The following is a 56263-nucleotide window of genomic DNA, read 5'->3' as shown; positions in this document are numbered from 1 at the left end:
GACGGGGGCCCCCTTGATGCCCGAACCGCCGACGTCGATGCCGAGCGCCGCGGGGTGCGCCTCGCCGCTCACTCGGCGTCCTGCGGCATCACGACCCACAGCACGAGGTACACCAGCACCTGCGGTCCCGGCAGCAGGCACGAGAGCACGAAGATCAGCCGCACCGTGCCGGCGCTCAGGCCGAAGCGGCGCGCGAGGCCGGCGCACACACCGGCGATCACGCGGCCGCGGCGGGGACGGCTCAGGGAGCGGGTCATCAGGTGCCTCCGAGGCGGTGGACGGTGGGGCGGTGAGCGGCGCTCACGGCAGGGTCAGGATCTCGGCGCCGGTGTCGGTGACCAGCAGCGTGTGCTCGAACTGCGCCGAGCGCCTGCGGTCGTTGGTGACGACGGTCCAGCCGTCGTCCCACATCTGCCACTCGTGCGTGCCGAGGTTGAGCATCGGCTCGATCGTGAAGGTCATGCCCGGCTCGATGACGTCGCTGTAGTGCGGTGCCGCGTCGTAGTGCGGCACGACGAGACCGGAGTGGAACGCGGTGCCGATGCCGTGCCCGGTGAAGTCGCGCACCACGCCGTACCCGAAGCGCTTGGCGTAGGACTCGATCACCCGGCCGATGACGTTGATCTGCCGGCCCGGCCGCACCGCCTTGATGCCGCGCATCATCGCCTCGTGGGTGCGCTCGACGAGCAGTCGCGACTCCTCGTCGACGTCGCCCACCAGGTAGGTGGCGTCGGTGTCGCCGTGCACCCCGATGCCGTCGATCGTGACGTACGCGGTGATGTCGATGTTGACGATGTCGCCGTCCTCGAGCCGGCGGTCGTCAGGGATGCCGTGGCACACCACCTCGTTGACGCTGGTGCACAACGACTTGGGGAAGCCGCGGTAGCCGAGCGTCGACGGGTACGCGCCGTGGTCGAGCAGGAACTCGTGACCCACGCGGTCGATCTCGTCGGTGGTGACGCCCGGCGCGATCACCTCTGCAGCCGCCGCCATCGCCTGCGCCGCAAGGCGTCCGGCGACGCGCATGCGCTCGATGATCTCCGGGGACTTCACCTCCGGGCCGGTGAAGCGCTCCGGGGCCGGCTGGTCGACGTACTCGGGCCGCACGATGGACGCCGGCACCGGGCGCCGGGGCGAGATCCTGCCGGGAGTCACGCTGGCCAGGGTGGTCGACATGCCGTCGAGTCTAGGTGGGCGCCGCAGGATGCGCGTCGCGGCCGCAGGCGGCAGGATGCGCGACATGGGTGAGTACTACTTCAACACGCGCACCGGCCAGGTCGAGGAGATCGCGGACAAGAGCCAGAGCAAGGACCTGCTCGGCCCTTACGCCACCCGGGCCGAGGCCGAGCAGGCGCTGGAGTCGGCGCACCAGCGCACCGAGGACTGGGACCGCGAGGACCGCGAATGGCGCGGCGACGACGAGTGATCCCTGCGCCGGCTCAGGCCGGCTCCGACATCGGCCCGCTCACCTCACCGGCCGCCGCGCGGCGCTCGCGCTCGCGCACCGCGTGCTCGTCGGTGCGGGCGTCGTAGCGCCAGAAGCTGCGCAGCGAGGCCGCGGTCGCCGCCACCCCGACGACGCAGAGTGCTCCGCCGCTGACGATCGACGCCCGCACTGACGTCAGGTCGGCGACGATGCCGCTGCGCGCCTGCCCGCCGAGGGGGCCGAGGGAGTACGACAGCATCTCGATGCCGGCCATGCGGCCCCGCATGGTGTCGGGGATGGTCTGGTGCCACACGGTGCCGCGGAAGATCGCGCTGATCGAGTCCGCGCCACCCGCGACGGCCAGCAGCACCACCGCGATCCAGATCGACGGCGCCAGGCCGGCGAGCGCGACCGCGCCGCCCCAGCACATCGCGGCGATCACGATGGCGCGCCCGTGACGCGTGACGTGCGCAGCCCAGCCACTCGTGGCGCTCGCGACCAGCGCTCCGACGGTCTCGGCGGTGTAGAGCGCCCCCAGCAGCTCAGGACGGTGGAACACCTGCGACGCCAGCGCCGGGAAGAGCACGACGGGGACGGCCATGAACATGGCGACGAGGTCGACCAGGTACGTGCCGAGCAGGTCGCGGCGGCCGACGGCGTACCGGATGCCCTCGAGGATGCCGGCGAGGCTGGGTGGCGTGCTGTGCTCGGACGGCGGGTAGCGGCGCAGCGCGAAGAACAGCGCGGTGGCCACCACCAGGCCGGCGACGTCGACGCCATAGGCCCAGGCCGCCCCCGGGCCGGCCAGCAGCAGGCCACCGATGGTGGGACCGATGACCGCGCCGACCTCCATGCCCAACGACGACAGCGCGACCGCCGACGACAGCAGGTGGTGCGGCACGACGCGGGGGATCAGTGCCTCGCGGCTGGGACGCTGCAGCGACTGCGCCACCGAGAGCAGCGCAGCCACGACGTAGATCAGCCACACCTGAGGGCGGGAGACGGCGGCGTTGGCGAGCAGCACCGTCGTGAGCGCGATCTGGGCCAGGCCGGTGACCACGAGCATCGCCCGGCGGTCGACGTGGTCGGCCAGCGCACCGCCGTACAGCCCGAACACCACGAGGGGCACGAGCTCGACGAGCCCGACGGCGCCGACGGCGAAGTTGGAGCCGGTGAGGTGGTAGAGCTGGAACGGCACGGCGACGTAGGTGACCATGCCGCCGACGTAGAAGACCGTGCCGGCCGACAGCAGCAACCGGAAGTCGCGCGACGCCCGCAGCGGCGAGACGTCGACGTGGAACTTGCTCACTGACCGGTACTCACTGACATCACTGACTCACTGACCCGTGTTCTGCCGGGGCGAGGGTCCGCTGATCAGGTCGATGAGGTGGCCGAGCCGGTCGCGCCACCCGCGGCGGCCGCCCACGGGCGGCAAGCCGGCCGCCGCGCTGACGAAGTGCTGAGCGAGGTCGAACGAGGCAGGCAGGGCGAGCCCAGCCAGTACCTCCGGCGGCAGTCCGCGATCGTCGTCCTCGTTGATGGAGAACAGCGGCCGCGCGGCTCGCGGCGCGTGAGGCAGCAGCCCCTCGGGCACCACGAGCCCGCTGCTGCTCACGGTCATCCGCTCGTGCGCCAGCGATCCCAGCTGCTCGTCGCCGCCGTCGAGGGCCAACACCGTCGCGCCGATCCGCCGGGCGTCGTCGACGCGCTCGAGCAACGGGTCGGGGGCGGCGTCCGGGGCGACGACGAAGACGGTCTCGCCGCGGCTGACCTGCTCGAGCCGGCCGAGGCCGATGGTGAGGTGGTCGGGAGCCTGCTCGGGTGGGTTCCAGCGCACGAGCTGTGGCGCGATCTGGGGCAGCGCGTTGAGCCGCGCCTCGTCGTCCAGATGGGCCGCGAGGTGCCAGGGCTCCACGCGCGGCGTCCCCACGAGCAGCAGGTGCCCGGGGCCGGGGGTGCTGCGCACGGCCCGGCCGAGCTCGCTCGCCCGCGACCACCAGCTCGTGTGGACGAGGGCGTCGCGCAGTGCGGCTACGCGCTCAGAGTCCATGGGCTAGATCCTGCCACCTGGCCCCCGGGCGCTTCTCGTCGATTTCACCCGATCAGCGGTGCAGCTTGGGCAGGACCTGCTCGCCGAAGACGCGGATCCAGTCCTCCTGGTTGCGTCCGACGTTGTGCAGGTAGACGCGGTCGAAGCCGAGGTCGACGAACTTCTGGATGGCGGCCCGGTGCACGTCGGGGTCGGACGAGATGACCATGCGGCCCTCGAAGTCCTCGGGTCGCACCAGCTGGGCCATCGCAGCGAAGTCGTGCGGGCTGCGGATGTCGGCCTTGCCGAACTTCATGCCGCCGTTCGGCCACTCCGTCATCGCGTTGGTGAGCGCCTGCTCGTCGGTCTCAGCCCACGACAGGTGCAGCTGCAGCACCTTCGGCATGGAGTCGGGGTCCTTGCCGGCCTCGCGCGCGCCCTCGGCGAACTTGCCGAACAGCCCGTCGATCTTCTCGAGCGGGGCCCCCACCGTGATCATGCCGTCGGCGAACTTGCCGGTCTTCTTGGCGTTGATCGGCCCGGCGGTGGCCACCATGATCGGCGGTGCCTGCTCGGGCATGGTCCACAGGCGCGTGGTCTCCATCTTGAACCACCGGCCGTCGTGCTTGACGTCCTTGCCCTCGAGCGAGGCGGTGAAGAGCTTGTTGATGAGCTCGATCGCCTCCCACATGCGCAGCGAGCGCTCGCCGGCCTCGGGCCAGTAGCCCGGCACGATGTGCTCGTTGAGCGCCTCGCCGGTGCCGAGCCCGAGCCAGGAGCGGCCTGGGTACATCGCCTCGAGCGTCGCCGCCGCCTGCGCCACGATCGCCGGGTGGAACCGGAAGCTCGGGCAGGTGACGCCCGGGCCGAGGTCACCACGCGTGCGCTCGCCCACGGCGGTCAGCACGTTCCAGACGAAGCCCGCCTGGCCCTGCTGCGGCACCCAGGGCTGGAAGTGGTCGGCTGCCATGCAGCCCGAGAACCCGTGCTCCTCGGCGAGTGCGGTGAGGCGCACGCACTCGGCGGGGTGGAACTGCTCCAGCATGGCGGCGTAGCCGACGGTGAGGTCGCTCATGGCCCCGACGCTAGTGCCTGCCGCCGACGCCGGACACGTCAAGGTGAGTCATGCCACGGTTCGAGCCTGCCGGGGCCGGACCCCTCAGCCGCCGGACTTGCGGCGGAACTGCCGCTGCGCCTTCGCCGGGCCGGTGTGGGCGTGGACGACGGAGTCCGGCCGATCGCCCTCGTGCTCCTCGTGCCGACCGTTCTTGCGGGCCAGCGCCTCCCGGAACTTGGCCTTCACGTCGTCCGAGGCGCCCTGGCCCGAGTTCTTCGACTGTCCGCTCATGCCCTCATCCTGCCTTGTCTCACGGTGAGAACCCCAGTGCTTTCCCGGCGCCGGCGCGCCGAACGGGAGTCAGAGGATGCCGCGGGCGTGGAACGCGGCGGTGACGGCGTCCGCGGCCTGCTTGCCGTACATGCTGCGAGCGGTGGCGACGGTCTGCTGGGCGGCGGCGGCGAACGAGGTGTCCGGCGCGAAGCGGAACTGCGCGTCGACGATGACCCGGTCGGCCCGGGTGGCGCCGAGCGCCGTCCGGATGCTCCACAGCGCCTGCGACCAGATCTCGCCGTCCGCGTGCACCTCTCCCACGACGTCCTCGGGGTAGTGCTTGTTCTCGGCGAGCGTGCGCAGGCAGTGCGGCGCCCGGGTGTACGACGTCGAGTCCCAGTCGGCGACGCACGTGACCGCCGCGTTGAGCGGCCAGCCCTGCTGCTGGCGGACGTGCTCGCTGACGGTCACCGCGAGGTAGTCACCGAAGGCCTCGCCGATGCTGCCCGACTCCAGGGACGAGCCGAAGCCGGGCACCTGGGCGTCGTGCACCGCGTGTCCGTACTCGTGGACGATCACCTCGGCGTCCTCGGCGTCGTCGACCCCGCCCTTGCCGAAGCGCAGGAAGTCCTTGTGGTCGGTGGAGTAGGAGTTGTCGACGCCGTACTGGTTGGTGCGCACGTCCTGGCTCTCGGCGTTGACGGCGGGCAGGTCGGCGCCGAAACCGAGTGAGCGCAGGTACAGCTGGGCCTGGGTGACCCAGTAGTACGCCATGACCTGCTCGAACCGGTCGTCGTCGCGCCGGTAGGTGAAGATGTTGGTGGGGGAGTAGGCGGCCGGGCCGGTCTCGCTGACGACGTTGGCCCAGTCACCACGCAGGTAGCCCGAGCCGTCGAGGTTCGTGAGCGTCACGGTGGCGTACTCGCTCACCGGGACGGCGGTCGCGGAGTCCTTGCTGTCCGTGAGCGACTGGTCGCCGGACGACTGCACGGGGTTGACCTTGAACACGCTGGCGCTGCCGGTGCTGCCGGTGCTGCCGGTGCTGCCGCTCGAGGCGGCTCCGGCGGGTGCGGCCCAGGCCACGGCGAGCGCGGCGGCGGTGGTGGTGACGACGGTGCAGTACAGGCGCCTCGAGCGGGTCACGTCGACGAGTCCTTCCAGGTGGCTCCCCCGAGCAACGGTGGGCCGACCCTGGCACGAATCGGGCGCGATGAGAAGAGGTCAGGACTCGAAGGAGTGCTCCGCGGTGGGGAAGGCGCCGCCCCGCACGTCGTCGGCGTAGGCGCGGGCCGCCTGCAGCAGCGTGCCCCGCAGGTCGGCGTACTGCTTGACGAACCGCGCCATCTTGCCGCCGCGCAGGCCCGCCATGTCCTGCCACACGAGCACCTGGGCGTCGCAGTCCGGCCCGGCCCCGATGCCGATGGTGGGCACCTTGAGCACCTCGGTGATCTGCGCGGCCACGGGCGCGGGGACCATCTCCAGCACCACCGAGAAGGCGCCGGCGTCCTGCAGCGCGCAGGCGTCCTTCACGAGCTGCTCGCCCTGGTCGCCGCGCCCCTGCACGCGGTAGCCGCCGAGCACGTGCTCGCTCTGCGGCGTGAAGCCGAGGTGCCCCATGACGGGGATGCCGGCGGCCACGACGGCCTCCACGTGCTCGGCCACGCGACGTCCGCCCTCGAGCTTCACGCCGTGCGCGAGGCCCTCCTTCATCATGCGGGTCGCGGTGGCGAGCGCCTGCTGCGGTGACCCCTGGTAGGACCCGAACGGCAGGTCGGCGATCACCAGCGCGCGTCGGGCGCTGCGGGCGACGGCGCGCACCAGCGGGATCATCTCGTCGACCGTGATCGGCACCGTCGTCTCGTACCCGAGCACGTTGTTGGCTGCCGAGTCACCCACGAGCAGGACGTCGATGCCGGCCTCGTCGAAGATCTCCGCCGACATCTGGTCGTAGGCCGTGAGCATCGCGAAGCGCTCGCCGCGCTCCTTGGCCTGCTGCAGGTGGTGCACGCGCACGCGACGCGCGGGCACCGCCCCGGCGCCGGCCTGGTGCTGCGGCCCGGTGCCGTACGGCGCGGGCTGCTCGGCCGCGGGGTCACTCGGGTGCTCGGTCACTGGGGCTCCTTGGCGGTCGGCTGGTCGGCGGGCGCGGCCGGGGACCCCGGCTCGTTCTCCCGCCAACGGCTCGTGATGGGCAGACGGCGGTCGCGGCCGAAGGCGACGCGCGAGATCTTGGGACCCGGTGCGAACTGCCGCCGCTTCCACTCCGCGCGGTCGACCAGGCCCACGACGCGGTCGACCACCTCGGGGTCGAAGCCCTCCTCGACGAGCTCGGAGCGCCCTTCGGCCTCGACGACGTAGCGCTCGAGCACGGGGTCGAGCACCTCGTACGGCGGCAACGAGTCCTGATCGGTCTGGCCGGGCCGCAGCTCGGCCGAGGGCGGCTTGGCGATCGAGCGCTCGGGGATCGGTGGCGTCTGCCCGAGTCGCTCGGCCTCGGCGTTGCGCCAGCGCGCCAGCTGCCACACCAGCGTCTTCGGCACGTCCTTGAGCGGCGCGAAGCCCCCGACGCTGTCGCCGTAGAGCGTGGAGTAGCCGACGGCGAGCTCGCTCTTGTTGCTGGTGGCCAGCACCAGGTGGCCCTCTGAGTTCGAGATCCCCATGAGGATCAGACCGCGCACTCGGGCCTGCAGGTTCTCCTCGGCGACACCGGTGAAGCCGAGCTGGCGCTGCAGCACCGCCACCGCGTCGGCGATGGGCTCGACGCGGTAGTCGGCGCCGATGCGCTGCGCGAGGTCTGCGGCGTCGTCCTTGCTGTGGTCGCTGGAGTACTCGCTGGGCATCGAGATGCCGAAGACGTGCCGACCGCCGAGCGCGTCGGCGGCCAGGGCGGCGACCACCGCCGAGTCGATACCTCCCGACATCGCGATAGCCACCGACGAGAAGCCGTTCTTGCGCACGTAGCCCGACAGTCCCGTGACCAGCGCCGACCACACCTCGGCGTCGTCGTCCAGCCGGGTCGCGATCGTCGGGGGCTCGGGCGTGCGCTCCGGCAAGGGCTCCTCGCTCAGCACCACGTGCCGGACGTCGGGTCCGTCCCCGTCGGCGTCGACCGTCGAGGCCGCCAGGTCGAGATCGACCGTCAGCAGGTGCTCGGTGAACTGCGGTGCGCGGGCCAGCACCTCGCCGCCGGCAGAGACGACCACCGAGTCGCCGTCGAAGACGAGGTCGTCCTGGCCTCCGACGAGGTTGAGGTAGGCCAGGGTGCAGCCGGCTTCCGCCGCACGCCGTCGCACGAGGTCGAGCCGCGTGTCGTCCTTGCACCGCTCGTACGGCGAGCCGTTCACCACCAGGAGCAGCTCGGCGCCCGCCTCGCGCGTCCTGGCCACCGGGCCGCCGTCCTGCCAGAGGTCCTCGCAGATGGCGAGCGCGACGTCGACGTCCCCGACGCGCACCACCGTGAGGCCGTGGCCCGGCACGAAGATGCGGAACTCGTCGAAGACGCCGTAGTTCGGCAGGTGGTGCTTGGCGTACCGGGCCGCCACGCGCCCCTGGTGCAGCACCGCCACGCAGTTCTGCGGCATGCCCTTCGGGATGCCGGTGCGGCCGTCCTCCGAGACGCCGTCGCCGTCGGTGTCGGCGTCGCGGCCCTCGGCGCGGTCGAGGTACCCGACCACGACCGGCAACTGCCCGAAGCCGTCGCTCGCGAGGTCGGCGGCGAGCCGCAGCACCGCCGAGCGCGAGGCGTCGACGAAGGACCGACGCAGCGCGAGGTCCTCGACCGGGTAGCCGGTGAGCACCATCTCGGGGAACGCGACGAGCTGGGCGCCGGAGTCGGCGGCGCGAGCGGTCCACTCGCGGATCATGCGGGCGTTGCCCTCGAGGTCCCCGAGGACGGCATCCACCTGGGCGAGCGCGAGTCGCAGCTGCGGCATGCCCCCGAGCCTAGGGGCAGCGGGTGCCGTCGCGACCCGTGCCCGTCGTCACACCGGAGGCTAGGGTCAGCGCCCATGAGCGAGCAGCGGCGCGGCCGGGGAGATCGGTACGACGTGGTCGTGGTGGGCGGCGGGCACAACGGCCTGACGGCTGCGGCCTACCTCGCGCGCGCCGGCCGGTCGGTGCTGGTGCTCGAGCGGCTCGACCACGTGGGCGGAGCCGCCGTGTCGGCTCCGGTGTTCGAGGGCCTGGACGCGCGGCTGTCGCGCTACAGCTACCTCGTGTCGCTGCTGCCGCGCCAGGTGGTCGACGAGCTGGGGTTGTCGCTGCAGCTGGTGCGGCGTCGGTACTCCTCGTACACACCGGTTCCGGGAGCTCCGGAGCGCGGGCTGCTCGTCGACAACGGCGACCCCGAGGCCACCGCACGGTCGTTCGAACGCGCGGCCTCGGCGTCCGACGCGGCTGCGTGGCAGCGCTTCTACGCCATGACCGGCCGGATCGCCCAGCGCGTCTTCCCGACCATGACCGAGCCGCTGCTGTCAGCCGAGGCGATGCGGCGACGCGTGGACGACGACGAGGCCTGGGCGAGCGTCGTCGAGCAGCCGCTGGGCGACCTCGTCGAGCGCTCCTTCGCCGACGACACGGTGCGCGGCGTCGTCCTCACCGACGGACTCATCGGCACCTTCGCGTCCGCTGGGTCGGCCGACCTGCGCCAGAACCGCTGCTTCCTCTACCACGTGGTGGGCGGCGGCACCGGCGACTGGGACGTGCCGGTGGGTGGCATGGGCGCGGTGAGCGGGGCGCTCGCGGACGCCGCCCGCAGCGCCGGCGCGCGGCTGGTGACGCGCGCGGAGGTCACCGCGGTCAGCCCGGACGGCGAGGTGACGTACACCGACGACTCGGGGGCCCAGCACACGGTGGGCGCCGGTCACGTGCTCGCCGGGTGCGCGCCGTCCACCCTCGCCCGGCTCCTGGGGGAGGACGCCGGCGAGGCGCCCGAAGGGTCGCAGCTCAAGGTCAACCTGCTGCTGAGCCGGCTGCCCCGGCTGCGCGACGGCGACGTCGACCCGGCCGCTGCCTTCAGCGGCACCTTCCACGTCAACGAGGGCTACGCCCAGCTGCAGGTGGCGTACGAGCAGGCCTCGGCGGGGCGCATCCCCGACGTGCCACCGTGCGAGATCTACTGCCACTCGCTGTCGGACCCCTCGATCCTCGGGCCCGAGCTGCGGGCCGCGGGTGCGCACACCCTCACGCTCTTCGGGCTGCACATGCCGGCGCGGCTGTTCCGCGACGACAACGACGGCGCTCGCGAGCAGGCGCTCGCGGCCACGCTGCGCTCGCTGAACTCCGTGCTGGCCGAGCCGATCGAGGACTGCCTGCTGCGCACGGCGTCGGGCGAGCCGGCCGTGGAGGCGCGCACTCCGGTCGACCTCGAGGGTGACGTCGGCCTGCCGGGCGGCAACATCTTCCACCGCGACCTGTCGTGGCCGTGGGCCGAGGACGCTGCCGACGTCGGCCGCTGGGGGGTCGAGACGGCGCACCCGCGCGTGCTCCTGTGCGGCGCCGGCGCGCGGCGGGGCGGGGGAGTGAGCGGCATCCCCGGCCGGGCCGCAGCCATGGCGGTCCTCGCCGCGGGCTGACGCCGGCGAGCGGACGTGGGTGCGGCGAAGGTGTCGCGATCACGACCCGATAGCCGCACCCATCCCCGTATCGTCGGGCCGGCGCGTCAGCCGAGGCGAGGCGTCATCAGGACCGCCGGCCGCCGCCGTCCCGAGCCCTTGAGCTCGAGGTAGGTGCGTTCCACGCGGTGTCGCACGTGCCCAGGGCGCAGGGCGATGGAGCGCGGGGTGAAGGCGAGGACGGTCACGCCGTGCGCCGTGAGCTCGCCGTCGTCCTCCACCGTGGACTCCCAATCGGCGCCGCTCTCATGTGTCGCCGTGAGTGCACCATGAGGGCGAGAGCGACATCGTCGATCCAGAGGTCCGGTGAGAGCAGCTGCTGCCCGGCCACAGTCAGCACGGGGTTCGCGACCACAGGTGGCAGCAGCGTGCTCGCCCCGAGCGCGTCGAGCAGCTCGGCCTCGGGCGCCGACCACGCGCCGGCGCGCGCGTCGGCAATCGCCTGGCGCGCGAGGGCGCTGCCGCGGCGGGGTCCGGCGTCCAGCTCGTGCTGGAGGTCATCGAGGTCGGCGCGTCTGGTCTGCACCGCCTCGATGACGACGGCCCGGGCGTGGTCGAGGGTCGACGCCCAGCGCGCGGTGTCGACCACGGCGCGCGGTAGCGGGGCGACACGCAGGAGGCCGTCTCGGAGCGGGCGCTCGACCGGGCGGCGCGTCCGCGTGACCTGCACGAAGGCCACCGATCGCGAGTCCCGGTTCATGGGGACGAGCACGTGCACCGGTCGGTGGCCGCGCCCGGCCGAGAGCCCGTGCAACAGCACGGCGTGGTCACCGGACAGCACACCGTCCGGGCCAGCCAGCAGCTGAGCCGCGACCACCCGCTGGCGAGGCGACAGCCGCTGGGTGCTCGAGCTCACGACCGGTCCGGCGACGGCGCGCCAGCCCCTCCCCAGCCGCCAGCGAAGGGCGGCCCTCGTCAGCCCGAGCTCGTAGAGCTGGGCCCGCGTCGCGAGGCCGTGCTGGCGGGCGAACAGCGCGGCGACCCCGGCCCCGTCGTCCATGTCGACGAGGCTGGCCGACGCCGGCACGCCCCGAAAGGGCACGTGGACGATCTGTGGACGACGCGAGCGGGCGTGGGTGCGGCGAAGGTGTCGCGATCACGACCACCCCGCCGCACCCATCGCCGCACGAACCCGGTGTGGACGACGAAACGTCGGCGCAACGTGCGGACCCTAGGATGACGCGCATGGACAGGCAGCAGGAGTTCGTGCTCCGCACCATCGAGGAGCGGGACATCCGCTTCGTGCGGCTGTGGTTCACCGACGTCCTCGGCACCCTGAAGTCGGTGGCCGTCGCGCCGGCCGAGCTCGAGGGGGCGTTCGCCGAGGGGATCGGCTTCGACGGCAGCGCCATCGAGGGCTTCGCCCGGGTCTACGAGGCCGACATGCTCGTGCGCCCCGACCCGAGCACGTTCTCGGTGCTCCCGTGGCGCGGCGAGAGCCCAGGCACCGCACGGATGTTCTGCGACATCCTGCTGCCCGACGGCACGCCGTCGTTCGCCGACCCGCGCAACGTGCTGAAGCGCGCGCTGGCCAAGGCGTCCGACCTGGGCTTCACCTTCTACACCCACCCCGAGATCGAGTTCTTCCTGCTCGAGAAGCGCAAGGCGGGTGAGCCGCTGGTGCCGGTCGACCAGGCCGGCTACTTCGACCACGTGCCGCACGGCACGGCCCACGACTTCCGGCGCCAGGCCATCACCCTGCTGGAGTCGATGGGCATCTCGGTGGAGTTCAGCCACCACGAGGGCGGCCCGGGCCAGAACGAGATCGACCTGCGCTACGCCGACGCGCTCACCACGGCCGACAACATCATGACCTTCCGCGCGGTCATCAAGGAGGTCGCGCTCGAGCAGGGCATCTACGCGACCTTCATGCCCAAGCCGTTCACCGAGCACCCGGGCTCGGGCATGCACACGCACCTGTCGCTGTTCGCCGGCGACGGCAACGCCTTCCACGAGGCGGGCGCGCCGTACCAGCTGAGCAAGACCGGCCGCCAGTTCATCGCCGGCCTGCTGCGGCACGCCGCCGAGATCACCGCCGTCACCAACCAGTGGGTCAACTCCTACAAGCGCCTCATGGGTGGTGGCGAGGCGCCGAGCTACGTCTGCTGGGGGCACAACAACCGCTCGGCGCTCGTGCGGATCCCGATGTACAAGCCGTCGAAGGGCCAGTCGACGCGCATCGAGATGCGCTCGATCGACAGCGCCTGCAACCCCTACCTCGCCTTCGCCGTCGTCCTCAGCGCCGGGCTGAAGGGCATCGAGGAGGGGTACGAGCTGCCCGACGAGGCCGAGGACGACGTGTGGTCGCTGTCGGAGGCCGAGCGCAAGGCGCTGGGGATCCGCCAGCTGCCGACGTCCCTGGCCGAGGCGATCCACGTCATGGAGGACAGCGAGCTCGTCGCCGAGACGCTCGGGGAGCACGTCTTCGACTTCTTCCTGCGGAACAAGCGCGCGGAGTGGCAGGAGTACCGCGCGCAGATCACGCAGTTCGAGCTCGATCGCTACCTGCCGATGCTGTGAGCCCCGCGTGACGTCGTCGCGCGGAAGCAGCCGCGCCGCACGCCTGGTGCGGCTCGGGTTCGCCGACCCTGGGCGCGCGGAGCGGCTGCTGTCCGATCCCGCGGTGACCGGCCTGCTCGACCCCCTCGACGAGGTGTTCGACGACGACATCGTGCGCGACCTCGCCGAGAGCCCCGACCCCGACCTCGCCCTGCTCGGGCTCGTCCGGCTCATGGAGTCGCTGCGCGACATGGCACGTCGCGATCCCGACGACCCCCTCGTGCGGCAGGCGGACATTGGTCACCTCCTGCAGGCGGTGCGCGTCGCGGGTCCGCTGCGCGACCGGCTGTTCGCGGTGCTCGGCTCGTCGTCCGCGCTGGCCGACCACCTCGCGCGGCACCCGGAGCACTGGACGGCGCTCACCCGCGACACCCCTGCTGACGCCGCCGAGCTGCGGGCGGGCCTCCTGCGGGCCGTCGGTGCCGACCCGGCCGCGCCTGAGCCCGTCGCCGACTGCGCCGGACACGAGGCGCACGACCGCATGCGGGTGGCCTACCGGCACCAGCTACTGGCCATCGCCGGCCGCGACCTGACCACGCCCGAGCCGACGGCCGTCGTCGACAGCGTCGCCCGCGAGCTCGCGGACCTCGCGGCCGCAGCCCTCGAGGCCGGCCTGGCGGTGGCGCGAGCCGAGCTGCCCCCCGGGGCCGCCCCATGCCGGGTCGCCGTCATCGGCATGGGCAAGTGCGGTGGCCGCGAGCTCAACTACGTCAGCGACGTCGACGTCCTCTTCATCGCCGAACCCGTTGCAGCGCAAGAGATGGACGGCGACACGGGTCAGGCGGCCCTGGCTACGGCCCAGCAGCTCGCGACGGGCACGATGCGCGCGTGCTCGGTGTCGACCACCGAGGGCACGCTGTGGCCGGTCGACGCGAACCTGCGCCCCGAGGGCCGTGATGGCCCGCTCGTCCGCACGCTCGACAGCTACGCCGCGTACTACGAGCGCTGGGCCAAGACCTGGGAGTTTCAGGCGCTGCTGAAGGCCCGGCCGGTAGCCGGCGACACCGACCTGGGGCGCCGGTTCGTCGAGCTGACGTCGGCGCTGGTGTGGTCGGCGGCGGAGCGGCCGGACTTCGTCGAGGACGTCCAGGCGATGCGCCGCAGGGTCGAGGAGCACGTCCCCGCCGCCGAGGCCGACCGCCAGCTCAAGCTCGGTCGCGGTGGCCTGCGCGACGTGGAGTTCAGCGTGCAGCTGCTGCAGCTCGTGCACGGTCGCGTCGACGACGCCGTGCGCTCGGGCAGCACGCTGGAGGCCTTGGCCGAGCTCGCGCGCGCAGGCTACGTCGGCCGCGACGACGCCGCGGTGCTCGACGCCGCGTACCGCCTGCTGCGCACCCTCGAGCACCGCATCCAGCTGTTCCGCCTGCGGCGCACCCACCTGATGCCGACGTCCGCGGTCGACCTGCGCCGCCTGGGCCGCCAGCTCGGCGAGCGCGCCGACCCCGAGCAGGCGGTGGCGGCGGCCTGGAGGTCGCAGGCGCGCGAAGTGCGTCGCATCCACGAGCGGCTCTTCTACCGCCCGCTGCTGAGCGCCGTGGCCCGCCTCTCGAGCGACCAGGTGCGCATGACGCCGGAGGCGGCCTCGACGCGGCTGCTCGCGCTGGGCTACCGCGACCCCGCCGGTGCCCTGCGCCACCTCGCCGCCCTCACCGACGGCGTCAGCCGCCGCGCGGCCATCCAGCGCCAGCTGCTGCCGGTGATGCTGGGCTGGTTCGCCGACGAGGCCGACCCGGACGCCGGGCTGCTGGCCTTCCGTCGGGTCAGTGACGAGCTGGGCACGACGCACTGGTACCTCAAGATGCTGCGCGACGAGGGGTCGTCGGCCGAGCGGCTCGCGCACGTCCTGGCCCGCAGCCGCTTCGCCGGCGACCTGCTGCTGCGAGCGCCCGAGTCGGTGCAGCTGCTGGCCGACGACGGCGGCCTCCTGCCGCGCACCGGCGAGGCGCTGCGGGCCGAGGTGAGCGCCGTCGTCCGCCGCTTCGACGACCCGCAGAAGGCCGTGACCGCAGCGCGCAGCGTGCGCCGGCGCGAGCTGTTCCGGGTCGCCACCGCCGACCTGCTGCGTCGCCTCGACCTCGACGACGTCGAGCGGGCCCTCACCGACGTCGCGGCCGCGGTGGTCGAGGGAGCGCTGGCGGTCGCCGTCCGGGTCGTCGAGGCCGAGCGCGGCGGGCCGTTGCCGACGCGCCTGCTGGTTGTCGCGATGGGTCGCTTCGGCGGCCGCGAGCTGGGCTACGGCAGCGACGCCGACGTCGTGTTCGTGCACGACCCGGTCGAGGGCGCTGACGAGGAGGAGGCGCAGGCGGCTGCGCTGGCGGTGGTAGGCGAGCTGCGGCGGCTGCTCGCCGGCCCGGGGCCCGACCCGTCGCTGCAGCTGGACGCCGACCTGCGACCCGAGGGCAAGCAGGGGCCGCTCGTGCGCTCGCTGGCGTCGTACGCCGCCTACTACGAGCGGTGGTCGCTCGTGTGGGAGGCGCAGGCCCTGCTGCGGGCGACGCCGGTAGCGGGCGACGCGGAGCTGGCCGAGCGCTTCCGGGCGCTCATCGACGCCGTGCGCTGGCCCGCGGCAGGGCTGAGCGACGCGGAGGTGCGCGAGGTGCGGCGCATCAAGGCTCGTGTCGAGTCCGAGCGCCTGCCGCGCGGCGCGGATCCCGGCCGGCACCTCAAGCTGGGCCGAGGCGGCCTCGCCGACGTCGAGTGGACCGTCCAGCTGCTCCAGCTGCGGCACGCCGCCGACGTGCCAGGGCTGCGGCACACCGGCACCATGACGGCGCTGCGGGTCGCCCACGAGCACGACCTGATCGACCAGGCGGACGCAGAGGCGATGGCTGCGGCGTGGCAGCTGGCCTCGCGGCTGCGCAACGCGGCCGTGCTGTGGCGCGGCCGCCCGGTCGACGCGCTGCCGAGCGACCTGCGCGACCTCGAGGGCGTCGCCCGGATCGTGGGCTACCCGCCGGGGTCGGCCGCGCAGCTGGTCGACGACTACCGGCGCACCACGCGACGTGCTCGCGCGGTGGTCGAGCGGGTGTTCTACGGATGAGCGGCACCCACCGAGCCATGCGGACTGCCAATGGCACAGACGGCAGGAGACTCGCGCCCAATGTCCGATCCGGTAGCGTTCGGCCGGTGAGCGCGGGGACGGCGGACGGGGGCGACATGCGCATGCCGTCCTACGCTCGGGCGCTGCGCAGCCGCGAGTTCTTCGGGCTGTACCTCGCCCGCGTGCTGTCGGACTGGGGCGACCAGCTGGCCCGGGTCGCCATCGCCGCGCTGGTGCTGCACCGCTCGGGTTCGGCGTTCTTCGCCGCGGCCGTCTTCGCCGTCAGCTTCCTGCCGAAGGTGTTCGGGCAGGCGCTGCTCGGGCCGTACGCCGACCGGTTGCCGCGCCGCACGCTCATGGTCGGCTGCGACGTGCTGCGCGCGGCGGCGCTGACGTTGCTGGTGGTGGCTGTCATCCGCGGCATGTCGACCGCCGGGCTGCTGGTGCTGCTCTTCTTCGTCGAGCTGGCGGGAGCGCCGTTCTTCGCGGCCAGCAGGGCCCTGCTCACCGAGCTCTTCCACGAGCGAGCTCTCTACCTGCGGGCGAGCTCGCTCATGCAGATGTCGTTCCAGTTCAACCAGGTCGCAGGCGTAGCGCTCGGTGGGGTGGTCGTCGCGGCTCTCGGCGCCGACCGCGCGCTGTGGGTCGACGCCGCGACGTTCGCGGTGTCCGGTGTGCTCATCGCTGCCTTCGTCCGGCCGCGGCCAGCGGCCTCGGACGGCGGGGTGCCGGGCGTGCGCGACCTCGTCGACGACGTGCGGATCGGCATCGCCTACCTGCGCACGGACGTGTCCCTGCGCGCCCTGATGCTGCTGGCCTGGTTGATGCTGCTGGTGTTCATCGCTCCCGAGGCGGTGGCGCTGCCGTACGCCGCGTCGCACGGTGCGTCGACGGCGGCCGGCGGTCTGCTGCTGGCGGCCAGCCCCTTCGGTGCCTTCGTGAGCGTGCTGGTGATCAGCCGGTGGCAGCCGGTGGTGCAGGTCCGGCGGCTCGTGCTGCTGGCGATGTGCGTGCCCGTGCCGCTGCTGGTGCTCGCGATCGCGCCGCCGTGGCCGGTCGCGGTGGTGCTGTTCTTCCTCGCGGGCGCCTTCCAGGGCTTCATGGTGCCGCTCATGGCCACGTTCTCGCTGCTCAGCCCCGACCACCTGCGCGGGCGGCTGAGCGCCCTGGCTGGATCGGGATTCGCGCTGGTGTCGGCGGTGGCCTTCGTGGTGGTCGGGGCGCTGAGTGACGCGACGAGCCCGGCCTTCGCCGTGGTGCTGGCCGCCGCCGCGACCCTGCTCGTGCTGGTGGTCGTGCGGCTCCGGTGGCCGCAGCAGCAGCTCTGCGCGGCCGCCGAGCGTGCCTACGCCTGACCGCGCGGGCTTCAGGGCACCACGAGCACGGGGACGTCGCTCAGCTCGAGGACGTGCAACGCCACGCCGCCGACCCGGCCGTAGGTGTGCGCACCGGCCTGGTTGCGGCCGAGGATCACCAGGTCGCCGCCCCACCGGCGGGCGGCCGTCAGCAGCGCCTCGCCTGGCGATCCCTCGACCTCGCGGCCCTCGACGTCGAGGCCGACGTCGCGGGCGAGCTGCACGGTGTGCCGCACCATCGACCCTGCGGCGGCCACGCGGCGCTGCTCGGTGAGCGGTTCGCTCGTTGCCCGGCCGAGGGCGCGCGCCAGCACGCCGTCGCTGAGCACCGTGACGACGAGCAGCGGGCAGTGGGCCGTGGCAGCCACCGCGACGGCGACGCGGGCCGCGCGAAGCGCCGCGGGGGAGTCGTCGACCCCCACCACGACACGGCTGGGCTGCCCGGACGGGGCGGGTGCGTCAGTCATCGTTCGGCCCTCCCGCGGCCAGCTTGCGAAGTACCGCCTCGGTCGTCTCGTTCTCGGCCAGGATGAGGTCGAGGGCGTCGGCCTGCTGCTGCAGCCGCGGCACCCAGCTGTGCTCGATCGCCCGCAGCCGTAGCTGCGTCCCCTCGATCTCGTGGTCGACCGCACCGAGCGCGGCTCGTGCCGCGGCCGCGTCGGCCGCCCGGGCCACGGCCTCGGCGGCCGCGTGCGCGGCGCAGGTGGCCGCCGCTGACACCGCGAGCGGCGCGGTCGGGTCGTCGTCGCGGCTCACCTGCACCGAACTGGGGTACCGCGCCCCCATCACGGCAGCCCACCGGACGCTCACCCGAGCCTGGCGGCTCACGGCCTGACCACCCGGGGGCGCAAGCAGGCTCGCCCGCAGCCCCCACCACTCCGCGTCGCGCCACGCGGCGATCCACAGCCGCTCGGCCTGCGCGGCCCGGTGTGCGGCGCGGGCGCGCTCGTGGCGCAGGATCCGCAGCTTGCGGTCGAGCAGGTCGCCGGCGCGGCGGCTGGCCTGCAGGCGGCCGGCCAGCCACGTGCGGCCGGCCCGGCCGGGCGGCAGTCCCCGGACGGTGCTCACGGTGCGCCGCCGCTGGGGACCGCCACGGCGTAGTGGGCGTCGAGCTGGGCCGGGGAGAGCATGGCGAGCTCCTGGCGCGGTAGCGCGGACAGCGCCTGCCACGCGCGGTCCAGGGTGTCGTCGAGGCTGCGCCGTTCGTCGACCCGCTGGGTCACCAGCACGTCGGTGACGGCCTCCGCGAACTGCAGGTACAGCCGGTCGGTGGCCCCCAGGGCCGCCTCGCCCACGAGCTCGGCCAGCTCGCGGACCTGCCGCGCGCGGGCCAGCGCCGACAGTAGCTGCGCGGCGACGTCGAGGTGGTCGTCGCGGGTGCGGCCCGGCCCGGCCCCTCGGCGCATCAGCCGCGACAGCGACGACAGGGGGTCGACCGGCGGATACGTGCCCCGTGCGGAGACGGTCGCAGACAGCACGATCTGACCTTCGGTGATGTAGCCGGTGAGATCGGGTACTGGGTGGGTGATGTCGCCGCCGGGCATGGTGAGCACCGGAACCAGCGTCACCGAACCGGGGAGTCCGGCGATGCGACCGCAGCGCTCGTACAGGGAGGCGAGGTCGCTGTAGAGGTAGCCGGGATACGCCCGGCGCGCCGGGATCTCGCCGCGGGCGGCCGACACCTCACGCACCGCCTCGCAGTAGCTCGTCATGTCGGCGAGCACCACCAGGACGTGCCGGTCGCCCACGAAGGCCAGGTGCTCGGCCAACGTCAACGCGATGCGGGGCGTCAGCACCCGCTCCACCACCGGGTCGTCGGCGGTGTTGACCACGAGCACCAGCTCACCGGACGCCGACCGCTGCTCGAGCGCATCACGCACCGAGGCGGCGTCGGCGTGCGTCAGGCCGATGCCCGCGAACACCACGCAGAAGGGCTCGTCGCCGGCGGACGCCTGCGCGGCGAGCTGCGTCGCCAGCTCGAGATGGGGCAGGCCGGCGGACGAGAAGATCGGCAGCTTCTGCCCGCGCACCAAGGTGGTGAGCGCGTCGACCACCGAGACGCCCGTGAGCACCGGCTCGCTGGGCGGCAGGCGGTGCACCGGGTTGAGGGGACGTCCGGCGACGGCCGCGTCGACGTTGCACAGCACGGGCGGCCCGTCGTCTACCGGCTCACCACGCCCGTTGCAGGTGCGCCCGAGCCAGGCCTCGCCGACCGGTACCCGCAGGGGCACGCCGTCGAAGGCCACGTGCGTCGCCGTCCGGCCCATGCCGTCGGTGCCCTCGAGCACCTCGATAACGGCGAGGTCGTGGGTCACCTCGAGCACCAGACCGTGGCGCACCTCGCCCGTGTCGAGCCGGATGCGTGCGTACTCGTCCCACCCCACGCCCTTGACGTCGCGCACCACGAGCAGCGGGCCGCGCAGGCGCTGGGCGGCGGAGTGCTCGACCCGCGGGTACGTCGCCCGGCTCATGTGAGCTCCTCGAGCCGTCGGAGCACGACGTCGCGGGCGGCGGCGATGGCCGATAGCGCCTCGGCGGTCTCGCCGCCCGGTAGCTCGCGCGCTCGCAGGATCGATGTGAGGTCGACCTCCTCCACCGCCGCAGCAGGCACTCCGCGCGCGACGAGTGCGTGGCAGGTGTCGACGACATCGAGCACGGCCTCCACGAGAGCGGCGGCCCGTTCCGCGCCGCACCGGGCGTCGGTCACGCTGAGCGCGGACTGTTGCAGGACGCCTTCACGCAGCAGGCGGCCCCCAAGCACGACGACCCGCTCGTGACCGGGAAGGGCGCTGACCCCCATGAGGTCGGCCAGCGCGGCGAGCCGGTCGGCTTCGGCCAGCATGGCGGCGACACGCGCCCGCCGGCGCGCCCACGCCGGGTCGCCGGCACGGGCGTACCACGCGGCCAGGTGGGGGACGTCCCGCGAGAACGAGCCGGCCCACGAGACGGCGGGGTAGTGCCGGGCGTAGGCGAGGTCGCGGTCGAGCGTCCACAGCGCCCGGACGAAGCGCTGCGTGTGAGCCGTGACGGGCTCGGTGAAGTCGCCGCCCTGTGGCGACACCGCCCCGACGATCGTCACCGAGCCTTCCTGTCCGCCGAGCGTCCGGAATCGGCCCGCCCGCTCGTAGAACGCCGCCAACGCCGACGACAGACCGGCCGGGTAGCCCTCCTCGGCCGGAAGCTCGCCGGAGCGAGACGCCATCTCGCGCAACGCTTCCGCCCACCGCGACGTGGAGTCCGCCACCACCACCGCGTGCAGGCCCATGTCGCGGAAGTACTCGGCGACCGTGACGGCGGCGTAGACACTGGCCTCGCGCGCCATCATCGGCATGTTGGAGGTGTTCGCCACGATCACCGTCCGCTCGAGCAGGCGGCCGCCGGTGCGCGGGTCGTCGATGGTCGCGAGCTCCGCCAGGACGTCGGCCATCTCGTTGCCGCGCTCACCGCAGCCGACGTAGACGAGGACGTCGGCATCGCACCACTTCGCCACCTGTTGCAGCAGAACGGTCTTACCGGTGCCGAAGCCTCCGGGGACGGCAACCGTGCTGCCGCGGGCGATCGGGAAGAGCAGGTCGATCACGCGTTGCCCGGTGACGAGGGGGGCTTGCGTCTCGAGCCGCTCGCGCACCGGCCGCGGGTGCCTCACCGGCCACCACGACGTGAGCGGGATGTTGTGGCCGTCGACCACCGCGACGTCCGTGCTGGCCTCGACCGGGCCGGGAGGGGCGACGTCGGTGACGAGGCCGGCGCAGTCCGGGGGCACGATCACGCGATGGGGCAGGGCGGCCGAGGTGGAGACCGTGCCGATCAGGTCACCGGGCGCGACGCGCCGGCCGGTGGCGGTCGCAGGCTCCCAGCGCCATCGCGCTGCGGCCGGGTCACCGGCCGGTGCAGGGTCGATCGGTGCAGGGTCGGTCGGTGCAGGGTCGATCGGTGCAGGGTCGGTCGCCGCCGCGTCGATTGGTGCCGCGTCGATGGGTGCCGCGTCGATGGGTGCCGCGTCGCCGGGCCCGAGCCAGACGCCCGCCCGCGCGAGCGGTCGTAGCAGGCCGTCGAAGACGCCACCCAGCAGGTGAGGACCCAGCCGCGCCGACAGCGGGTGCGCCGTGCGCTCGACCGCGTCTCCGGGACGCAGACCGCCCGTGTACTCGTAGGCCTGCGTCCGCACGACCCCGTCGTCGAGCCCCACCACCTCGGCCAGCAGGCGGCGTGGCCCGAGCGTGACGAGCTCGGCCATCGCGGCGCCGGGCAGGGCGTCGACCTCGACGAGCGGCCCGCTGACCCGCGTCACCACCCCGGTCACGGCCGCCACAGCTCCTCGACGTCAGCGCCGAGCTCGTCGACCGCCGCGTCGGCCAGGTCAGCGAGGGTCACCGTGATGCTGCGGGTGCCGCTCGTGGCCCGCACGCCGTCGGGGAGCCGCTCGACCTGCGGGTCGTAGGAGGCCGGCTGGAGCGCCTGGCGGGCCAGGATCTCCAGAGCGTCGCACCAGCGGCTCCACCCCGCGCTGTCGGCGAGCTGTCGAGCCTCGGCCCGCACCTGCTCACGCAGCGCCCGGTAGGCCCGTGCCTGGGCCGCGAGGACGACGCCACGGGCGCGGCGCCGGGACCGCGCCTGGTCGGCAGCCAGGGCGGCCGCGGCGTCGGCCTGGCCCTCGGCGGCGGCGCGGGCCGCCAGCGCACGCGCCTCACCGTCGGCGCGTGAGATGAGCTCGTCGGCCTCCCGGCGAGCGGCCCGCACGAGCTCGTCACCCTCGGCGCGGGCGTGGTCCATCAGTGCCGCGCGCACAGGGCCGAGGGCCGCTGCGGCCGGCGCGTCCGGTGGTGGGGCAGTGGGCGTGTGCGCTGACACGGTCACGACGGCATCACCACCACGAGCGGCCGGTCCGGAGCTGGCGGCACCTCCAGCTGGTCATGGAGTGCCTGTGCCGCAGCGGGTGTCAGCACGACCACGGCGGTGTCCACCAGCAGCTCGGTCCACGCGCGACGCACGTCCTCCGGTGTGTCGGCGATGTAGGCCACGGCTCCGCCAGCCGCCAGGTCGGGGATGCGGGTACGTTCCCCCAGCACCGCGATGCCTCCCATGTCACGCCTTCCCGATGAGGATCACGGCGACGACGAGCCCGTAGATCGCGATGCCCTCGGCGAGGCCGACCACGACCATCGCGCGGCCGAAGATCTCCGGCCGCTCGCTCATCGCCGCCAGCGCAGCTGCGCCGGTGTACGCGACGGCGATCGCGGCCCCGATCGACGACCCGGCCACCGCGATCGCGGCACCCAGCAGCGCCGCCCACGAGGCCGAGCCGGTCGATGCCGCAGACAGCGTCGTCGGCAGTGCCGCGCTGGTCGGCGCGACGGCTCGTGCCGGTTCGCTCGTCAGCACCACCATGAGCACCGCCACCGACGTCGCGAGCACCGCGGCCGGCAGGACGAGCAGCCACGCGGGATGTCCCCGGGCGCGGCGCGCGGTCCGCAGGACGACGAGCAGCAGTCCCGCGGTCACCGGCACAGCGGCGATGGCCGGGACGACGACGGCAGCGGCGGTCATGACGACGCCTCCAGGAGGTCGGGGGCCGGCGTGGGCGCCGGGCGCAGGGGGACGTGCCAGGGGCGGAACGGTCGGCCCTCGAGGTCGAAGACGCGCGAGAACAGCTCGTAGTACTCCAGGCGCAGGGCCTGCACCGCGGCGACGAGCGCCTCGAGGGCGAAGGCGACGGCGTTGCCGACCACCAGCACGGCGACTGCCGCGACGCTGGCCGCCGCCGAGCGACCCCACAGAGCCGCCGTGGCGCTCCAGACCACCGCGCCCAGCGCCGCGTGGGTCAGGCCGAAAGCCGCCAACCGCGCGAAGGAGACGACGTTCGACCCCAGTCGCACCACGAGGTCGACGAGCTCCACGACCGCCTGCGCCGCAGCTGATCCGCCTCGGCCGGCACCGACGTACAGGCCGACGAACGACAGCCCGAGGCCGGATGTCGACACGACGGTGGCCACCACGACCAGCCAGCCGGAGTCCGTCAGCACCCCCGCGACCAGCAGACCGAGGCCGAGGAACACCGTGGCGCCGGCAATGCCGGAGGGGGCGTAGAGGGCGTAGGCCCATCCACCCTCGCGCACGCGGTTGACGGTGCCGATGCCGTACGCCATGGCCAGCAGCACCGCACCGACGGCCAGACCGCCCACGAGCAGCCGCACCGGGTCGTCGAGCGGCGAGAGCCACAGCGCCGGCACCGCACCGGTGGGACCGAACACCTCGCCGTACGCGGCCCCCGCGGCGGTGGCGGCCGCGCCGGCGCCGATGACGACGGACGCCGCCGGACGCAGGCGCCGCAGCCGCCGCCAGTGGCCGCGCCGCGCCGCGAGGCCGAGGCCGAGCAGGAGCAGCCCGTGGCCGACGTCTCCGAACATGAGCCCGAACATCACCACGTACGCGACGGCGGCGAAGACCGTCGGGTCGAGGTCGGCGTACGGCACCGTCGAGTACGTCTCCACAAGCGAGGTGAACGCCGAGCCCGAGCGCCGTCGCAGCAGGGTCGGGGGCTGCTCGCCGCGCGGCCGAGGCAGGGGGACGACGGCGCCGCCGCGGGCGCCGATCCGCACAGCCAGGGGGTCGGCTGCGTCGGTCGGCATCCACCCAGCCCAGGCCGACGCGTACCGGGAGCGGACCGCGACACCGACGACGTCCTCGACCGCCGCTTGCTGGCCGCCGGGTTGCTCCAGCTCGACCACGCCCGCGTCCGCCACCTGCGTGAGCACGTCCCGCGCGGCCCAGTCGGGGGCGACGATCGCGACGCGGCGCATGGGCACTGGTGTCAGGCGCCGTTCAGAGGAGCTCATCGAGCACCTCCGGCGGTTGGGCGCGCGACGTCGCGGCCAAGGCCGCCCGCGTGAGCCAGGCGTCAGCGGCGAGGGCGGCCACCTGCCCGACGACCGGCGCCGGGCCAAGCGTGGCCGCGCCGGCTGGGCCGACGGGGCCGGCTGGGCCGACGGGGCCGGCTGGGCCGGCGCCTGAGCGCAAGGTCGCCACCAGGTGCTCGAGGTTGGCGAGCTCGGCCCAGCCGGCCAGCAGCCGCACCGTCTCGACGCCGGGCCTCGGCAGCCACCCCGCGAGCACGCGCAGGTTCCACAGGTAGGTTCGGCTCACGGCGTGCTGAGCAGCGGCGAGATCCATGCCGCGGCGGACGTCGTGGCCGTAGGGGGAGGCGACGAGCCGGTCGACGGCGGCCGTGAGATCGGCCGTCGCCACGAGGTCGCGCGCACCCTGCTCGCCGAGGCGGCGGCGCGACATCGCCTGCGCGCGCACCCCACCGGCCACCCAGCCGGCGCTCATGACGGCGCCTCGTCGAGTAACCGCTGCACCGCGGCCACGGCCCGGACGACCAGCGCCGGGCTGCGTTCGGCGGCGCGGCTCGCCACCGTGGCCGCGCAGTGGTGTGCTGCGTCGAGCTCGGCGGCGGCGGCGTGGTCGCTATGTCGTCGTTGTCGGGCGGCGGCTTCGGTCCGGGCCACTTCCGCTCGCTGGTGAGCCGAGGTGAGCGTGGCGGCGACGCGGGCGGCGGCGTCAGCGCGCAGCCGGTCGGCGACGGCCTGCGCCTGCTGGCGCGCGTTGTCGCACTCGGACTCGGTGGGGGAGAGCAGGTCGAGCACCGGCTCGAGCTCCTCACGCAGCGACCGTTCGCGGTCGGCGGGCACCCCAGCTGCCGCTGGAGATCCGGGCGCGCCGGCCGGACGGAAGCGCTCGAGCAGGTCACGCGCCGTCGTCATCGCCACCACCGTCCTGGGCCGACGCCCACATCATGGGTCGGTGCCGGGGCCGCTGGCTGGGACGAAGGTCCGCTGAACGGCAGGTGCGCGGCGCCGACCGCTGGGAAGCGATGGTCCGAGCGCGCGGCGGCCCTCGGCCGCTAGGGCTGCCGGCAGACGCCAGTGGCCGCCCGCTGCTGCGGACGGCCACCGGCGTTCAGGCTGCGGTCACTTCGGCGAAGCGATGCTCCAGATGCCGCGGCCGTGCGTGGCGACGTAGACGTTCCCGTCCGGGCCGCTCTCGACGTCCATCACCGTGGTGGTCGGCAGGCCGGTGCCGAGCACCTGCCACTGCGTCTCACCCTTGGCGCGGTAGAAGGTCGCCAGGTCGGTGCCGAGCACGACCCCGCCGTTGCTGAGCTGGCGGATGGAGTTGGCCGGCACGTCGGGCAGGTTCGCCGAGGTGTTGGTCCAGGTCTTACCACCGTCCTCGGTCTCGTAGACGTGGCCGACACCGGCGCCCGGACCCTCGGTGAAGCGGCGGGAGAAGCCGTTCACCGCGATGTAGGCGTGGTCGGTGTTCGTCGGGTCGACGCCCACGCCGGCGAGGTACCGGTTCGGGAAGTCGGCCGGCAGCGTGAGGTCGTGCCACTTGCCTCCGGCGTTCGTGGCGACGCCCCGGGTGAACCCGCTGTTGTTGCAGGGGCCGCACCAGGTGACGTAGCCGACACCGTCGTGCATCGCGACCGCGGTGGCCGAGTGGCCCACGCCGAGGTCCCACGCCTTGGTCCACTCCGAGGCGTCCTTCATGCCCCACCCCTTGGTGGACGTGTAGACGTACTGACCGCCGGTGATGAACCCGTTCGAGTCCTTCGAGTCGATCGCGATCGGCGCGATGAACCGCGGCGACGGGTCACCCGGGTCGAGGCTCCGGCTGGTGGCGTCGTCCTCGCTGAGCGCGCCGGGGTTCTTGGCGCAGTTGTTCGTGATCTTGATGGCGAGGGCGACGTACTCCTGCAGCTGGTTGCAGCCGTTGGCGGGGTCGGCGGCACCGTCGCCGCCGTCACCACCGAAGTTGGAGCCCATCTCGGTGTCGGCGTTGCTGCCGTCCGGCTTCACGGCGAACAGGTTCGAGACGCCGTTGTCCTGCAGGCCGCCGGAGACGACGACGCCGCCGCCTTCGGGGTTCTTTCCGACCGACACCGAGTAGTACTGCAGCGCGTCCATCGTGCCGTCGGCCGACTCCGACTGCAGGTCGGTGGCGTTGCCGTTGCGGTTGACCTGGCCGTGCACCGGGCGGCTGTACACGCCGCCGTCGTTGCCGAAGAACACGTACGGCGCGCCGTTCTTGGTTCCGACCGTCACGGAGTGCTGGTCGGGGTGCCCGGCGAGGGGGCACGTGTTCTTCTCGTCGTCGATGTTCCAGCACGGGAAGTAGAAGTTCCAGTACGGCGACACCGCGTTCCAGTGCGAGCCGGTGTCGGTGGTCTCGAAGACCTCCTCCAGGCCTGCCCACACGTGGCCCGAGTCAGCCGGGTCGACGGCGAGGAACTGGTTGTACCAGGCCTGGACACCGACGCCGTAACCCTTGCGGTCGAGGGCAGAGCCGCTGTTGTGCAGCTGCTGCTGGTTGGCGATCTGGTTCCACGGACCGCTTGGCGAGCCGTTGCGCGACACGAAGATCCCGGCGAGCGAGCTGGAGCCGTTGATCTTGCTGGGCTGCTGCACCATCGCGTACAGCTTGTCGCCGGTCTTGCTGAAGGCGAAGGTCGTGTACCCGATGTCGCTGGTGTTGGTGATCCCGCCGAGGGTCACTGAGAGCTTGTGCCAGCTCGACGGGCCCTTCGCGAAGTCGTTCGTCTCGTAGAACCCGTTGTAGGTGTCGCCTGAGCGCCAGCCGATGGCGGCGATGACGTGGTTGGGGTTCTTCGGGTCGATCGCGATGTCGTTGACGATGTTCTTGTACGCCGCGTTGGTCGGGCCGGAGGCGGTGTCGCCCTTCCAGTTGGAGCCGGCCGCCACGAGCACGTTGCCGTCGTCGTCCTTGATCTGCGGCATCCACGACATGTTGGGCGCGAAGCCGAACGTCCAGGCGCCGGCGTTCGAGGTGGCGGAGTGGTACCAGATGCCCCGGTTGGTGGCGGCGAAGACGGTGGAGCCCGTCGTCCCGCGCACGCGTCCGATCGTCGTCGACTCGAGCTCCTGGCCGCCCACGCGGTCGCTCGGCGAGAACGTGCCAGTCGACGGCTTGGCGAGCCGGTAGACGCCCGCACCGACGTACGACGTGCCGCCGGTGTTCGCCTCACCCGTTGCGTACCAAAGGGATCCGTCGGTGGCGAGCTGCAGGTCGCCACCGCTCAGCGAGGGGAGGGCGTCGGCGATGGGCGACCAGTTGCCACCGCCCTGCGACGAGCGCCAGACGCCGCCGTTGGCACCGGCGGCGTACACGTGGTTTGCGCTGTCGGCGGCCAGGCCCGTGATCCGGCCGGTGACGTACCCTGCACCACCGCTGGAGTTGGAGTACCAGTCGCGGTAGCGCGGGTCGTCGGCGTTGTAGGGCACCTTGGTGACCTCGTGCCAGGTGCCGGCAGTGCGCGGCATGGACGTGAGCTCGCGGAAGGCCGAGCCGTAGGCCCCGGGCGCGACGATCCCGGACGGCGCGGTGCGCGCCTGCTGGAACTCGTCGGCGATGGTGAACGCCTCCTTGGACTCCTTCTGCGCCTCAGCGGGGCTGCCGCCGGCGATCATCAGAGCCTTCTCCATGACGGCCGCGTTGTAGCCGCGGCCCTCCCACTGGTGCTCCAGCCACTTCTCGCGCAGCTCGTGGCGGCCCTGGAAGGCCCCCACCGCGGTTGTGGCCAGGGCCACGCCCGCCACTGCGGCGACGGTTCTGCGCCGCCGCGTGAACGACTTCTGCATCGCTTCCCCTTTGTGGGATCGATGCCCGCCCCCGATCGGGCGTACTGAGCGGGGGAGTACCCCCCACACTTGCGTCCATGCACATCGGACAGAGCGGACACTAACCCAGCGGCGTCACTGATCGGAAGAGGGTGACGGCGGCGCGACCGGCTGCGCAGAGGCCGGTCGTGTGACGGGCTGACGGCGTGTGATGAAGTGACCCCGTGGCGTACTTCGAGCGGCTGGACGGCGACCGGTTCCTGGCCACCGAGCACGTCGGCGGGGCGTGGGAGCTGAGCGAGCAGCACATCGCGCCGGCGCTCGGCCTGCTGGTGCACTGCGTGGAGCTCGACCGCGACCGACGCCGCGACGACGACCTGCAGCTCGTCCGCGTCTCGCACGACATCCTCGGCACGGTGCCGGTGGCCGAGGTGGCGGTGCAGGTGCGGGTGACGCGGCCCGGACGCACCATCGAGCTGGTCGAGGCGGTGCTCTCGCACGCGGGCCGGGCGGTGGTGGTGACGCGCGCCTGGCTGCTGCAGCGTCACGACACCGCCGCGCTGGCCGGGACGCCCCTGCCGTCCATCCCGGCACCGCACGAGCTGCCGGCGTGGGACGCGGGCGCCGTGTGGCCCGGCGGTTTCATCCGCAGCGCCGAGGTGCGCCGCGCCCAGGACGAGCCGGGTCGCGCGCGGTTCTGGGCGCGCACCGACGTCCCGCTCGTCGACGAGCCGGTGAGCGACCTCGCCCGCCTGTGCGGCTTGCTCGACATCGCCAACGGCATGACCGTGCGGGTCGACCCACGCGACGTCGCCTTCCCGAACGTCGACCTCACCGCGCACCTCTTCCGTGCGCCGCAGGGGGAGTGGCTGGGCTGCGACACCAGCGTGTCGTTCGGGCCGACCGGCCTCGGCCTCACCACGAGCGTGCTCCACGACGTCTCGGGCCCGTTCGGCACGCTGAACCAGGCGCTGACGGTGCGCCCCGGGCCTGAGCCGTCCCGGTCCTAGCGATGACCGGCACGCTGCTGGTCGCCGGCACGACGTCGGACGCCGGCAAGACCGTGGTGACGACCGCACTGTGCCGCGCCCTGCGACGGCGCGGGCTGCGGGTCGCGCCGTTCAAGGCGCAGAACATGTCGAACAACTCGATGGTCACCGCCGACGGCGCCGAGATCGGGCGTGCGCAGTGGGTGCAAGCAATCGCGGCAGGGGCCGAGCCCGAGGCCGCGATGAACCCGGTGCTGCTCAAGCCGGGCAGCGACGAGCGCAGTCACGTGGTGGTCATGGGCCGCCCGCACGGGGTGCTCGAGGCGCGCGACTTCGTGGCGGGCCGCGCCGAGCTGGCGCGGGCCGCCTTCGCGGCCTTCGACGACCTGCGCAGCCGCTACGACGTCGTCGTGTGCGAGGGCGCGGGAAGCCCGGCGGAGATCAACCTGCGCCGCCACGACTACGTCAACATGGGCCTGGCGCGCCACGCCGACATCCCGACGCTGGTCGTGGGCGACATCGACCGCGGCGGCGTGTTCGCCGCCCTCTACGGCACCGTCGCGCTGCTCGACGCCGACGACCAGGCGCTGCTGAGCGGCTTCGTCATCAACAAGTTCCGCGGCGACGTCTCGTTGCTGCAACCGGGTCTGGACTCGATCGAGCAGCTCACCGGCCGGCGGGTGCTCGGCGTCCTGCCGTGGCTGCACGACCTGTGGCTCGACTCCGAGGACGCCCTCGCGCTGGAGTCGCGGCCGCGCCCGGACCCAGCCGCGGCCACGCAGCGGCTGCGTGTCGCCGTCGTCGTCCTGCCCCGCGTCAGCAACTTCACCGACGTCGACGCGCTGTGCCTGGAGCCCGACGTCGACGTCGAGTTCGTGCGCGACGCCCGCGGGCTGGCCTCGGCCGACGTCGTGGTGCTGCCCGGCACGCGCGCGACCCTGGACGACCTGGCGTGGCTGCGTGCCCGGGGGCTGGCCGACGCGGTGACCGCGCACACCGCGCGCGGGGGCGCCGTGCTGGGCATCTGCGGGGGCTTTCAGATGCTGGGTCGCGAGGTCAGCGACCCCGACGGCGTCGAGGGCCCGGCGGGTGCGTGCGCTCAGGGCCTGGGGCTGCTCGACGTCACCACTCGGTTCGAGCGCGAGAAGGTGTTGCGGCTGCCGCGTGGTGAGGCGCTCGGCGTCGTGGCCGGCGGGTACGAGATCCACCACGGCCGGGTGCGGCTCGGTGCCGACGAGCCCTTCCTCGGTGGGGCCCGCCGCGGTGCGGTCTACGGCACCATGTGGCACGGCAGCCTCGAGGGCGACGCGCTGCGCCGGGCCTGGCTCGCACAGGTGGCAGGCTCATCGGCGCGGCCGTTCACGCCCGGGTCGGTGGGCTTCGCGGCCGCGCGCGAGCAGCGCATCGACGCCCTGGCCGACGCGGTCGAGGAGCACCTTGATCTCGACGCGGTGCTGGGTCTGGTGGAGCGCGGTGCGCCCCCCGGGCTGCCGGTGCTGGCCTGACGCCCTCGCGTGCAGGCGGCTCGGGGGTGGAATGCCGCATGTGACATGCTACTGACGTGCCTGGGGACCGATCCGCGCTCGAGCTGTCGCTGCGTCGCCACCGAGCCGTTGCGGGCGACCCGTACGCCGCCTACCTGGCCCTGCGCGCCAGCTGGGGCGAGCGGGCGGTCTTCTTGCTCGAGTCGCTCGCCGGCCCGACAGCCGATCGGCGCTCGGCGCTCGTCGGGTTCGACCCCGTCCTGACGGTCTCGGTGCACGGCGAGCGCATCGACGTCGCAGGCACTGAGGTGCTGGTGCGCGCTGTGCGCGCGGCGCTGGGCGAGGCGGGCGCGGCCGAGCGGTCCGGCGAGCTCTGGCTGACGGCCACGTGCTCGCTCTTCGACGTCCCGCGGGCCGTCGAGCGCGTGTTCGGTGCGTTCGACCTCGATGCCCGCGCCTTCGGCTTCGGGTACCTGGCGATCTACGGCTACGACGTGGTGCAGCACGTCGAGCGGCTGCCCCGGGCGATCCCGGCCCGTCCGGACGCCGCACCTGACCTCACGCTGGTGGTGCACCGCGGTGTCGCGGTGTTCGACCTGGCGGGCGGCGAGGTCACCCTGACCCTCGTCGAGGGGGAGGGTCTGCCCGAGGTCGACGTGGAGTCGCTGCTGCAGCAGCTCGCGTCACCTGCGCCGGCGCCGGGCAGCGGCTCGACGCACCTGCCCCCGCCCGAGTCCGTCGCCGACTCCACGACGCCGGAGCGGTTCCATGACGACGTCACCACGGCCCTGGGCCACATCGCGATCGGCGACATCTACCAGGTGCAGCTCGGTCACGAGCTGACCGTCGAGTCCGCCGTCGACGAGCTCACCGTCTACCGCAGGCTGCGTGAACGCAACCCGTCGCCGTACATGGCCATCGTGCCCGTCGGTGACCTGACGATGATCTCCGCCAGCCCCGAGCTGTTCCTGCGGATCGAGGGCGACCTGATGACGATGCGCCCCATCGCCGGGACGGTGCGGCGCAGCGGCGACGAGGCGCGCGACCACGACGCCCGACGCCGGCTGCGCGGCGACGAGAAGGAGATCGCCGAGCACACGATGCTGGTCGACCTGTGCCGCAACGACCTCGGCCGGGTCGCGCAGGTCGACAGCATCGACGTCGACGAGCTGATGGTGGTCGAGGACTACTCGCACGTGTTCCACCTCGTGTCCAACGTGACCGCTCGCGTCGTGCCGGGCGTCGACGCGCAGGACGTCGTGGCGGCGACGTTCCCCGCCGGCACGATGACCGGTGCCCCCAAGATCCGAGCGATGGAGATCATCGAAGGCCTCGAGGACCGCCGCCGCGAGCTCTACGCCGGCGCCTTCGGGCTCATCGGCTTCGGTGGCTACGTCAACCTCGGGCTGTGCCTGCGCACGCTCTTCCGGTGCGGCACGACGTACCGCACCCGCGCCTCGGCCGGCGTCGTGGCCGACTCGACGCCGGACGGCGAGTGGCGCGAGACCCTGTCGAAGCTGAGCGCGGCCTACTGGGCCGTGACAGGCGAGGAGCTCACGTGAAGACGGTCGTCGTCGACGCCTACGACAGCTTCGTCCACATCATCGACCAGTACCTGCGCACGCTGCGAGCGAACCCGGTCGTGATCCGCTCCGACGCCGCGACGGTCGAGCGGGTGCGCGCCGAGGCTCCCGACCTGCTGGTGCTCGGCCCCGGGCCCGGCCACCCGGTCGACTCCGGCCACGTGGAGCTGGTGCGCGCGTTCGCCACCAGCCTGCCGATCTTCGGCGTGTGCCTCGGGCACCAGGCGCTGGGCGTGGCCTACGGCGCCCGCGTCAGCCCGGCCCAGCACCTCATGCACGGCAAGACCAGCCGCATCGAGCACGACGGTCGTGGTGCCTTCGCCCAGCAGCCGCAGGGATTCCTCGCGACGCGCTACCACTCGCTCGTGGTCGAGGAGGGCACCGTGCCGGGCGAGCTCGAAGTCACCGCGCGCTCGTGCGACGACGGTTACGTCATGGGACTGCGGCACCGCGAGCTGCCACTGGAATCCGTGCAGTTCCACCCCGAGAGCATCACGACCGAGCTGGGGCTGGAGATCTTCCGCTCGTTCCTGCACGGTGCCATCGGCTCACCCGGCGCGCGCTGAGCACGCGGTCGGCAAGGGGGGATCGCATGACGGTGAACGGCGTCGGTGCTGAGCCGTGGCGTCCCACGATCGTCGCTCTGAACGGCTCGGAGCGGGTCGGTGGCAACACCGAGCAGGTCCTGAAGCACGTCACGCGAGTGGCGCGGGAGCTGGGCGCGGGCGTCGAGGTCGTCGACCTGCGTCGCCACACCATCGACGACTGCGCGGCCTGCGGTGACTGCAACAGCCGTCGCGTCCCGTGCGCCCTCGACGACGACGTCGCGGCGGTGGTGCGCCGGATGCGGGCAGCCGACGGCGTGATCTACGCCTGCCCCGTGCACGGCTACGGCATGTCGAGCATCATGCAGCGCTTCGTCGAGCGGGCGGGGGTCGGCTACCTGCGTTTCGAGCGCCCGCTCACCAACAAGGTCGGCGGCGTCATCGTCACCGGACGCCGGTACGGGCACACCGACGTCCACGCCCAGCTGGTGCACAACGTGCTGCTCAACCGGATGATCCTCGTCGGCAGCGGGTACCCGGCCGTCGTCCACGGCGGAGCGCCCGGTGAGGCGATGACGGACGCCGAGGGGCTGGCCGCCGTGACCCACATGGTCACCCGGATGGTCCAGATGATCCTGCTCCTGCGCCGCCACCTCACGGTGACCGGCGAGTCCCTTCCCCGACCGGCGGGCACCGAGCGGTCCGCGCTTCGGTTCTGACCCACCGACCCCGACCCGAAAGCGACGCCTGATGGACATGTGGCTGCCCACCGACGAGCGGCACCGGGAGTTCCTCGCGGAGTTCCTGCCCTTCACCGAGCGGTACTACGCCCGCGAGCTCAGCGCGGCGGACTGGACGCAGTGGTACGAGACGGCGCTGCGCCGCGTCGTGGGACACGTGCAGTCCCGCTCGCCCTTCTACGCGGACCACCTCGCCGGCGTCGACGCGGCGGCGCTCACCCTCGACGACCTCACCGCCCTGCCCTTCACGACCAAGCAGGACCTGCGCACCCACCTGCTCGACGTGCTGTCCGGCGACGTGCATGACGCCGTGTTCTTCTACGAGACCACCGGTACGACCGGCGCGGCCACGCCGTGCCCGCGCGACGGCAAGGAGGTGATCGCCAGCAACGCGCACGTGACGGCGTCGTGGGCCAGCATCTTCGACCACCACTTCGGCGACCAGCGGCCGGCGATCGGGCTCATGGGGCCCACCGAGGTGCACAGCTTCGGCGACACGCTCGGCGACGTCGCCCGCAACGTCGGCTCGTGCAACGCCAAGATCTGGCCGTACTCGCCGGTCATGGGCTTCGCCAAGGCGCTGCAGCTCATGAAGGACCTGCGGCTGGAGGTCATCTGCTGCACGCCCGGCGTGTGCCTCAACCTCGCCAAGGCAGCGCGGTTCCACGGCTACGACCTGGAGAAGGACTTCGCGGTGAAGCTGTTCTTCCTCACCGGCGAGATGTGCACCCCCGCGCTCGCGGCCACCATCGACAGCGTGTGGGGCACCACCACCTACAACATCCTGTACGGCTCGCAGGAGGCGTTCGTCATGGGCACGGCCTGTCGCAACGGTGCCATGCACCTGTCGGCGCCGAACTACATCGCCGAGGTGCTCGACCCCGACACCGGCGAGTCGCTCGGTTCCCGCGGAACCGGCGAGCTGTGCGTCACGACGGTCGTCGCCGGCATCAAGCCACTCGTGCGATACCGCACGGGCGACGTCGTCCGGCTGTCCGATAGCGACTGCGACTGCGAGCTGCCCGGCGACCGGCTGGAGGTGGTGGGCCGCGTGCTCGACCGCATCGAGCTCGGGGGGTCGCGGCTGCTCGCCAGCGACCTCGAGGAGGCCGTGCTCGACGGCGTCACGCGGTGCGTCGGCTTCCAGGTCGTCATCGACCGCGTCGACGGCGCGGACGTCGTGACGGTGCGCCTGGAGATGCTGCCGGGAGCTCGTGACGAGCAGGTCGCGTCCGGCGTCGTCACGCGCTTCGCCGAGCGTCTGGGGGTGCGCTGCGAGGTCGAGTTCGTCGACGAGGTCGACCAGATCACCAGCACCGGGGCGTTCGTGAGCTGGAAGGCGGCTCGGATCCTCGACCGACGGCGCGCGCGCGACCACGAGGAAGAGGTGGCGGCCGCGATGGCCACCCGTCGCGGCTACGACACCTGAGGGCCGGCGGATGGTCGAGCAGACCCCCGCCGTGACCGCGCGTGAGCCGGCTGGGTGGGACGAGCTGTGCCGCAGGGCCGACACGGAGGGCGCGCGCGTCATCACCCTCGGGCCAGCCGGCACGAGCAGTCACGACGCAGCGCGCCACCTCCAGACGCGGCTCGTCGAGGCTGGCGGTGGCCCGCCGCTGCCGCTCGAGCTGTACGACACGTTCGACGTCGTCCTCGAGCGAGCCGCGGCCGACGCGTCGTGCCTCGCGCTCGTGCCCAGCGCCTACCGCGGTGCGACGGCGTTCCACTGGCACGACGACCTGCGGCTGCTGTTCCACTTCGCGCGCAGCACACCGCCGTACGGGCTCGCCGCTCGCCGGCTGCCGGCGGCACCTGAACCTCTTCGGGTGGCGGCGATGGCTGAGGTCGACCACCTGTACGCCGGCCTCGTCCCACCGCCGCTGGCCCACCGCGAGGTGGTGCGCGTGGCGGCCCGCTCCACGCGGCACGCCGCCGAGCTGGTGCGGCGCGGAGCCGCCGACGTCGCCGTGACGAACGAACCCAGCCGCAGGGAGGCCGGCCTGGTGTGGCTGAGCTGCCGGCCGGGCGTCGACATCGTCTGGCTGGTGTTCGCGCGTGCACCGAGCGAACACCGCAACCTCACCGATCCCACTCCCGACCCCCACCCAGAGGAACCCACATGACCTCCCGCATCCTGCTGCACGACGTCGCGGTCCAGGAGGGCCGCGGCCGTGCGTCCGTCCCGCACCAGAGCGTGCTGGTCGAGGGCACGACGATCTCGGCCGTGCTCCCGGCCGCCGACGCACCTGTCGACGACCCCGACCTGGACGTGCGCCACCTGAGCGGCCGTACGGTCATGCCCGGGATGACGTTGGGCCACAGCCACATCGCCTACATCGACGTCGTCACCGCTCGCGACACGATGTTCAAGTACTCGCTGCCCGAGCTCACCCTGCGAGCGGCGCGCAACGCCGCCGCGATGGTGCAGCTGGGCTACACCGGGCTGGTCGGGGCGGGGTCGGTCTCTGGCCTCGACATGGTGCTGAGGCGGGCCATCGCCGATGGGTGGATCGAGGGCCCGCGCATCACCGCCTGCAGTCGCGACCTGATGGTGTCGGCACCCCCGGAGCGCCGCAACCCTGAGGTGGCGGGGCGGTTCCCGGCCGACCTCATGCCGATCGTCGACACGGTGGCCGAGATGGTCGAGCGCACCACCATCGAGATCGACCAGGGCGCGCAGATCATCAAGACGTTCTCGTCCGGCGACGACACCTACCCGAACGCGAAGTCCGACGAGATCCTCTACACGCTCGAGGAGCTGCAGGCAGTCGTGCGCACGGCACGGCCCCGGGGCGTGATGGTGCGCGCCCACTCCCGAGGTGTCGAGGGCATCCGCAACGCGATCCGCGCCGAGGTCGACGTCATCGACCACGCGTCGTACGCCGACGAGGAAGCGCTGCAAGCCATTGCGGCACAGGGCATCTACGTTGTCCCGAGTCTCTACCAACCGCGACAGCTCCTGCTGCACGGAGCGGAGCACGGCAAGACGCCCGAGTACCTCGAGAAGCTCGACTACCAGGCCGAGATCGACAACACGATCTGGATGCTGCCGCGCGCCGTCGAGCTGGGCATCAAGATCGTCGCGGGCGACGACTTCGGCTTCGCGTGGACGCCGCACGGCACCTACGCCCGTGAGCTCGCGGCGTACGTCGAGCTGGCAGGTATCGACCCGGCGACGGTGCTCACCTGGGCCACGGCGAACGGCGCGGCGCTGGCGGGGCGCGGCGACACCGCCGGCATCGTCGAGGCCGGCCGTCTCGCCGACCTCGTCGTGACCGACGGCGACCCGGCGCAAGACATCACGGTGCTCTCGCGCCCGGACGACATCGAGATGGTCCTCCTCGACGGACGCGTCGTCCGCGATCGCACGGCGAGCGGCGCGCAGGTGGCGGCATGAGCGCCCACCGAAGCGATGACCGCAGCGTGCTGCGCCTGGTCGCCGTCCTGGCCTTGGGGTCGTTCGCGATCGGCACCGACACCTTCGTCGTCGCGGGCGTGCTGCGCCGTCTGGGCGCGGACCTGCACGTGTCGCTGGCCGAGGCGGGCCAGCTTGTCACGGTGTTCGCCGTGACGTTCGGCGTGCTCGCGCCGGTGCTGGCCGCCGCGACCGCACGGGTCGCGCGACGGACGCTGCTGCTCAGCGCGCTCGCGCTCTTCGCGCTGGCGAACGTCGGGTCCGCGCTGGCGCCGGGGTTCGCCGTCCTGCTGGCGACGAGGGTGCTGGCTGCCGCCGGCGCGGCCCTCTACACGCCCGCGGCGGCCGCGGCGGCCGTCACGCTGGTGGCTCCCGAACGGCGCGGGCGCGCGCTGGCGGTCGTGCTCGGGGGCACGACCGCGGCGACCGTGCTGGGCGTGCCGGTCGGCACCTACGTCGGCAACGCGGTGGGCTGGCAGGGCAGCTTCGGCCTCGTCGCCGCCACCGCCGGGGTCGCTCTCGCGGTGCTGGCCGCGCGGCTGCCGGCGCTGCCGACGCCCCCGATCGCGACGCTGCGGGCCCGGCTGGCGGTGCTCGCCGACCGGCGGGTGCTGGCGGTGATCACCACGACGGTGCTGCTGTTCCTCGGTGGCTTCACGGTCTACACCTACGTGGGGCAGGTCGTGGCGGTGAACGCCGGGGTGACGGGCACGGGCCTCACCTGGCTGCTGCTGGTGTTCGGGGCCTGCGGTGTGGTCGGTAACGCGCTGGGCGGCCGGCTGACCGACCGGATCGGGCCCGACGTCGTGCTCCTGGGCGGGCTGGTCGTGTTCGCGGCAGCGCTCCTGGCGGTGCCCATCGCGACGCGGTCGGTGGCCGGAACCGCTGCGGTGCTAGCGGTGTGGGGGCTCTCGGCCTGGAGCTTGACGGTGCCGCAGCAGCACCGGCTCGTGGCCATCGCTCCGCAGGCTGCGCAGGTGGCGATAGGCCTGAACAGCGCCGCGGTGTTCCTCGGGATCGGGGCGGCCGGGGCCTGCGGCGGCCTCGCCCTCGGACACGTCTCGGCACCGGAGCTCGGGTACGTCGGTGGTGCCCTCGTGCTGGTGGCGTGGCTGGTGGCCGCCGCTCAGGTCGTGCTGGCGCGCAGGGCGGCCCGCTCGTGCGCGACGAACGCGGCGACGAGCGCGGTGTAGACCTGTTCGACCAGGTCGCCGGACCCGCCGTGCTGCTCGGCCAGCTGGCGGGCCCGGCGCACGACCGCTGCGACGCGCTGCGGTGCCTGCACCTCGGAGTCGGTGTGCTTGAACGCCGCGGCCTGGGCCACCAGGTGCTGGCGCTCGACGAGCAGCTCGACCACGCGGCCGTCGAGCTCGTCGAGCGCTGCTCGCACCGAGGCGAGGTCAGGGAACGATCCAGCCGTCATGGCCCCGCATCCTCGCAGGCGGTGGGGGCCGCCCTCCAGCTCAGGTCACCGGAACGTCGTCGGGCAGGGAGCGCCGTTCCAGCCGCCGCACCTCCCGCACCGCGAAGGGCACCGCCTCGGCGACGAGCATCGCCACCGCGACGACGACGAGCCACTCGCGCGCACCGACTGCGGCGGCGAGTGGGCCGGTGAGCGCCAGCCCGACCGGGCGCGCGAGGAACGAGCCGAGCTGGTCGAACGAGTACACGCGCGCCAGCAGGTGCTCCGGCACGTTCTCCTGGATCGCGAGGTCCCAGCCGACGCTGAAGATCTCCAGCCCGAAGCCGTGCAGGAACGCGCCGGCGACGACCAGCCACAGCGACGTGCTCCAGGCCATGGCCAGGGGGAAGCAGATGGTGAGCATCAGGAACAGCTCGCCGACCAGGAGGATGCGGCGTGGCTTCCACGCCAGGCTGAGCAGACCACCGCTGACGAAGCCGAGCATCATCGCCGACAGCGCGTACCCCCACGCCGGGCGGCTGATGCCCTCGCCCACCACCACCGGTCCCAGCACGCCCTGGGCCCCGCCGTAGAACAGGTGGTAGACGAGCGCCATGGCGATGCCGGCCCACAACCACGAGCGCCGCAGCACCTCGCGCAGGCCCTCGACGGCCTCGGCGAACGGGTGCCGCCGCGCGGCGGGCGCGGTGACCGGCGGCACCGAGATGCGCGTGAAGCAGGCGGCCGCGACCACGAAGGTCGCCGCGTCGACCAGCACCGCCCCGCCCGAGCCGACCCAGGCCACGACGAGGCCGGCGCCTGCGAACCCGAGGATGCTGGCGGCGTTCTGCGCCAGGCGTCGCAGCGTGATCGCCTGCCTCAGGACGTCGCCTGGCACCGTCTGCGGCGTGATGGCCTGCGCGCTGGGGCCGCCGAGCGAGCCGAGCGCGCCGTTCACGGCGCCGGCGACGGCGATGAGCCACACCGAGGCGACGCCGGTCAGCAAACTCACCGCGAGGGCGGCCTGGACGACGCCCGCGGCCGCGTTGGTTCCGCGCATCATGACCTGGCGGGGGAGCCGGTCGCCCAGCACGCCGCCGCCCACCACAGCAGCGATGTCGGCCAGCGCGTAGGTCGCGACGACCAGCCCCAGCTGAGTGACCGTCCCGCCGACGTCCAGCACCGCGAAGGCGATGGCGACCGGCGCGATGCTGTTCCCCAGCGTGTTGACCGTCGTTCCGGACAGGAGCCATCGGTAGCTCGAGAAGCGCAGGGGACGCGAGGAAGTGTCGGTCACGGCTGCAGATTAGTTAGCCAGCGAAATATTCGTCAACGAAGTTTCGTCGTATGCTTTCCGGCATGCCTCGCGACGCCGCCGACCTGCACGTCGAGCGCTGGCGCGACCACTGGGTGCTCGATGAGCCGTTCGACGACGCCGTCGAGGCCGCTGCCGTCCGGCTGATGCGCGTCGTGCGGTGGTTCGACGACACGACGAAGGAGGCGGTCGCGCAGGTCGGCCTGCAGGACTTCGAGTACGCCACCCTGCACGCGTTGATGATCCGCGACACCCCCGGCAAGGCCTCACCCGGCGACCTCGCGGAGGCCACGCACACGTCGAACGCCGGCATGACCGGACGGCTGGATGCCATGGAGCGCAAGGGCTGGCTCAAGCGGACGCCGAGCCCGGGCGACCGCCGGCGCGTCGACGTCGAGGCGACCCGAGCCGGTGTCGACATCTGGCGCCGGGCCATGCACCTGCGGGGCGCGGCCGAGAACCAGCTGGCCGACGTCCTCTCGCCCCGCGAGCTCGCCACGCTGAACCGGTTGCTGAAGAAGCTGACGCTGCACATCGAGTCCGCGACGCCCTGAGCACTGGACTTCGCGCCTGGGAGGGAACGACCGCCTGGTCCGCGTCCGCGCGGGACTTTCGCGTCCCCGCCGACGCGGTGCGGCGGAGCCGAGCAGCCTCGGGACGCGGCGCAGCGAGCGGTCGGGCGGCCGCTTCGCGACGGATGTCCGGTGTGCCCCCTTGACATCACGTTTCGTCAGGACGAAAGTTCCGCCCAGCGTCTGCAACTTCTTGCAGGCCGGTCGCCGGCGACCACATCGTGCACCGCACTCCTGCTCGGGGGGACGGTGCCCTCCCGACCCGCAACGAGGCGGGCCGGGCGCCGACCCTGCCTTGGAGGCGATGTGGCCCCCTGCTCGATCACCCGAATCCGACCCGGTCGCGGTGCGCCCCGGCGCCGCCGCTGGGCCGCAGCGTTGTCGCTGGCGGTCGCCGCCACCTCGGCCCTCGCCGCGAGCGTCACGACGAGCGCGCCAGCCGCGGCCTCGCCGCCGTCGAGCCGCGACGTCACCGCGGTGCTGTTCCAGTGGAACTGGCCGTCGGTCGCCAAGGCCTGCACTGACACCCTCGGGCCGGCCGGGTACGGCTACGTGCAGGTGTCGCCGCCTGAGGAGACGATCCAGGGCAGCCAGTGGTGGACGTCGTACCAGCCGGTGTCATACAAGATCGGGAACCGTCAGGGCACCCGCTCGCAGTTCGCCAGCATGGTGAGCACCTGCCACGCGGCCGGCGTCAAGGTGATCGCCGACTCGGTCATCAACCACATGAGCGCCGGCTCCGGCACGGGGACGGCGGGGACGACGTACTCCAAGTACACCTACCCGGGCCTGTACCAAGACCAGGACTTCCACTCCTGCCGCACGTCGATCAGCGACTACACCAATCGCTGGCAGGTGCAGAACTGCGAGCTGGTGGGCCTGTCCGACCTCAACACCGGCAGCGCGTACGTGCAGTCGACGATCGCGCGCTACCTGGACGACCTGCGCTCGCTCGGCGTCGACGGGTTCCGCATCGACGCGGCGAAGCACATTGCCGCCGCCGACCTGCAGGCCATCAAGTCACGGATGAGCGACCCGAACGCCTACTGGGTGCAGGAGGTCATCTACGGATCCGGTGAGCCGATCCAGCCCGACGAGTACACCGGCACCGGCGACGTCCACGAGTTCCGCTACGGCACGAACCTCAAGCGGGTGTTCACGAGCGGGAACCTCAAGGACCTCAACGCCTTCGGGCAGTCTTGGGGCATGCTGCCGTCGGCCGACGCCACCGTGTTCGTCGACAACCACGACACCGAGCGCAACGGCTCGACCCTGACCTACAAGGACGGGGCGACGTACACGCTCGCCAACGTCTTCATGCTCGGCTGGGACTACGGCTCGCCTGCCGTGCACTCGGGCTACGAGTTCAGCAACAACGACGCCGGGCCCCCGAACGGCGGTCAGGTCAACGCCTGCTACACCGACGGCTGGAAGTGCCAGCACGCGTGGTCGCAGATCAGCGGCATGGTCGGCTTCCACAACACCGTGCGCGGCACCGGCGTCACGAGCTGGTGGGACGACGGCAGCAACCGCATCGCCTTCGGGCGCGGATCAGCGGGCTACCTCGTCATCAACCACACGGGCTCGGCGTTCACCCGGACGTTCCAGACCTCCCTGCCGGCGGGCACCTACTGCGACGTCACCGACGGGCGGCCGTCGGGCAGCAGGTGCGCTGGCCAGGCGTTCACCGTCGACGGCAGCGGGCGCTTCACTGCCACGGTCGGCGCGCAGGACACCGTCGCGCTGCACGTGGGTGCGAAGGGCACGGCGACGACGTCGGCCACCAGCGCGTCGTTCGCCGTCAACGCCTCGACGACGTGGGGCCAGAACGTCTACGTGGTCGGCAACACCGCCGCGCTCGGCGGCTGGGACCCCGCCAAGGCGGTGCCGCTGTCGGCGGCCTCCTACCCCGTGTGGACCGGCTCGGTCTCGATGCCGGCGGGCACGGCGTTCGAGTACAAGTACGTCAAGAAGGACGGCTCCGGCAGCGTCACGTGGGAGAGCGGTGGCAACCGCACAGCCACGGTGCCGTCGTCCGGCACGGTGACGCTCGACGACACCTGGCGCAGCTGACCCGCACCGGTCGCCGTCCAGCAGCGGGGGTAGAACGTGGCAGCGGCGGTCAGCGCGATGACCGCCGCTGCCACGCTCACGGCGCCGGGGGGACACATGGGCCGCCCTGCGGCGGCGGTGGTCGACACCACCCCCCTGACTGCTGCCCGGGTGGACGTGCGGGCGGGCGGACGGGACCCGTCCGCCACTCGATCGTGACCCTCGCGGTTGTCGTCGGTACGTTCGCGCTCGCAGTCAGCGTGGGTCGCTGAACCTCGACGGCTCGAGGTCGTCAGGCGATCGGTGCCCGTTGCCAGTCCGAGTCCGCGTCATCGCGCCAGGCCTCCTCGTCCATCGCCAGATCGCTGAGCTGCCGTAGCCCGGGTGCGGCGCGCACCAGGTGGGCGAAGTGCACGAGACGGATGTCATCGGTCGGGTGACTACCGGCGCCGCAGTGGGCGCTCCAGTCCTCGCCGCGCTCTGCTGCTGGTTGACGGGCGGCCCACAGCAACGGCTCGCCGTCGTCCACGACGTGGGTGCACGAGAACGCCTGGTCGTCCGGTGGGTGGTCGCCGAGAGAGCCCTCGCCAAGGTGACCGGCCCGCTCGCGGCCGTGGGCTGACCCCCTAGCGGTTTGGACGACGGGCCGGTGGGCGGAGATGCTCGTCCTCATGACCTCCGCCACGGCTCGCCTGACCGCTGCGGGCGCCGCGCTGCTCCTTCCCTTGCTGGCGGGCTGCTCACCCGAGTCGTCGGCCCCGACCGGTAGCTCGTCACAGCCGACCGCCGAGGCGAGCGCGTCGCCGTCGTCATCCAGGGCCGGCGTCGAGGGGCAGGCCGCCGCGCAGCTCGAGGCGCAGTTCACGGCGCTCGAGCGACGGCGGGGCGGCCGGCTCGGCGTCTACGCGCTCGACACCGGATCAGACCGCAGCCTCTCGCACCGGGGCGACGAGCGGTTCGCCATGGCGTCCACCGTCAAGGTGCTGGCCGTCGCCGCCCTGCTCGACCGGTTGTCGGCAGCCGACCTGGGGCGCCGACTGCGTTGGACGTCGGGCGACCTGGTCGCCCACTCACCAGTCACCGAGCGGTTCGTCGATCGCGGGATGACCATTCGCCAGCTGATCGACGCGTCCCTGACCAGGAGCGACAACACGGCGGCCAACCTGCTGTTCGAGCAGGTGGGTGGCCCCACGACGGTGGGCGACTTCGTCGCCGCCGCAGGTGACGACATCACCTCGGTGGATCGCCGGGAGCCGGCCCTCAACGATTGGGCACCGGGGGAGACCAGGGACACCTCGACGCCGCGAGCCCTGGGTGGAACCCTCGCGACCCTCGTTCGTGGCGACGTCCTGGAGCCTGCGGACCGGCTGGTCCTCGAACGTGCGATGCGCGACAGCGTCACCGGAGCGGGGCTCGTGCGAGCCGGCGTACCCGACGGGTTCGTCGTCGAGGACAAGAGCGGCACAGCCCGTTACGGCGTGCGCAACGACGTGGCCATCGTGCGCCCTCCGGGCGGTCGGGCGCCGTGGATCCTGGCCGTCATGACGTCGCACGAGACAGCTGACGCCGAGCCGGACGACGAGCTCGTGGCAGCGGCGACGCGCATCGTCGTGCAGGCTCTGCGCTCCCCGGGCTGACGGCGCCGACCCCGGGCGCCAGAGGTCAGCGGCCACGCAGTCGATACGGTCGACGTCCGTCTGAGCGCTAGGGAGGGCTCATGATCGATCCCGCTTTCGTCGTCGGAGCGCTCGAGGTCGAGCGCACCGACCGTGGGGGCCTGCTGCCGCACCGCATCCCCGCGGCCGCTCGGGCACAGTCCGACGACCAGCAGCTGCACATGGTCGAGGCTCAGCCAGCCGGCGTGCGCCTGGCGTTCCGTACCGCGGCGCGTCACCTTGAGCTCGACGTGCTGCCCACGAAGCGGCGTTACGTCGGTGCTCCGCCTCGACCCGACGGCGTGTTCGACGTACTCGTCGACGGACAGCTCACCCACCAGCTCACAGCACCTGACGGCAACGTGCTGACGGTCGACATGATGTCCGGCGCGCGGACCGTCGAGCCGGGCGGCTCGAGCAGCCTGGTCGTCGACCTGGCGCCGGGGGAGAAGACGGTCGAGATCTGGTTGCCTCACGACGAGCAGACCGAGCTGCTTGCGTTGCGGGCCGACGCACCCCTCACGCCGGCCGCCTCGGAGCGACCGCGGTGGGTTCACCACGGCAGCTCGATCAGCCAGGGCTCCAACGCCGCCCATCCCACCGGCACGTGGCCCGTGGTCGCTGCGCGCCTCACCGGACTCGACCTCGTCAACCTCGGTCTCGGCGGTAGCGCGTTGCTCGACCCGTTCATCGCCCGCACCATCCGCGACACCCCCGCCGAGCGCATCAGCCTCGAGCTGGGCATCAACCTGGTGAACGCCGACCTGATGCGTCGCCGTGCTCTCGGCCCGGCCGTCCACGGGTGGCTCGACACCATCCGCGACAGGCACCCGGACACGCCGGTGCGCCTCATCACCCCGTTGTTCTGCGGCATCCACGAGCGCACGCCTGGTCCCGGCGCGCCGGACCTGGCCGCGATGGCCGAGGGCCGGGTCGCCTTCGTCGCCACCGGCGACCCCCAGGAGGTGGCCCGTGGTGCGCTCACGCTCGAGGTGGTGCGCGAGGTGCTCGGCGAGGTCGTCGAGCAGCGGCGTGATCCGCACCTGTCCTGCGTCGACGGGCTGGGCCTCTACGGCGCCGAGGACGCCAAGCGACTTCCCCTGCCCGACAACCTGCACCCCGACGCCGCCACGCACCGCCTCATCGGCGAGCGGTTCGCGGCGTTGGGGGACTGGTGAGGTCTTCGGGACGCACATCGTGGCAGCTGCTGTCAGCGGGCTGACCGCAGCTGCCACGATCGTGAGCGTGGGCCGCCGCGCTTCTCAGATGTCGAAGTAACACTGGTCCTCCGGGGCTCCGAAGCAGCCGTCATGCCGCTGACCTGCACGTTCTCACAGCCGCCGGACCGGCGGTAGGCGCCTGATCGGGTCCCGATGGGGCTGGCTTGTGCGAAAGCTGTGCCACGCGGCGGGGGTGGCGGCGCCGGTCTCCGGCTGCGCTGGCCTCAGTGCGCTGCGGGTAGCCAGACGGTGAACGTCGCGCCCTTCCCGGCGCCGTCGCTGGTGACTGAGATGTGGCCGCCGTGTGCGTCAGTGAGGGCCTTGGCGATCGCGAGCCCCAGGCCGGAGCCGCCGTCGGAGCGGCTGCGGGCGGCGTCGGCGCGGTAGAACCGCTCGAAGACGTGCGGCAGGTGCTCGGCGGCGATTCCCTCGCCGTCGTCCGACACGGCGATGGCGACACCCCCGGCGCGTGGCTCCACGGACATCGTGACCGCACCATGCGGAGGGGTGTGGCGCAGAGCGTTGTCGAGCAGGTTGCCGAGCACCTGGCCCATGCGATCCGGGTCGGCGTCGACGGCGGGCGTGCCGGGCGCTGCCACGACCTGGAGCTCGACGCCCCTGGCGGCGTAGCGGTCGGCAGCGGCGGCGGCCGCTGCGCGGGCGAGCTGTTCGGGCGGGGTCCGTTGAGCGCGCAGCTCCAGCCGGTACTCCTCCGCGCTGGAGACGGCGCTGACGTCGGAGGCTAGTCGGGTCAGCCGCCGGGTCTGCTCGTGCAGGACCGCGAGGGTCTCAGCGTCCAGCACCGCGACGCCGTCCTCAAGGCCCTCCAGGTAGGCGTCCAGGGTGGTGACCGGCGTACGAAGCTCGTGCGCCAGGTCGGCGAGCAGGCGGCTGCGGGTCTGCTCGACACTGCCGAGGCGCACCGCCATCGCGTTGAAGGCGCCACCGAGCTCGTCGAACTCCTCGCCGAGCCCGGCCGGCGGCACGCGCGCCTCGTAGTGCCCGGCGGCGACGTCAGTCGCCGCGTCAGCCACGGCGGCCACGGACCGGCCGACGCGGCGCGTGACGTAGATGCTGACGCCCAGGGCTGTGGCCAGAGCAGCCAGCAAGGCGAGGGTGAGCGAGATGACGGTCGCCGAGCGGAACGCCTCCTCGGCGTGCGTCACCTCGGCCGGCGAGGCGGCGACACCGGCGCGCCGCAGGTGCTCGTGGAACAGGGGTGGGCCGATCGCCACCGTGACCACCCAGGCGGTGACCGCGCCGGCCACGAGCACGAGCAACTGGGCAAGCAGGAGCCGGACCGTCAGGTTGCCCGTCCAGGACTCCCGCACGCGGGTCACGTCCCCGTCCCCAGCCGGTAGCCGACGCCGCGGACCGTCCGGACGAACCGCGGGGCTGCCGGATCGTCGCCCAGCTTGCGTCGAAGGTGGGCGACGTGGACGTCGACGAGGTGCTCGTCACCGACCCACGTCTCACCCCAGACGGCGTCGATGAGCTGGCGCCGGGTGAAGGCCAGCTTCGGGCGGCCGGCCAGCGTGGCGAGCAGGTCGAACTCGGTCGGGGTCAAGGGGACGGGCTCCCCGTCCAGGTGAACCTCGTGGCCCGCGAGGTCGAGGACCAGCCCGCCGATGACGCGGGGCGGCTGCTCCTCGAGCGGCGGCAACGGGTCGGTCGTCAAGCGCGGCCGGCGCAGCATGACGTGAATCCGCGCGACCAGTTCACGCGGGCTGAACGGCTTGGTCATGTAGTCGTCCGCACCGACGGACAGCCCGATGAGCTTGTCCACCTCCTCCGCGCGGGCGGTGAGCATCACGACGTAGCAGTCGGAGAACGTCCGAAGCCGGCGGCACACCTCGACGCCGTCCACGACCGGTAGGCCCAGGTCCAGCACGACGACGTCCGGGTCCGCGGTCCTGGCGAGCTCCAGTGCGGTGCCGCCGTCGTGAGCGGTGGAGACCTCGAAGCCGTCGCGCTCCAGGTAGCCGGCCACCAAGGTCACCAGCGGCTGCTCGTCGTCGACCACCAGCACTCGACGTTGGCGCTCTGTCAACGGGCGCGCGGCGCTCCGGCCTGACGGCTGACTCATGGGACCAGTCTCCCGCGCCCGGCCGGGCCGTAGAGGTCGGCGCGCAGGCCGAGCACCAGGACTCAGCGCTGCGTGGTCGTCGGGTCGAGCTCCAGCAGGCGCCGGGCCTCGAGGTACTGCTGTTCGTTGAGCTCACCGGCGGCGAACCGACGGTCCAGAATCTCGCGCGGCGAGTCACCTGCCGGTGCTGCCTGCGTTGCCGGTGGCTGCGGGCGGTTCGTCAGACGGACCACGGCCCAGACGATGGCGCCAATGACCACGACCCAGAACAGCACCATGGCGATCATGCCGACCCACCAGCCGCCGTCGCCGTACCAACCCATCATGTCGACCTCCCGGCCTCGTTGATGACTCGAGCGTCGCAGTGCAGTTCCGCTGCTAGGGGCGAGGTTCCATGAAGGTTGGGTCAAGCCTGGTTGGTCTTGACCCAACCTTCATGGAACGACCACGGTTCGCCAGGGTTCCGGCGGCGAGGGTTGGCTCATGACGTCATCCCCGATCTCCCGGCGTACCGCGCTGACCGGCTTGGTGCTGCTGGGCGCCGGCGGCGCAGCAGCCCTGACCGCGTGCTCTTCCGGAGATCGGCCGGTGGGAGCCGGTGCCATCGCGGCTGCGGAGTCGGCCCGACCGACCAGCGGGCGCACGCGCACCTACCGGGTGAACGCACGACGTGCGCAGGTCGACCTCGGCGGCCGAGTCGTCGACACCTGGGCCTACGGCGACCAGGTCCCGGGCACGATGCTGCGCGCCACCGCGGGTGACCGTGTGCGGGTGGCGTTCACCAACGAGCTGCCTGAGGAGACCAGCGTCCACTGGCACGGGCTCGCCATCCGCAACGACATGGACGGCGTCCCGCACCTGACGAGCGAGCCGGTCGCGGCCGGTGGCCGGTTCGACTTCGACTTCACCGTCCCCGACCCCGGCACCTACTGGTTCCACCCGCACAGCGGCCTGCAGCTCGACCGCGGGCTGTACGCCCCGTTCGTCATCGACGACCCGAGCGAGCCCGGCGACTACGACGCCGAGTGGGTCGTGGTGCTCGACGACTGGACGGACGGGGTCGGCCCGACGCCTGAGCAGATCTTCGCCGACCTCAAGCGCGGCGGCGGCTCCATGGGTGGCATGGACATGGGGGACGGCTCCATGGGCGGCATGGGCATGGGCGGGGACGGTGGCGACGTCAGGTACCCGCTGTACCTCGTCAACGGCCGGGCACCCACCGATCCCGACGTCTTGCGGGCCAAGGCCGGCCAGCGCGTGCGCATCCGGTTGATCAACGCCGCCGCGGACACCATCTTCGACATGGCGCTCGGCGCTCACCGGATGACGGTCACGCACAGCGACGGGTATCCGGTGGAGCCGGCCCAGACAGGGTCCCTGCGTCTGGGCATGGGGGAGCGCTACGACGTCGTCGTCACCCTCGGCTCGGGCGTGTTCCCCCTCGCCGCACAGCCGTTGGGCAAGCAGGGGCAGGCCGTGGCGCTCGTGCGCACCGCGTCCGGTCCGGTGCCGCCATCCGGATACCGGCCGCCCGAGCTGGACACCCCGCCGTTGACCGTCGTTGATCTGTCCGCCGCGTCCGGGTCTGCGCTGCCCGCCCGGTCGCCGGACTCACGGCAGGACGTCGCGCTCAGCGGCAGCATGAGCGGCTACGTCTGGACGATCAACGGCCGCACCTACGACAAGACGCGACCACTCACCGTGCGCCAGGGGCAGATGACGCGTCTGCGCATCACGAACCACTCGATGATGGGCCACCCGCTGCACGTGCACGGCCACACCTTCCAGCTCGGCCCCGCCGGCGGTAGGGGTCCACGCAAAGACACCGTCCTGGTCCCACCCATGGGCGGCCTGGAGGCCGACCTTCTGGCCGACAACCCCGGCCGGTGGATGGTCCACTGCCACAACGCCTACCACGCCGAGGCCGGCATGATGACCCGACTGGACTACCAGGCGACGTAGCGGTCAGGAGGCGGCGAGCCGCGAGGCCAGGCCGGTCAGCACACCCAGGACGACGGAGCAGACGGCGGCGGCGACGGCTGCTCGCGCCGCCCACGGGCGCGGTACGAACGCGCCTCGTGCTGTCCGCTCGGTTCCCAGGCCCCGCTCGTAGAGCGGCGCGATCCAGCGCAGGTAGTAGAACAGGCTGGCGACGGAGTTCACCACCAGCACGACGACGAGCCACGCCGCGCCACCGTCCCAGGCCGCCGCCGAGACGAGGAGCTTGCCCGCGAAGACGGCGGTGGGCGGCGTGCCGACCAGGCCAAGCAGGCAGACGAGCAACGCGGCGGCCAGTGCCGGGCGCGACCGGCCGAGGCCCCGGTACGCGGACAGATCACGCCGCTGCGGGAAGGCGGCCGTGACAGCGAACGCTCCGAGGTTCGTGACGGCGTACGCCGCGAGGTAGACGAGCAGCGCTGGGCGTGCAAGGTCGGAGTGGCCGGCCACGGCCACGGGCAGCAGCAGGTAGCCGACCTGGCTGACCGTCGACCACCCCAGCAGCCGCCGCGGGTCGCGCTGGGAGTAGGCAGCCAGGTTGCCCAGCGTCATGCTGGCGGCCGCCACGACGCCGACGAGCAGCCACCAGCGCAAGGGGCCGGGCAGTGCGTCGACGAACCGGTACGTCGCCAGCAGGGCGCCCACCTTGGGCACGGTGGTCAGGAACGCGGCCGCGGTCGCACCCGTGCCCTGAGCGGCGTCCGGGACCCAGAAGTGGGCCGGGACGGCGCCGGACTCGAAGAGCAGCCCACCGAGCACAGCCACCACGCCGACGGCGAGGGCCGCGGACGGCGCCCGACCCAGCCCCTGCCCCAGCTCGGCGTACGTGGTGCCGCCCGCGAGACCGTAGAGCAACGTGACGCCGAGCAGCATGACGATGCCGAACAGAGCACCGAGAAGGTAGGTCTTCAGCGCCGCCTCGCCAGCACCCGGCGTGCGTGGCAGACCGATGAGGCCGTAGAGCGGCACGCTGGTGAGCAGGAAGGCGACGGCGAGGACGAGCAAGTCGCTGGCGCCGGCGAGCAGCATGGCGCCGGCAGCCGAGAGGAGCAACAGCGCGTAGGTCTCGCTCTCGCGGACGTCGTCGGCGAGCTCGTCCACGCCGAGCCCGATGACGAGCAGCGTCGACGCCGCGACGACCAGTCGCACGACGCCCGTTGCGGTGTCGACGGTGAAGGTGCCGGAGTAGACGAGGCGCACTGGCCCGGCGAGCCCCACCCCGGCGGCCGCGCCGGAGGCCAGCAGGGCCGCCACGGCCACCAGCCGCGGCAGCCACTGGCGCCGCCGCGGCACGAACGAGCCCAGCACCAGCGCCGACAGCGCACCGACCAGCAGCAGCAGCTCCGGCAGCAGGGCAAGCGGGTGCATCGCCATCTGGGCTTCGGTGACGGCCGGCACTAGCGTCCCACCAGCCGCACGACGGCGTCAGCGGCCGGCTCGACGACGTCCAGGAGCACCCGGGGCAGCACGCCGATCAGCAGGGACAGCGCCAGCAGCGGCAGCACGGACCACGTCTCGGTGCCGACGAGGTCGGTGAACTCCTCGGAGCGACCTCGGACCGGGCCGGCGACCAACCGTTGCAGCGCAACGAGGAACAGCGCGGCGGTGATGACAATGCCGGGCAGGGCCAGCAGCGCCACCGGAACGGCGGCGATGCTGCCGGTGAACACCTGGAACTCGGCGATGAAGCCGCTGAACCCCGGGAGCCCGAGCGAGGCGAAGGACGCGACGGCCAGCAGGGCGGTGAACCGCGGGGCCGGACCGGCAAGGCCGCCGAATGCTCCCAAGTCGTAGGTTGCGGCGCGCCGGTGCAGCACGCCGGCGAGCAGGAACAGTGCCGCCGTGATCAGGCCGTGGCTGACCATCTGCGTCACCGCACCGGACACCGCCACCGACCGCGCGTGCGCGTCGCTGCCCGACACGAAGCCCGCTGCTCCCACGGCGACCACCACGTACCCCATGTGGTTGACCGACGTGTACGCCACCATCCGCTTGAAGTCCTTCTGCGCCAGGGCGACCAGTGCGCCGTACAGCACCGAGACGATGCCGACGGCGAGGATGACGCCCGACCACGCCCGCCAGGACGCCGGGAGCATCGGCATCGCGATGCGCACGAACCCGTAGGTGCCCATCTTCAGCAGCACGCCGGCCAGCACCGCGGACCCGATCGCCGGGGCGTCGGTGTGCGCCGGCGGCAGCCAGGTGTGGAAGGGGAAGGTCGGCGTCTTGACCGCCAGGCCCAGCAGCACCGCCGCCAGCACGAGCCCTCCGGCTGTCCCCGAGAGCGGCGGGTGCGCCGCCAGCTCCAGCATGTCGAAGGTGTGCGGTGACGAGCCGACGTAGAGGCCGATGAAGCCAAGCAGCAGGGCCAGCGAGCCCAGGAACGTGTACAGGAAGAACTTCAGCGCCGAGCGGGCCGCGTCGCCGTGTCCCCAGCCGGCGATCACCAGGTACATGCCGACGATCGACAGGTCGAACCACACGAAGAACACCAGCAGGTCTGCGGCGATGAACAGGCCGATGCAGGTCGCCTGGAGGAACAGGAAGAGCGCGGCGCGCGGACGTGGGCGCTCGTCGTCGCGGAGCGCGTAGACGGCGCAGGCCAGGAACACCACGCAGGTCAGGGCGACCAACGGTAGGGACAGACCGTCGAGGCCGACGTGGTAGCTGCTGCGGACTCCGGGGATCCACGGCACGCGCTCCTCGTAGGCCAGGGACCCCGAGGCCGGCGTCCGGTAGCCGGCCCAGAGAACGGCGACGAGCACCACCTCGACGCCGGTGACGCCCAGCCACCACCAGCGCACTGCCGCCGACGGCAGGCGCGGGACAGCGGCAGCGACCAGGGCGGCCACGAGGGGCAGGACGACGAGCAGGCTGAGCACAGTCACCTCACCACGATCAGGAGCACGACGGCCACGGTGAGCACCGCGACGGCTTGCAGGTAGTACTGGTGCAGCTGGCCGGTCTGGGGCCGGCGCGCGAGGCGCCCCGCTCCGCGTACCGCCGAGGCGAGCCGCTCGACGGCAGCGTCGAGGGCGCCCTCGTCCCACCGGCCGGCGGCGCGCGCACCGGCCGTCGCAAGGCGTACCGCGCCGCGGACCGCGCCGTCGACGACGGCGTCGTCGAACGACGACAACCGTTGCGCCAGAGCCGCTGTGGGTTGCGCGACCACAGCGTCGGCCGCCCTCTCGAGCCGGAGCCACCCAACAGCCCAGTCCGGTTGCGGTAGCCGGTCCAGCCACGCCGGACGCCGGGCCACCACCACGGTCAGCCCGAGAACCGCTGTGGCCAGCAGCCCGGTCACCGCCATCTCGGCGGCCGAGGCCGAGGGTTCGTCGGGGCGCCCGAGCACCCCGCGGAGGCGGTCCCCGAAGGGCGGCAGCACCAGCAGCTCGAGCACGGCGGCACCGGCCGCCAGCACCATCACCGGGAGCCGTTCGAGACCGCCGACGTGCCGGGTGCCGGCGTGCTCGTCGTCCCAGGCGTCAGCCGTCGTGGACAGCGGAGCGCGCCAGACCTGTACCAGGGCCTTGCCGGCGTACGCCGCCGAGACGACGGCGGCAAGGAGGAGCAGGCCGAACAACGGCACAGACCGGTGCCGGGCGACGGCGAGGACGTCGTCCTTCGTGGCCCACAGAGCCAGCGGCGGCAGCCCGGCGAGCGACAGCAGGGCCACGCTCGCCGCGACGCCCAGCGTGCGCCAGCGTCGGGCGACGCCCCGCAACCCGACGAGATGTCGGGTCCCGAGGGCCGTGAGCCACGCACCGGCGGCCAGGAAGAGCGCGGCCTTCGTCGCGGCGTGGGCGACGAGCTGGGCCGTGCCACCGGCCACCGCACCGACGCCCGCGCCGGCGACCACGAACCCGAGCTGGGAGGCGGTCGACGCAGCGAGCAGCTGCTTGAGGTCCCGTTGGGTGACCGCGACGACCCCCATCAGCAGGGCGGTCGCCGCCCCTAGCCAGGCCGCGACGTCCGCGACCCACGGGGTGGCCGCCAGCAGGGGCTCCAGGCGCAGCAGCAGGTAGCCGCCCATGGCCACCATCGCGGCCGAGTGCAGCAGGGCGCTGACCGGGCTCGGACCGTCCATCGCCCGGGAGAGCCAGAACGAGAACGGCAGCTGCGCGGCCTTGCCGAGAGCGGCCACCAGCACGCCCACCGCGATGACATCGCGCCAGCCCGGCGGCGCGGAGGCGAGGTCCGCCAGGGCAAGACCGTGCCCCCCGGCGAGGGCGGCGCCCGCGGCGGCGTACAGGCCGAGGTCGGCGGTCCGGGTCGTGAGGAAAGCCACCGCTCCGGAGGCCAGTCGGCGCGGCTCCTGCCACCAGAAGCCGATGAGTGCGTACGACGTCGCTCCCATGACCTCCCAGGCGGCCAGCAGGGTGGGCAGCGTCGTGGCCGTGACGGTGACGAGCACCGCCCCCTCGAACAGCAGCATGAGGCCGTGGAACCGCCAGCGCGCCGAGCCGACGTCAACGCTCGCGAAGACCAGCACGAGCAGGGCGACGGCCGCGACGGTCACGAGCAGGACCGCGGCGAGGCCGTCGACCGCCAGGCCGAAGCTGCTGCCCGCGAGGAACGGCGCAGCGACCCGCGGGTGCGAGGTCGCCGTCACGATCGCGAGCGCGAGAACCGCTGCGGCGCAGACGGTAGAGACGGTCGAGGCGACCCGGTCGGCGCGCGGCCCGACGAGGCACAGCAGTCCTCCGACGACCAGGGGCAACAGCACCAGGGCCCACAGCGCTGCCGTCATCGCGAGAGCTCCGAGGCCATGTCGGTCATGTCGGCGCCGCGTGAACGGTGCAGCAGCGTGGCCACGGCGAAGCCCATCGCCATCTCGATCGTCATCGCGGCGATCACGACGAGCAGGAGCACCTGCCCGGTGGGCGCGGGCGCCAAGTACCACCAGCACGCCGCCGCAGCCAGGATGACGGCGTTGATCATCAGCTCCAGGCCCATCATCACCATGACGACGACCTGCTGGGAGATGGCGCCGTACAGGCCGACGCTGAACAGCGCGGCGGCGACGAGGAGCACAGCTTGCAGGGTCATCGGCCCACCCCTCCGGGCATCGGGTCGGCGGTGGGCCGGCGGCGCAGGTCGTCGCCCAAGCGGTCGTACCGGCCGCCGGGGTTGGCCAGCCCGACGCCGCCGACGATGGCCGCGACCATGACGGGGCTGAGGGCCATCATCACGAGCATCTTGGAGCCCATGAGGGCGTGCCCGAGCGCCACCGTGGCGTCGCCGGCACGGTGGCTGGGCGGCCGCACGGGCCACGGGACCAGGAGCGCCCCTGCCCCCAGGACGACGAAGCAGCCGATCGCGGCGGCGAGGGCTTTGCGGTTGTCGTGCACCATGCTCATGGGCATGAGCGCGGGGTTCATCCCCATGAACATCACCATGTAGACAGCCATGACGGCCATCTCCATGACCATCATGAGCACGGTGACCACGCCGACGTAGTGCAGGTCGACCAGGAGCAGCGCGAGACCCACGGCAACGAACGACACGGCTAGCGCGTACGTCGCACGGGCCATGGAGTCGACGCGGAACACCGCCACACCGGCCGCCACTGAGACGACAGCGAGCACCCAGAAGACGATCCCTGTCAGCACGTCAGCTCCTCACGACCACGACGACGGAAACCACGAGCAGCTGCAGCAACGTGGCGGGCAGCAGCACGATCCAGCCGACCTCCGCGAACCGCTCGGGCCGCACGGCGGGCAGGCGGCGGCGTGCGGCAACCAGCGCTGCTAACAGCAGACACGTCTTCACGACGCTCCACAGCCACTGCGGCAGAACGGGTCCGCCGCCTCCACCCAGAAACATCGGGACAGCGAACGCCGCCCCGGCCGACAGCAAGGCGTAACGCCCCGCCTGCAGCAGCAGGCGGTCGACACCGGAGGTCTCGGCGAGCACGCCGCCGGACACGTCCGCACCCGCCGGCGTGGAGAAGGGACCGGAGACGGAAAACCCGAGGACCCCGACGCAGTACACGAGGAAGGCCACCGGCATCCAGGCCACGAACCACAGGTGATCCTGCGCCTGTGCGATGTCGAGCAGCCGCAGGCTCCCCGCGCCGACGGCCGGGGCCGTGAGGGCAAACATCAACGGCAGCTCATAGCCCAGAGCCAGCGCCAGGAAACGGTAACCACCGACCAGCGCGTGGGCCGAGTTGGGGCCCCAGCCGGCCAGCCAGACGAATGCCCAGACGGTCACGTCCATGGCGTTGAACCACACCACCCCGACGTCCAGGTCGGCAACCACCTGGTGCCCCCAGGGGACGATGGCCACCATCAACACTGCGGCGACCACCAGGCCGGGGCCGGTGACCCGCCACAGCAGCGTGTCGGCCTGCAGCGTCGTCCGGCGCTGTTGGTGCAGCAGGCGCGCGGCCTCCTGCAGCGGCGCCGCGGCGCGTCGACCGACCGGCAGGCCGTGGCCGCGCGTGGCCAGGACGGCGTCCAGGCAGGCGGCGCCGAGCGCGAGCACGAGGAGCCACGCCGCAACCAGAGCGGGAGCCCACCAGCTCGACGTCACGGCCGCCACTGCGGAGTCACCCATGGAGCACCGCCTCGGCCGGCAACCGGTCGGTTCGCAGGTCCAGGGACGCCACCACGAGGCGGACGGCGGCCAGCTCCAGGCCCGTGACCGCGTCGCACAGCCCCTCAAGAGCGCTGGCGGGGTCGAGATCCGGCGAGGGGAGATCGCCACGGAGATGGGCGGTGGCGTCGTCCAGCAGCGCGAGCAGCCGCGCGTACACGTCCGAACCCGTGGCGAGCGCCCCGGACGCCGGCCCGGTGCGCCGCAGCGTCCACCGCAGCATGCGCGACCTGGTCACCTGCCGACGCAACGCCTCCACATCGGGGATGAGCGACGCTGGTTCGGCGGGAGGGTCGACCACCAAACGGTCACGCAGGCGCTGCGCCGTCCCGGCCGGATCGGACCAGCCGGTGAGCGCGAGCACCGAGCTCGCGGCGTCGAGACTGCGCGCCGCCCGCTCCGTCCCGGACGGCTGCTCGGTCCTCGGCCCGAGGTCGCCGCCGCGCAGCAGCTGCGCCTCGGCCGAGGTAACGACATCGCCCGCGAGGGTGCACCGCAGCAGGAGCCCCGCCGGCCAGTGGACGAGCACCGGACCCAACGGAACCTGCAGGACGTCCATCTCCAGCCCGTCGCGATCCGGCGCGCCGGAGGCAAGAGGAATCCCTGACGGCGCCAT

At 72.8% G+C, this 56263-nt stretch carries 55 protein-coding genes (1 of these 55 cut by a window edge); 19 read left to right on the top strand and 36 right to left on the bottom strand.

Translation table 11 applies throughout. The features are described from left to right. The 3 genes in view from ppgK to map are tightly spaced (at most 43 nt apart) and all read right to left on the bottom strand, a layout consistent with a single transcriptional unit that may run on beyond the window. Nucleotides 1–72, bottom strand: the 5' end (the start) of a protein-coding gene (gene ppgK / locus ASD06_RS12190; protein WP_056677749.1) for a polyphosphate--glucose phosphotransferase. The gene continues 705 nt to the left of window position 1, outside the view; the window shows 72 of its 777 coding nt (coding positions 1–72); its start codon is at nt 70–72; its stop codon lies beyond the left edge, outside the window. Next, a complete protein-coding gene (locus ASD06_RS12185; RefSeq protein WP_056677746.1) occupies nt 69–257 on the bottom strand; it encodes a PspC domain-containing protein in 189 nt (62 codons plus the stop codon). Before ASD06_RS12185 ends, ppgK begins: the two co-directional genes overlap by 4 nt. 43 nt (nt 258–300) lie before the next feature. After that, nucleotides 301–1176 carry a type I methionyl aminopeptidase gene (map, locus tag ASD06_RS12180; protein ID WP_082537976.1) on the bottom strand — a complete coding sequence of 292 codons (876 nt, stop codon included), beginning with the start codon at nt 1174–1176 and terminating at the stop codon, nt 301–303. Nucleotides 1177–1240: 64 nt separating this feature from the next. Here map and ASD06_RS12175 point away from each other — a divergent pair, with 64 nt between their 5' ends. Next, on the top strand, nt 1241–1426 hold the full coding sequence (locus ASD06_RS12175; RefSeq protein ID WP_056677882.1) for a hypothetical protein: 186 nt from the start codon (nt 1241–1243) through the stop codon (nt 1424–1426). A gap of 13 nt (nt 1427–1439) precedes the next feature. On the opposite strand, the gene ASD06_RS12170 is transcribed toward ASD06_RS12175, so the two are convergent. The 7 genes from ASD06_RS12170 to ASD06_RS12140 all read right to left on the bottom strand — a co-directional run bounded on the left by ASD06_RS12170 (nt 1440) and on the right by ASD06_RS12140 (nt 8717). Next, nucleotides 1440–2735 (bottom strand): MFS transporter, encoded by a 1296-nt coding sequence (locus tag ASD06_RS12170; protein WP_056677739.1) that lies wholly within the window; start codon nt 2733–2735, stop codon nt 1440–1442. 27 nt (nt 2736–2762) lie between these two features. Beyond that, nucleotides 2763–3476 carry a hypothetical protein gene (locus ASD06_RS12165; protein WP_056677736.1) on the bottom strand — a complete coding sequence of 238 codons (714 nt, stop codon included), beginning with the start codon at nt 3474–3476 and terminating at the stop codon, nt 2763–2765. A 52-nt stretch (nt 3477–3528) separates the two neighbouring features. Continuing rightward, complete coding sequence (locus ASD06_RS12160) at nt 3529–4530, bottom strand: TIGR03557 family F420-dependent LLM class oxidoreductase (protein ID WP_056677733.1); 1002 nt, start codon at nt 4528–4530, stop codon at nt 3529–3531. Between the two features lie 84 nt (nt 4531–4614). After that, on the bottom strand, nt 4615–4803 hold the full coding sequence (locus ASD06_RS12155) for a DUF5302 domain-containing protein (RefSeq protein ID WP_056677728.1): 189 nt from the start codon (nt 4801–4803) through the stop codon (nt 4615–4617). A gap of 69 nt (nt 4804–4872) precedes the next feature. After that, complete coding sequence (locus ASD06_RS12150) at nt 4873–5928, bottom strand: M4 family metallopeptidase (protein ID WP_200942129.1); 1056 nt, start codon at nt 5926–5928, stop codon at nt 4873–4875. 78 nt (nt 5929–6006) lie between these two features. After that, nucleotides 6007–6897: a 3-methyl-2-oxobutanoate hydroxymethyltransferase gene (panB, locus tag ASD06_RS12145; protein ID WP_056677725.1), complete on the bottom strand. Its 891-nt coding sequence runs from the start codon at nt 6895–6897 to the stop codon at nt 6007–6009. After that, nucleotides 6894–8717 carry an NAD+ synthase gene (locus ASD06_RS12140; protein ID WP_056677723.1) on the bottom strand — a complete coding sequence of 608 codons (1824 nt, stop codon included), beginning with the start codon at nt 8715–8717 and terminating at the stop codon, nt 6894–6896. The genes panB and ASD06_RS12140 overlap by 4 nt, the downstream gene beginning before the upstream one ends. Before the next feature lie 75 nt (nt 8718–8792). On the opposite strand from ASD06_RS12140, the gene ASD06_RS12135 reads away from it, so the two are divergent. Next, nucleotides 8793–10358: an NAD(P)/FAD-dependent oxidoreductase gene (locus ASD06_RS12135; RefSeq protein ID WP_056677720.1), complete on the top strand. Its 1566-nt coding sequence runs from the start codon at nt 8793–8795 to the stop codon at nt 10356–10358. 86 nt (nt 10359–10444) lie between these two features. Here ASD06_RS12135 and ASD06_RS18920 read toward each other — a convergent pair whose 3' ends face one another. Together ASD06_RS18920 and ASD06_RS12130 are read right to left on the bottom strand one after the other, a co-directional pair. Continuing rightward, on the bottom strand, nt 10445–10585 hold the full coding sequence (locus ASD06_RS18920; RefSeq protein ID WP_157371685.1) for a hypothetical protein: 141 nt from the start codon (nt 10583–10585) through the stop codon (nt 10445–10447). Beyond that, on the bottom strand, nt 10582–11439 hold the full coding sequence (locus tag ASD06_RS12130) for a type IV toxin-antitoxin system AbiEi family antitoxin domain-containing protein (RefSeq protein ID WP_157371684.1): 858 nt from the start codon (nt 11437–11439) through the stop codon (nt 10582–10584). The genes ASD06_RS18920 and ASD06_RS12130 overlap by 4 nt, the downstream gene beginning before the upstream one ends. A 143-nt stretch (nt 11440–11582) precedes the next feature. Here ASD06_RS12130 and glnA point away from each other — a divergent pair, with 143 nt between their 5' ends. From glnA to ASD06_RS12115, 3 genes are all read left to right on the top strand, one after another. Further along, nucleotides 11583–12917: a type I glutamate--ammonia ligase gene (glnA, locus tag ASD06_RS12125; protein WP_056677876.1), complete on the top strand. Its 1335-nt coding sequence runs from the start codon at nt 11583–11585 to the stop codon at nt 12915–12917. A 7-nt stretch (nt 12918–12924) separates the two neighbouring features. Beyond that, a complete protein-coding gene (locus tag ASD06_RS12120; protein ID WP_056677715.1) occupies nt 12925–15996 on the top strand; it encodes a bifunctional [glutamine synthetase] adenylyltransferase/[glutamine synthetase]-adenylyl-L-tyrosine phosphorylase in 3072 nt (1023 codons plus the stop codon). A gap of 86 nt (nt 15997–16082) precedes the next feature. Further along, nucleotides 16083–17351 (top strand): MFS transporter, encoded by a 1269-nt coding sequence (locus ASD06_RS12115; protein ID WP_162248075.1) that lies wholly within the window; start codon nt 16083–16085, stop codon nt 17349–17351. A gap of 11 nt (nt 17352–17362) precedes the next feature. On the opposite strand, the gene ASD06_RS12110 is transcribed toward ASD06_RS12115, so the two are convergent. The 11 genes from ASD06_RS12110 to ASD06_RS12060 form a co-directional block, all read right to left on the bottom strand. Continuing rightward, a complete protein-coding gene (locus ASD06_RS12110) occupies nt 17363–17818 on the bottom strand; it encodes a universal stress protein (RefSeq protein ID WP_082537974.1) in 456 nt (151 codons plus the stop codon). After that, complete coding sequence (locus tag ASD06_RS12105) at nt 17811–18419, bottom strand: V-type ATP synthase subunit D (protein WP_056677707.1); 609 nt, start codon at nt 18417–18419, stop codon at nt 17811–17813. The genes ASD06_RS12110 and ASD06_RS12105 overlap by 8 nt, the downstream gene beginning before the upstream one ends. Continuing rightward, nucleotides 18416–19822 (bottom strand): V-type ATP synthase subunit B, encoded by a 1407-nt coding sequence (locus ASD06_RS12100; protein WP_056677705.1) that lies wholly within the window; start codon nt 19820–19822, stop codon nt 18416–18418. Before ASD06_RS12100 ends, ASD06_RS12105 begins: the two co-directional genes overlap by 4 nt. Then, nucleotides 19819–21663 (bottom strand): V-type ATP synthase subunit A, encoded by a 1845-nt coding sequence (locus ASD06_RS12095; protein WP_056677702.1) that lies wholly within the window; start codon nt 21661–21663, stop codon nt 19819–19821. Before ASD06_RS12095 ends, ASD06_RS12100 begins: the two co-directional genes overlap by 4 nt. Next, nucleotides 21651–22208, bottom strand: a complete 558-nt coding sequence (locus tag ASD06_RS12090; RefSeq protein ID WP_157371683.1) for a hypothetical protein — start codon at nt 22206–22208, stop codon at nt 21651–21653. Before ASD06_RS12090 ends, ASD06_RS12095 begins: the two co-directional genes overlap by 13 nt. After that, on the bottom strand, nt 22205–22435 hold the full coding sequence (locus tag ASD06_RS12085; protein WP_056677696.1) for a hypothetical protein: 231 nt from the start codon (nt 22433–22435) through the stop codon (nt 22205–22207). Before ASD06_RS12085 ends, ASD06_RS12090 begins: the two co-directional genes overlap by 4 nt. Nucleotide 22436: 1 nt before the next feature. Next, the gene (locus ASD06_RS12080; protein WP_056677693.1) at nt 22437–22898 is read right to left on the bottom strand and encodes an ATP synthase subunit C; all 462 of its coding nucleotides are present in this window, start codon (nt 22896–22898) and stop codon (nt 22437–22439) included. After that, the gene (locus tag ASD06_RS12075) at nt 22895–24151 is read right to left on the bottom strand and encodes a V-type ATPase 116kDa subunit family protein (protein ID WP_082537972.1); all 1257 of its coding nucleotides are present in this window, start codon (nt 24149–24151) and stop codon (nt 22895–22897) included. The genes ASD06_RS12080 and ASD06_RS12075 overlap by 4 nt, the downstream gene beginning before the upstream one ends. A gap of 22 nt (nt 24152–24173) precedes the next feature. Beyond that, a complete protein-coding gene (locus ASD06_RS12070) occupies nt 24174–24680 on the bottom strand; it encodes a hypothetical protein (RefSeq protein ID WP_056677687.1) in 507 nt (168 codons plus the stop codon). Beyond that, on the bottom strand, nt 24677–25114 hold the full coding sequence (locus ASD06_RS12065) for a hypothetical protein (protein ID WP_056677683.1): 438 nt from the start codon (nt 25112–25114) through the stop codon (nt 24677–24679). The genes ASD06_RS12070 and ASD06_RS12065 overlap by 4 nt, the downstream gene beginning before the upstream one ends. A gap of 207 nt (nt 25115–25321) precedes the next feature. Further along, nucleotides 25322–28012: a hypothetical protein gene (locus tag ASD06_RS12060; RefSeq protein ID WP_056677680.1), complete on the bottom strand. Its 2691-nt coding sequence runs from the start codon at nt 28010–28012 to the stop codon at nt 25322–25324. A 203-nt stretch (nt 28013–28215) separates the two neighbouring features. On the opposite strand from ASD06_RS12060, the gene ASD06_RS12055 reads away from it, so the two are divergent. Genes ASD06_RS12055 through ASD06_RS12015 form a run of 9 tightly spaced genes read left to right on the top strand, consistent with a single transcriptional unit; the run spans nt 28216 to nt 37940 of the window. Further along, nucleotides 28216–29001, top strand: coding sequence for a thioesterase family protein (locus ASD06_RS12055; protein ID WP_056677677.1), 786 nt, complete (start codon nt 28216–28218; stop codon nt 28999–29001). 2 nt (nt 29002–29003) lie between these two features. Beyond that, nucleotides 29004–30485, top strand: a complete 1482-nt coding sequence (locus ASD06_RS12050) for a cobyric acid synthase (protein ID WP_056677674.1) — start codon at nt 29004–29006, stop codon at nt 30483–30485. A 56-nt stretch (nt 30486–30541) separates the two neighbouring features. After that, the gene (locus ASD06_RS12045; RefSeq protein WP_056677671.1) at nt 30542–32026 is read left to right on the top strand and encodes an anthranilate synthase component I family protein; all 1485 of its coding nucleotides are present in this window, start codon (nt 30542–30544) and stop codon (nt 32024–32026) included. Next, entirely contained in the window at nt 32023–32613 is a 591-nt protein-coding gene (locus ASD06_RS12040; RefSeq protein WP_056677668.1) for an aminodeoxychorismate/anthranilate synthase component II, read from the top strand. The genes ASD06_RS12045 and ASD06_RS12040 overlap by 4 nt, the downstream gene beginning before the upstream one ends. Before the next feature lie 26 nt (nt 32614–32639). Beyond that, complete coding sequence (locus ASD06_RS12035; RefSeq protein ID WP_056677667.1) at nt 32640–33311, top strand: flavodoxin family protein; 672 nt, start codon at nt 32640–32642, stop codon at nt 33309–33311. A gap of 31 nt (nt 33312–33342) precedes the next feature. After that, a complete protein-coding gene (locus ASD06_RS12030) occupies nt 33343–34761 on the top strand; it encodes a phenylacetate--CoA ligase family protein (RefSeq protein WP_200942125.1) in 1419 nt (472 codons plus the stop codon). Nucleotides 34762–34771: 10 nt separating this feature from the next. Continuing rightward, nucleotides 34772–35455: a prephenate dehydratase gene (locus ASD06_RS12025; RefSeq protein WP_157371682.1), complete on the top strand. Its 684-nt coding sequence runs from the start codon at nt 34772–34774 to the stop codon at nt 35453–35455. Continuing rightward, nucleotides 35452–36729 carry an amidohydrolase family protein gene (locus ASD06_RS12020; RefSeq protein WP_056677662.1) on the top strand — a complete coding sequence of 426 codons (1278 nt, stop codon included), beginning with the start codon at nt 35452–35454 and terminating at the stop codon, nt 36727–36729. Before ASD06_RS12025 ends, ASD06_RS12020 begins: the two co-directional genes overlap by 4 nt. Further along, on the top strand, nt 36726–37940 hold the full coding sequence (locus ASD06_RS12015) for an MFS transporter (protein ID WP_056677659.1): 1215 nt from the start codon (nt 36726–36728) through the stop codon (nt 37938–37940). The genes ASD06_RS12020 and ASD06_RS12015 overlap by 4 nt, the downstream gene beginning before the upstream one ends. On the opposite strand, the gene ASD06_RS12010 is transcribed toward ASD06_RS12015, so the two are convergent. Beyond that, the gene (locus ASD06_RS12010) at nt 37874–38170 is read right to left on the bottom strand and encodes a chorismate mutase (RefSeq protein ID WP_056677655.1); all 297 of its coding nucleotides are present in this window, start codon (nt 38168–38170) and stop codon (nt 37874–37876) included. The genes ASD06_RS12015 and ASD06_RS12010 overlap by 67 nt on opposite strands. A gap of 40 nt (nt 38171–38210) precedes the next feature. Next, complete coding sequence (locus ASD06_RS12005) at nt 38211–39446, bottom strand: MFS transporter (RefSeq protein ID WP_056677651.1); 1236 nt, start codon at nt 39444–39446, stop codon at nt 38211–38213. Between the two features lie 62 nt (nt 39447–39508). Between ASD06_RS12005 and ASD06_RS12000 the strand changes: the two genes are divergently transcribed. Then, nucleotides 39509–40018, top strand: a complete 510-nt coding sequence (locus tag ASD06_RS12000; protein ID WP_200942124.1) for a MarR family winged helix-turn-helix transcriptional regulator — start codon at nt 39509–39511, stop codon at nt 40016–40018. A 396-nt stretch (nt 40019–40414) separates the two neighbouring features. After that, nucleotides 40415–42109: a carbohydrate-binding module family 20 domain-containing protein gene (locus tag ASD06_RS11995; RefSeq protein ID WP_082537989.1), complete on the top strand. Its 1695-nt coding sequence runs from the start codon at nt 40415–40417 to the stop codon at nt 42107–42109. 271 nt (nt 42110–42380) lie between these two features. Here the strand turns inward: ASD06_RS11995 and ASD06_RS18915 are convergent, their stop codons facing one another. Next, on the bottom strand, nt 42381–42617 hold the full coding sequence (locus ASD06_RS18915; RefSeq protein WP_157371681.1) for a hypothetical protein: 237 nt from the start codon (nt 42615–42617) through the stop codon (nt 42381–42383). A 142-nt stretch (nt 42618–42759) separates the two neighbouring features. On the opposite strand from ASD06_RS18915, the gene bla reads away from it, so the two are divergent. Both bla and ASD06_RS11980 read left to right on the top strand, forming a co-directional pair. After that, nucleotides 42760–43725: a class A beta-lactamase gene (gene bla / locus ASD06_RS11985; RefSeq protein ID WP_056677867.1), complete on the top strand. Its 966-nt coding sequence runs from the start codon at nt 42760–42762 to the stop codon at nt 43723–43725. 80 nt (nt 43726–43805) lie between these two features. Further along, nucleotides 43806–44921, top strand: a complete 1116-nt coding sequence (locus tag ASD06_RS11980) for an SGNH/GDSL hydrolase family protein (protein WP_056677642.1) — start codon at nt 43806–43808, stop codon at nt 44919–44921. Between the two features lie 266 nt (nt 44922–45187). Here ASD06_RS11980 and ASD06_RS11975 read toward each other — a convergent pair whose 3' ends face one another. The 3 genes from ASD06_RS11975 to ASD06_RS11965 all read right to left on the bottom strand — a co-directional run bounded on the left by ASD06_RS11975 (nt 45188) and on the right by ASD06_RS11965 (nt 47372). Then, nucleotides 45188–46303 carry a cell wall metabolism sensor histidine kinase WalK gene (locus tag ASD06_RS11975; protein ID WP_082537971.1) on the bottom strand — a complete coding sequence of 372 codons (1116 nt, stop codon included), beginning with the start codon at nt 46301–46303 and terminating at the stop codon, nt 45188–45190. Beyond that, nucleotides 46300–47049, bottom strand: a complete 750-nt coding sequence (locus ASD06_RS11970) for a response regulator transcription factor (protein ID WP_056677639.1) — start codon at nt 47047–47049, stop codon at nt 46300–46302. Before ASD06_RS11970 ends, ASD06_RS11975 begins: the two co-directional genes overlap by 4 nt. Before the next feature lie 62 nt (nt 47050–47111). Beyond that, on the bottom strand, nt 47112–47372 hold the full coding sequence (locus ASD06_RS11965; protein WP_200942119.1) for an SHOCT domain-containing protein: 261 nt from the start codon (nt 47370–47372) through the stop codon (nt 47112–47114). A 160-nt stretch (nt 47373–47532) separates the two neighbouring features. Between ASD06_RS11965 and ASD06_RS11960 the strand changes: the two genes are divergently transcribed. Continuing rightward, nucleotides 47533–49011, top strand: a complete 1479-nt coding sequence (locus ASD06_RS11960) for a multicopper oxidase family protein (RefSeq protein ID WP_056677633.1) — start codon at nt 47533–47535, stop codon at nt 49009–49011. Between the two features lie 3 nt (nt 49012–49014). On the opposite strand, the gene ASD06_RS11955 is transcribed toward ASD06_RS11960, so the two are convergent. The 7 genes from ASD06_RS11955 to ASD06_RS18910 are packed head-to-tail and all read right to left on the bottom strand — an operon-like array spanning nt 49015 to nt 56263. Then, nucleotides 49015–50415 carry an NADH-quinone oxidoreductase subunit N gene (locus ASD06_RS11955; RefSeq protein WP_056677861.1) on the bottom strand — a complete coding sequence of 467 codons (1401 nt, stop codon included), beginning with the start codon at nt 50413–50415 and terminating at the stop codon, nt 49015–49017. A gap of 29 nt (nt 50416–50444) precedes the next feature. Beyond that, nucleotides 50445–51929 (bottom strand): NuoM family protein, encoded by a 1485-nt coding sequence (locus tag ASD06_RS11950; RefSeq protein WP_056677630.1) that lies wholly within the window; start codon nt 51927–51929, stop codon nt 50445–50447. A gap of 2 nt (nt 51930–51931) precedes the next feature. Then, complete coding sequence (locus tag ASD06_RS11945; RefSeq protein WP_056677627.1) at nt 51932–53797, bottom strand: proton-conducting transporter membrane subunit; 1866 nt, start codon at nt 53795–53797, stop codon at nt 51932–51934. Continuing rightward, the gene (locus tag ASD06_RS11940; RefSeq protein WP_056677623.1) at nt 53794–54096 is read right to left on the bottom strand and encodes an NADH-quinone oxidoreductase subunit K; all 303 of its coding nucleotides are present in this window, start codon (nt 54094–54096) and stop codon (nt 53794–53796) included. Before ASD06_RS11940 ends, ASD06_RS11945 begins: the two co-directional genes overlap by 4 nt. Beyond that, nucleotides 54093–54659, bottom strand: a complete 567-nt coding sequence (locus ASD06_RS11935; RefSeq protein WP_056677621.1) for an NADH-quinone oxidoreductase subunit J — start codon at nt 54657–54659, stop codon at nt 54093–54095. Before ASD06_RS11935 ends, ASD06_RS11940 begins: the two co-directional genes overlap by 4 nt. 1 nt (nt 54660) lies before the next feature. Next, the gene (locus tag ASD06_RS11930) at nt 54661–55608 is read right to left on the bottom strand and encodes an NADH-quinone oxidoreductase subunit H (protein WP_056677618.1); all 948 of its coding nucleotides are present in this window, start codon (nt 55606–55608) and stop codon (nt 54661–54663) included. Then, nucleotides 55601–56263 carry a hypothetical protein gene (locus ASD06_RS18910; RefSeq protein WP_157371680.1) on the bottom strand — a complete coding sequence of 221 codons (663 nt, stop codon included), beginning with the start codon at nt 56261–56263 and terminating at the stop codon, nt 55601–55603. Before ASD06_RS18910 ends, ASD06_RS11930 begins: the two co-directional genes overlap by 8 nt.

Origin of the sequence: Angustibacter sp. Root456, from assembly GCF_001426435.1 — a bacterium.
Taxonomy (GTDB): Bacteria; Actinomycetota; Actinomycetes; order Actinomycetales; family Angustibacteraceae; genus Angustibacter.
The sequence above is the reverse complement of the archived record's forward strand: the minus strand, read 5'-3'. Positions and strand labels throughout refer to the sequence as shown.

Excerpts from the sequence above, each read along its gene's own strand:
- ASD06_RS12185 (WP_056677746.1), bottom strand. The coding sequence starts at position 257 with ATGACCCGCTCCCTGAGCCGTCCCCGCCGCGGCCGCGTGATCGCCGGT.
- map (WP_082537976.1), bottom strand. The coding sequence starts at position 1,176 with ATGTCGACCACCCTGGCCAGCGTGACTCCCGGCAGGATCTCGCCCCGG.
- ASD06_RS12175 (WP_056677882.1), top strand. The coding sequence starts at position 1,241 with ATGGGTGAGTACTACTTCAACACGCGCACCGGCCAGGTCGAGGAGATC.
- ASD06_RS12165 (WP_056677736.1), bottom strand. The coding sequence starts at position 3,476 with ATGGACTCTGAGCGCGTAGCCGCACTGCGCGACGCCCTCGTCCACACG.
- ASD06_RS12160 (WP_056677733.1), bottom strand. The coding sequence starts at position 4,530 with ATGAGCGACCTCACCGTCGGCTACGCCGCCATGCTGGAGCAGTTCCAC.
- ASD06_RS12155 (WP_056677728.1), bottom strand. The coding sequence starts at position 4,803 with ATGAGCGGACAGTCGAAGAACTCGGGCCAGGGCGCCTCGGACGACGTG.
- ASD06_RS12140 (WP_056677723.1), bottom strand. The coding sequence starts at position 8,717 with ATGCCGCAGCTGCGACTCGCGCTCGCCCAGGTGGATGCCGTCCTCGGG.
- ASD06_RS12135 (WP_056677720.1), top strand. The coding sequence starts at position 8,793 with ATGAGCGAGCAGCGGCGCGGCCGGGGAGATCGGTACGACGTGGTCGTG.
- glnA (WP_056677876.1), top strand. The coding sequence starts at position 11,583 with ATGGACAGGCAGCAGGAGTTCGTGCTCCGCACCATCGAGGAGCGGGAC.
- ASD06_RS12110 (WP_082537974.1), bottom strand. The coding sequence starts at position 17,818 with ATGACTGACGCACCCGCCCCGTCCGGGCAGCCCAGCCGTGTCGTGGTG.
- ASD06_RS12100 (WP_056677705.1), bottom strand. The coding sequence starts at position 19,822 with ATGAGCCGGGCGACGTACCCGCGGGTCGAGCACTCCGCCGCCCAGCGC.
- ASD06_RS12085 (WP_056677696.1), bottom strand. The coding sequence starts at position 22,435 with ATGGGAGGCATCGCGGTGCTGGGGGAACGTACCCGCATCCCCGACCTG.
- ASD06_RS12080 (WP_056677693.1), bottom strand. The coding sequence starts at position 22,898 with ATGACCGCCGCTGCCGTCGTCGTCCCGGCCATCGCCGCTGTGCCGGTG.
- ASD06_RS12075 (WP_082537972.1), bottom strand. The coding sequence starts at position 24,151 with ATGCGCCGCGTCGCGATCGTCGCCCCCGACTGGGCCGCGCGGGACGTG.
- ASD06_RS12070 (WP_056677687.1), bottom strand. The coding sequence starts at position 24,680 with ATGAGCGCCGGCTGGGTGGCCGGTGGGGTGCGCGCGCAGGCGATGTCG.
- ASD06_RS12065 (WP_056677683.1), bottom strand. The coding sequence starts at position 25,114 with ATGACGACGGCGCGTGACCTGCTCGAGCGCTTCCGTCCGGCCGGCGCG.
- ASD06_RS12060 (WP_056677680.1), bottom strand. The coding sequence starts at position 28,012 with ATGCAGAAGTCGTTCACGCGGCGGCGCAGAACCGTCGCCGCAGTGGCG.
- ASD06_RS12050 (WP_056677674.1), top strand. The coding sequence starts at position 29,004 with ATGACCGGCACGCTGCTGGTCGCCGGCACGACGTCGGACGCCGGCAAG.
- ASD06_RS12035 (WP_056677667.1), top strand. The coding sequence starts at position 32,640 with ATGACGGTGAACGGCGTCGGTGCTGAGCCGTGGCGTCCCACGATCGTC.
- ASD06_RS12030 (WP_200942125.1), top strand. The coding sequence starts at position 33,343 with ATGGACATGTGGCTGCCCACCGACGAGCGGCACCGGGAGTTCCTCGCG.
- ASD06_RS12025 (WP_157371682.1), top strand. The coding sequence starts at position 34,772 with ATGGTCGAGCAGACCCCCGCCGTGACCGCGCGTGAGCCGGCTGGGTGG.
- ASD06_RS12020 (WP_056677662.1), top strand. The coding sequence starts at position 35,452 with ATGACCTCCCGCATCCTGCTGCACGACGTCGCGGTCCAGGAGGGCCGC.
- ASD06_RS12015 (WP_056677659.1), top strand. The coding sequence starts at position 36,726 with ATGAGCGCCCACCGAAGCGATGACCGCAGCGTGCTGCGCCTGGTCGCC.
- ASD06_RS12010 (WP_056677655.1), bottom strand. The coding sequence starts at position 38,170 with ATGACGGCTGGATCGTTCCCTGACCTCGCCTCGGTGCGAGCAGCGCTC.
- ASD06_RS12000 (WP_200942124.1), top strand. The coding sequence starts at position 39,509 with ATGCCTCGCGACGCCGCCGACCTGCACGTCGAGCGCTGGCGCGACCAC.
- bla (WP_056677867.1), top strand. The coding sequence starts at position 42,760 with ATGACCTCCGCCACGGCTCGCCTGACCGCTGCGGGCGCCGCGCTGCTC.
- ASD06_RS11980 (WP_056677642.1), top strand. The coding sequence starts at position 43,806 with ATGATCGATCCCGCTTTCGTCGTCGGAGCGCTCGAGGTCGAGCGCACC.
- ASD06_RS11970 (WP_056677639.1), bottom strand. The coding sequence starts at position 47,049 with ATGAGTCAGCCGTCAGGCCGGAGCGCCGCGCGCCCGTTGACAGAGCGC.
- ASD06_RS11965 (WP_200942119.1), bottom strand. The coding sequence starts at position 47,372 with ATGGGTTGGTACGGCGACGGCGGCTGGTGGGTCGGCATGATCGCCATG.
- ASD06_RS11960 (WP_056677633.1), top strand. The coding sequence starts at position 47,533 with ATGACGTCATCCCCGATCTCCCGGCGTACCGCGCTGACCGGCTTGGTG.
- ASD06_RS11955 (WP_056677861.1), bottom strand. The coding sequence starts at position 50,415 with ATGCACCCGCTTGCCCTGCTGCCGGAGCTGCTGCTGCTGGTCGGTGCG.
- ASD06_RS11945 (WP_056677627.1), bottom strand. The coding sequence starts at position 53,797 with ATGACGGCAGCGCTGTGGGCCCTGGTGCTGTTGCCCCTGGTCGTCGGA.
- ASD06_RS11940 (WP_056677623.1), bottom strand. The coding sequence starts at position 54,096 with ATGACCCTGCAAGCTGTGCTCCTCGTCGCCGCCGCGCTGTTCAGCGTC.
- ASD06_RS11930 (WP_056677618.1), bottom strand. The coding sequence starts at position 55,608 with ATGGGTGACTCCGCAGTGGCGGCCGTGACGTCGAGCTGGTGGGCTCCC.
- ASD06_RS18910 (WP_157371680.1), bottom strand. The coding sequence starts at position 56,263 with ATGGCGCCGTCAGGGATTCCTCTTGCCTCCGGCGCGCCGGATCGCGAC.